We start from the raw sequence: 57,067 nt of genomic DNA on the forward strand, positions 1-57,067 counted from the left end.
CACGCCGACACGTACGTCGATCACCACAACGAGAGCCGAGCGCCCCTGCTGTTCGTCGCGGGTGAGCACGACCACCTCAGGCCGCCGAGGATCCAGCGCTCCAACGCCAAGCACCACACGTCGAACACAGTCACCGAGCTCGTCGAGATTCCGGGCCGGTCCCACCTGATGCCCCCCAACACGGCTGGGAGGAGATCGCCGACCACGCACTGAACTGGGCGCTGGGCCACTCCTGACCGACGCGCCAGGTCCGGTCGGACCCGCATCTTCCCTCGGGTGCAGGTCCGGTCCGGTGTCGGTAGCCCTGACCGAAACTGCCCGGATCACGGACCGTCTGTTCGAGGCCCCGTACGGCGGCCATCCGCCCCTGCGGCAGTCTCACCGGGCCGATCACGCTCACCGTGTCCGGAGCCGGACGGACACGCAGAACGGTCACCGGAGCCTGCGGCTCGCCGACTCACTAGGGTCGGCCCCATGACGAATGACGGCGTAGTCGTGGACGAGGCGATCCGTGCAGCATGGGACTCGTATCGGGTCCTGGAGAAGCGCACCTCCGCCAAGGAGCGCCAACAGGCAGGACAGCGGGCCCAGGCCGCTATGGACACCTACGGGCGTGAGGAGGTGTCCCGGGGCACGGTCTTCCTCGTGGGAGTGCTGACCGGATTCCTGATGACCGAGCAGAACAGCGGGAAGAAACGTCTGGACCCGCTCAGTGACCTGATCCCCGCTGTGATCCGCAAGCTCCCCACCTTCGAGCTGGCCGACCCGGCCCAGGTACCCATGGTCACCGGTGTCCTCATGGCCGCGGCGATGGGCATGGACACCGTGGCGTGGCGGGACCGGTTCGGGCAGATCCCACCGGAGGAAGCCCTGGTGCACACCTTCGTGCTGTGGCTGCTCGCCGACCTCTTCGACTCCATGACCGAGCAGCCCGGCGCCATCGACCGGCTCATGCGCGAGACCTTCGAGACCATGCCCACCGAACACAGCTGACGTGCGGGCGGTGCACGGTCCAGCACCGTCCACCGCCCGGGCCCTGCACCTGCGGCACTGCGGTCAGCATGCCGCCTCCCCAGCTTGTCCCTGTCTACTGGAGCATCAGCGACGCACCGACGACCAGGAGAACGGCACCGGCACCGCCGGCGACGGGAGACCCCGTGAGGAGACCCACTCCAACCAGGCCGGCGCCCACCAGCGCGATCCCCGCGCCCCGCTGGAAGGCCGTCCCCGTGATGGTCTCGCCCTCCCCCGGGTTGCCCTGGTCCACCGCGCTGTTACGGGTCAGCAGCTCACCCAGGCCGTAGTTCTGGTCCTGGGCGAACCCCTTGAGCGTGGACAGGTTGTGGGGCGCCACCCCTGCTGTGAGCATGAGGTTCTCCAGCATCGAGTCCTCGATCTGCCCGACGGATCAGCTCCCGGAACCGATCCTCGGTCGGACCGGTGTCGTCCAGGTCGGGTCGGGTCGAGCCGCAGTTCTCGAAGATCGCAGCCGGGCCGGAGGCCGGTGTCAGAGCCTCCCGATAGCGTGCCGGCAACCAGATCTGACGACTCTCCGGGAGACCACCGTGGACATCCTGCTCATCGCCGGCTTGTGGCTCGACGGATCCGCATGGGACGACGTCGTGCCTGAACTCACCAAGCTCGGCCACCGTCCCGTGCCGCTCACCCTCCCGGGCCAGGGTGACGGCGCAGCCTCCGCGACGCTTGACGACCAGCTGGCAGCAGTGCTTGCCGCCGTTGACGCGGCGCCCGGAAAGCCTCTGGTGGTAGGGCACTCCGTAGCGTCGACCCTGGCCTGGCTGGCCGGCGACGCACGACCGGAGAAGGTGGCCAAAGTCGCCTTGATCGGCGGCTTCCCCGCCGCCGACGGGCGTGCCTACGCGGATCACTTCGCGATCGAGGGCGGCGCCATGCCCTTCCCGGGGTGGGACCTTTTCGAGGGCCCTGACGCCGCTGACCTCGACCAGCAGGCCCGGGACCGCTTCGCGTCCGCCGCTGTTCCTGTCCCCGAGGCGGTCGCAAGGGGAGTCGTGCGCCTGACCGACGAGCGCCGCTTCGACGTTCCCGTCGTGGTGGTCTGTCCCGAGTTCACCCCCACCCAGGCCGAGGAGTGGATCGCCGCCGGTGAGAGTCCTGAGCTCGCCCGCGCTACTCACCTCGATTACGTGGACCTCGACTCGGGCCACTGGCCGATGACCACCCGCCCCCGCGAACTCGCCCGCGTTCTGAGCGAGGCTGCCGACTCCTGGGGTGTGTCTGACAAATGATCACCTGGCTGGTTCGCGGAGCCAGGTGCTCATTTGTCAGACACGCCCTGGCGAACCGAACCGCTCGGCCACCGCGCACCCAGCCGTCACGACCGCCAACCTGGCGAACCCCCGGAGACGCGGGCAGCTCGCCTTCCCAGGTCCGGCCTCCTGCCGGCGACGGGTGTCAGCGGTGACGGTCCCGTCGGGCCGGCATCGATGAACGTCCCGCCCGCCCTGCCCGGCTCCGAGACGGACAGGGCGGGCGCGAGCAGCTCGAAGAGGCCGCCTGCAGTGCGCCCTCAGGAGTTCATCGCCTGCACCGACGGATACGTGGATGCCCTCGGCGCCTAGGAGCTGTCCGGCCGATCATGTGACCGTCAGCTGATCTGCTCGTTGTTCCAGGTATGGGGCGGGGAGAACGTGGTGATCTGTCGGACGCGGAGTGGGAGCGGTTGCGGCCGTTCCTGCCGGTGAGCAATGGGCGGTGCGGGCGGTGGCGTGATCACCGGCAGGTGATCGACGGGATCCTGCACCGGGTGCGGACTGGGGTGCAGTGGCGAGATCTGCCGGAGCGGTTCGGTCCTTGGAAGACGGTCTATGAGCGCCATCGACTGTGGTCGGCGAACGGCACCTGGGAGCGCCTCCTGCAGCAGGCCCAGGCCGCAGCCGACGCGGCGGGCCAGATTGACTGGGGCATCTCGGTGGATTCCACCGTCGTGCGCGCCCACCAACACGCGGCAGGCGCCCGCACTGCCCCACCGCCTGCGCGAAAAGGGGGCCAGGTGGCAGAACACCAGGACGAGTCTCCGTGGCAGAGCCTGGTCGGCCAGCTGGTGGAGGTGGTGAGCGAGGTGAGGGCCTGGGCCGCTCGCGCGGTGGCTTCACCAGCAAAATTCACCTGAGTGCCGATGGCCGCTGCCGCCCGCTGTCCCTGATCGTCACCGCAGGCGAGCGGGCAGACTGCACTCAGTTTGTGCCGGTACTGGAGAGGATTCGGGTCCCCCGCCTCGGGCTGGGCAGGCCCCGCAAGAAGCCCGACAGCGTCACGGCGGACAAGGCATACAGCAATGGCCCCTGTCGTGAGTACCTGCGGCGACGGGGAATCCGGCACATCATCCCGGAGAAGACCGACAGCTGGGCCGCCCGCCTGCGCAAAGGATCGCGAGGCGGACGTCCACCAGGCTTCGACGAGGAGCGGTACAAGAAGCGCAACACTGTTGAGCGGGCCATCAACAGACTCAAGAACTCCCGGGCCGTCGCGACGCGATACGACAAGCGCTGCTACGTCTTCCTCGGCACCGTCACCGTCGCCGTGCTCGTCATCTGGCTACGTTCATGATCGGTTGGCCGACAGGCTCAATCCCCTCGGACTCGCGCGTGCAGATGCATGTCGTGCCGGCCGTCGTCATGCATGGCCGCACTGCGCTGGGTTCCTTCGAGCAGGTAGCCGGACTTGGTGGCAACCCCGCAGGAGGCGTGGTTGCGCGTCGAATGCTCCAAGTACAGGCGGTGGAAGCCGATCTCATCCAGCGCCCAGGTTGAGAGTGCTGCCATCGCCGAGGTCGCAACACCGCGGCCGCGTGCAGTCGGAAGAACCCAGTAACTGACCTCGGCGACACCGTCGTTGAAGTCGAAGCCACGCAGCGCAATCCGGCCGAGGGCCTCACCGTTCTTGCGGGCGACAGCCCAGTGACCGCCCTACTCGCTTCCCCAGTCCTGGTGGTAGGCATCGAACCACTCCAGGACGCGCGTCTCCGTCTGAGGGCGGCGCGTGTGCCAGCGGCAGATCTCATCGTCCTGGTAGGCGGAGAGGAACACCGGAGCGTCAGCCGGTCCCCAAGGTCGCAGCAGCAGGCCTTGAGCGGCGGGCAGAACGGGCTGATGTGAGCCCGAGAGTAGACCGAAGGGAACTGAGGGCGGCGTCGACAATTCGCGAGTCACGAGCCATGATCGCCCGACAGCGACGATCCAAGTCAAGGCCAGCCGCATCCCCACCAGACGAACCGTAGACCGTGATCGCCAGGACAGCTCCTAGGGCTGACTCGCAGGCTTCGCCGAACTCGCACCGGCCCCACGCGACCTCGGCCGCACCAGCAGCAACATGCGCCAACCACAGCCCCCATCTGTCGGCGCCGGAATAGTCGCCCGGCCATCCTTCCAACACCCCTGCTCCTGGGCCCCGTTCGCGAAGGAATCGCCGTGGTCCAGACCAGAACGTTGACGCGTCCCTGACCGGTCGATACGCTCCAGGCAGCCGCCTGAGAGCGCTCTCAGAAATGCTTCGAGAGTACTCGCGCGGGGTACCCCCACCGCACAGCCTTCCCGATGAGGAGAAGAGCTTGTCTGCCAACCTCCCTGCCGCTCCAGCCATGCACCGCTCCCGCCGCAGACCTGCCGCTCTGGTCGCTGCGCTCGCGCTGGCCGGCGCGTGTCTCGTCGCCACCCAGGTCACTACCGCCACCGAGGCGGCTGCCGTCCCCGCCACCATCCCGCTCACGCTGACCAACAACTCCGGGCGCGGCGAGCAGGTGCACGTCTACGTAATCGGTACCGAGCTCTCGTCCGGGCGCCAGGGCTGGGCCGACGCGAACGGCACCTTCCATCAGTGGCCCGTCGGCGGCAACCCGCCGACGCCCGCCCCCGACGCGTCCATCGCGGGCCCTGCCAACGGACAGTCGAAGACGATCCGGATGCCGAAGTTCTCCGGCCGGGTCTACTTCTCCTACGGGCAGAAGCTCGTCTTCAAGCTCACCACCGGCGGCCTGGTTCAGCCCGCAGTGCAGAACCCGAGTGACCCGAACGCGAATATCCTCTTCAACTGGACCGAGTACACGCTCAACGACGCAGGGCTGTGGATCAACAGCACGCAGGTCGACATGTTCTCCGCGCCGTACGCGGTCGGAGTGAAGCGCTCGAACGGCTCCACCCTGACCACCGGCCACCTCAAGTCCGGTGGCTACAAGGCGTTCTTCGACTCCCTGCGCAGCCAGTCCGGCGGCTGGGGCGGGCTCATCAGGACCCGCGCCGACGGCACGATCCTGCGGGCGCTCGCCCCCGGGCACGGAATCGAGGCCGGGGCACTGCCGGCCTCCGTCATGAACGACTACGTCAACCGGGTGTGGAGCAAGTACTCCTCGCAGACGCTGACCGTCCAGCCGTTCAAGGACCAGCCGAACACGAAGTACTTCGGCCGGGTCCAGGGCAACACCATGAACTTCATGAACAGTTCGGGGGCAGTCGTCACCAGCTTCCAGAAGCCTGACTCCGACAGCATCTTCGGCTGCTACAAACTCCTCGACGCACCCAACGACCTGGTCCGCGGGCCCATCTCCCGCACGCTGTGCGCCGGCTACAACCGGTCGACGCTGCTGAGCAACCCCAACCAGCCCGACGCGAACAACGCGAACTTCTACAAGGACGCGGTCACCAACCACTACTCCGCCAAGATCCACGCCCAGATGGCCGACGGCAAGGCCTACGGCTTCGCCTTCGACGACGTCGGCGCGCACGAGTCGCTGGTGCACGACGGCGACCCGCAGCAGGCGTACATCACGTTGGACCCGTTCAACTAGGGCGTGGTCACGACCGTGCTGGTCACAGCTGCCCGTTGGGACCTGTGACCAGCACGGTCGCTTCTCGGGCCACAAGTGGCCGGTCAGTGCACCAGCAGGTCGATCATGCCCGTCAGGTCCTCCTCGCCGCTGCCCACAGCCAGGCGTCGGCGCATCAGCTCGAAGTAAGGGCTGAGCAGTTCCGGGCTGACCCCCTGCTGCTCGGCGGTGCTCAGGAAGGTCGGCGTGCCGGCCACCTGCATAGCGAGGTTGGAGACGACACCCTTGGTGTAGTCACCGCTCCGCAGCTGGCCGGCCGTCCGGTGAACTGCCGGGGCCATCGCGACGAGCCAGTCGGCGAGCAACGGGGCGAGCGCCTCGGGATCGATGTCCTCGTTGCGGATCAGAGCGAAGGCGTGCGCGGCCCCGGCGAACATCCCGTACATGGCGCTGAGCAGGGCCACGTCGTGCAGGGCCGCGAAGCCCGCGTTCTCGCCGACGTAGGCAGTGCCAGCCGGGACGCCCAGGGTCTGCTGATGCCGCTCGAAGAGCTCTGGCGAGCCGCTGTAGAAGACGTAGCCGCCGGCTTCCGGGACGCCGATCATCGGAGGGACGGCCATGATCCCGCCATCCAGGTAGCGAGCGCCGCGCTCGCGGGCCCAGTCGGCGCGGGCACGGGCCTGGGCAGGGGTGCTGGTGGTCAGGTTGACCAGGTCCCTGTCGGCCAGGTCGGTGCCGGCCAGCACCTCGTCGACCGAGGTGTCGTCCAAGAGGCAAACGACGACCAGGGTGTTCGCTGCGACCGCCTCAGCGGCGGTGTCCGCGACCCTTGCCCCCTCAGCGGCGAGCCCCGTGGCGTGGGCCGGGGTGCGGTTCCAGACGGTCAGCGGATGGCCGGCGGCAAGCCAGGTGCGGGCCAGCGCGGTTCCCATCGCCCCGAGGCCCAGCAGCGTGACGGGAGTCTTCTCAACAGTGTTGTCTGCCATGCCGACCAGGCTGGCCACAAGTCCGGGGGTGAGCAAGTACGCACTTTGCAGTGGGTGGTTACCTCGCGGTGAGCGAGCAGGTCGGAGGGGTTGGGCATGAGATCACTGAACCGGCCGGGCACACCGGACGGACACGTCTGCGGGATCGACACCGCGATGGAGGTGATCGGCGGCAAGTGGAAGGTGCTGATCCGCTGGGCGCTCCACGAACACCCCTGCCGTCGCTTCGGCGAGCTGCGTCGTCTCCTTCCGGGTATCACCGAGAAGGTGCCGGCCTCTCACCTGCGTGAGCTGGAAGCGGACGGTGTCGTGCACCGTCTCTCCTACGACGAGGTGCCGCCCCGTGTCGAGTACTCACTGACCGAGGACGGCAGGCGCCTCAACGACGCACTCCAGCCGCTGGCCGCCTGGATTCGCGAACGGCCGGCCAGTCGAGCGCTGGAGGAGAAGGCACATGCAAGTTGTCACTGCGCCATCCAGGTTCACTACGACTTGCCCGACGATCCTGGGCGGTGGAGCTGAGCGAGGCCGTGCCTGAGCCCGCCGCGTGGGCTGAAACGCCCACTACGGCAACCCGTACGGCTGACCCAGAACGTGTCCCGCCCGAATTCCCTGCGGCCAACCTCGCCTAAGAGCGGACAACCTCGCCTAACGAGCTCGTGCACGGTTAGCGGTGAGACGTCGAGCTCGCATCGGCGATCATGGCTGTGTGGTGGGGAACCTGACGCGCACAGTGATCATCAGCGACCGGAAGATCACGGACCTGTCAGCCGCTGTGATCGCCGAACTCGTGCCCAGGCTGGGACCGTTGTGGCATGAACGGCACCAGGCCAGGCTTGCATCCCGGCCGCGGAACGGTGGTGCGGAGGACGTCCGCGACGGCTCACTGGAGCAGTTCGAAGTGGGGGTGGTAGGGGGAGGACGGGCAAACGTGGAGCTGCAGGTTGTTGCCGCCGGTGATGTCGATCAAAGTGAAGTTGCCGTCCCGGTCACCCAGGGGCGGCGGGCCCGGGGTCGGCCGGTCCTCCTTGGCGGTCCAGGTCGCGCTGCCACCGTCCCATTCCCATGAGGCGATGGTGAGGAGCGGGACCGCCTCGGTGCCACATTCCAGGCAGGCTCGGTCGACGGGGTCGGTGGGGCTCCAGCGGGTCCAGCCGCCGGTTTTCCAGCCGGGGGCGGTGCAGAGGTTGCTCAGGTAGAGCTCGCCCGGATCGTAGGCGTATGCGTTGTACTGGGCGGGGTCGATCGTCTCCCAGCGGCTCATGTCGTCCAGCTGGTCCCGCATCTCCTCGTCCAGCTCCATGGGGTTGGGAAACTCGGTGACCTGCTCCGGTGAGAATGAGCAAGGCTCCGGGAGGTACCAGCTGTCCTGGACGATCGGCGGCTCGGGCGGTGCGTCGAGGACGTCGGTGACGGTGGCGCAGGACCGCCAGAAGAGGGCGGTCTTCGGGTGCGCCATCTCGTGATCGAAGGGGCACCACAGGACTTGGAGCAGGTCCGCGTCCGGCGGGCAGGGGAAGGGGATGTCGCGGGCATACAACTGGGCGACGGGCACGAGAGGGATCGGGCCGTCGAACCACGGGCGGCCCGCCCTGATCAGATCCAAGGTCTCCTGTTCCTCGGGGGTCCACTCGGGTGCCTCGGGGTCGAGGTAAAGGCGCTCGGCTGCTGCGGTGAGAACGCGGCGCTGGAGCCGGATGTCGTCCGGGGAGTTGATCCTGAGCGCCGCATGCTTGTCGTGCGGTTCTTCGCAGTACGGCCACGGCTCGTCGGCGGGCCACAGGAGCGGTCCGCCGACGGAGCTGTCGTGCACGGTCGGCGATCCGGGCCGCGGGTGCAGCCGGGTCGCCGTGCGCGCCAGCGGGGCCAGTTGCGGGAAGAGCGCGGTGATGTCGAACGGCCTCGGCGGGGTGGTGAATGTGGCATTCATACGGGCATGCTGCCAGCAGCGTCTGACAATGGGTTGAGCGAGCGGTCCCCTTCGGCTGACACCACACATCTCCTCCGAGTCAGCCGGCAGCCCAGAGGAAGATCTCAGCGATATGGAGTCTGGGCCAGGTAGCTGGTCGCGGTCTTCTCGTGGCAAGTGGCGATGCCGTGGCCGCTGCTTCAGGCGGTTGATGCACCGGTCGACGGTGATGCGCTGCTTGCAGGTCTCGAGATCGAACGCCGACCGTCGTGGAGATCTCCGCCGCAGCGGCTACTGCATCAGCTCGGTGTGGGGATGCTCCGGCGATGTCGGGCAGACGTAGATCTGCTGCTTGTGGCCGCTGGCGATCTGGATGGCGGTCGGTTGCCTTGGGACAGGGTCGGTGCCGTGCGGTGCGACGCGGACGTCGCGGGGGACGCGACCACGGTCGTGCACTTCAAAGCCTCGGGCGCGCAAGATGTCGATCACGGCCTGACCCTCCGGGCTTGTGTGGTCGGAGGATGGGCTGATGGGTTCTTGTTCTTCGTGATCCTTCTCCGGGATCCAGCTGCGGCTGCTGGCATCCCATTCGAAGGTCGGGATGGTCAGCAGGGGGACCATCGCGGTGTCGCAGGCGGGGCAGGACTGGGGCCTGGGGTCGGTGTAGCCCCAGGCGGCCCAGCCGCCGACTTTCCACCCGGGCGCGACCGACAGATTGCCCGTGTAGAACTCCTCCGGGTACGACGCGTACCGGCTGTCCACCGCGTCGCCGGCGGCCTGCCACTTGCTCCAGTCCCCAATCTGGGCCCGCACTTCCTTCCTCAGCTCCAAGGGGTTGGGGTATTCGGTGATCTGCTCCGGAGCGAGCAGGCACGGCTCGGGCAAGTAGCCGTCGAACTGCACCACGGGCGGTTCCGGGAGTGCGGCGAGGATGTTGCTGACCGTGGCTGCGGACCGCCAGAACAGCAGGGTCCTGGGCATGAACTGCATCGGAGGGTGATCGAAGGGGCACCACAGCACCTGAAGCAGATCCGCCCCGGCGGGCGCGCGCAGATCTGGCACGTCACGCACGTACAGCTGCGCCAGCGGCAACATTGCCATCGACCCGTCGTACGGCTGGCGGCTCGGCCTCGGTCTCGGGTAGGTCCGCGGGGGCTCGATGCGTCTGAGGATCTTCCGTTCCTGCGGGGTCAGTTCCCGGCCCTGTGCGGCGGCACGGATCCGGCGTCGCAGCCTCAAGTCCGGCGGCGACAGGGCCGGGTTCACCCCGTCCAGCTCGTGCGGACCTTCGCAGTGCGGCCACGGCTCGTCGGCCGGCCACAACAGCGGACCACCGACCGAGCTGTCACGCGCTGACGGAGCCCCAGGCTGAGGGTGCAGCCGGGTCGCCGTGCGCGCCAGCGGTGCCAGTTGAGGGAAGAGCGCGGTGACGTCGAGCGGCCGCGGCGGGGTGGTGAATGTGGCCTTCATAGCGGGCATGATGCCAGCAGCCTCTGACACCATGCAGATCAGTTCTCCACCACTGACACCACATTCTTCACCAGGCGGACGACCTCAACTGGGCCCTCTCAGTGGACTCCACCACCGTGCGCGCACACCAGCATGCGGCGGGGGCCCGCAGAAGGGGGCTCCAGTAGGCGAACCGGCAGACCACGCCATCGGCCGGTCCCGGGGCTGATCGACCACAAAGATCCACCTCGCCTCCAACGCCCATTGCCGGCCGCGCCGGCCTTCGTGCTCACCGCCGGACAGGCTGGTGCCGCACCAGCCTTCGCTCACGTCTTGGCTCGTCTTCGCGTTCCACGACGGAGAGGACGGCCCCGCACCAGGCCGGATGTGGTCCTGGCCGATAAGGCGTACTCCTCCCGCGCGATCCGCGAGCACCTTCGCAAGCGCGTATCCGGGCGGTCATCCCCGTTCCGGCCGATCAACGGGGCCACCGTCTGCGCCGCGGCAGCCGGGGCGGCAGACCTCCTGCATTCGACCGCGAGGTGTACAAGCGGCGCAACACCGTCGAATGCTGCATCAACCGCTTGAAACGGTGGCGGGTATCGCCACCCACTACGAGAAGACCGCGACCATCTGCCTGGCCGGACTCCACGTCGCGGGCATCTTCCTCTGGTCCGCTCGGTGATCCAGACGAAACGCCCTACGTCCCTGTCGTTCGCTGACCGGAACAGCGACATGTTCAGGACCGGCGTGAATTCCGGTACCGCGCCTACCGGGCTCCGTCCGGCCTTCTGCATGATGATTGACGGGAGAGTCATCGCCGCAGCAGATATGAGCCGATGCCGCAGAGCGGCCCGAAAGGCGGCAGCCATGCCCACCTCCAGAACGAAGAGATCGACCGCCGCCGCAGTCGCTGTGCTCACGCTCGTCATTACCTCGGCCTGCAGCAGCTCGGGCGGAGGAGAGACACCTCCCAGGACAACATCCGCACCACGCGCCGGTGTTCTCGCCGTGAAGATCGACAACGTAGCGGCAGCCCGGCCTCCCACCGGACTGGAGAAGGCCGACATCGTCTACGTGGAGCAGGTGGAGGCAGGGCTCAGCCGCATCCTCGCCGTCTACTCCTCCGACCTGCCTCCCGTCATCGGCCCCGTACGCAGCGCCCGCGAGACGGATCTGGAGCTGCTCCGGCAGTTCGACGACCCCACGCTGGTGTACTCGGGCGCCCAGTCCGCCCTGCGGCCGTCGATCGAAGCTGCCCCTCTCGAGGCGCTGCCCCCGTCGAAGGCACCGGATGCCTATTTCCGCAGCGGGGACCGCGCCGCACCGCACAATCTGTATGTGCGCCCGGAGAAGATCCCGCGCGCCTCCACCGAGGTGAACGCGGCCGAGGACATCGGGCTCCGCTTCGACGCGCCGCCCCCGGGCGGCACCCCGGTCGACGGGCGCACCGTGTCGTACCCGTCGGCACGGTTCACCTTCACGTGGGCCGCGGACCGGGACCAGTGGCTGGTGAGCATGGACAGAACCCCGGCCCGTACGGCCTCCGGGGACCTGCTCGGAGCTGCCACAGTGGTCCTGCAAGACGTGGACGTGCAGGATTCGAGCCTCCGTGACCGGGGCGGAAACACCTCACCCTTCAGCGCGACCGTGGGAACCGGCTCGGCAGCCGTCCTGCGTGACGGCATGTCGTACGACGTGGCATGGGAGCGGAACACCGCCATGTCGGCGACCCGCTTCACCACCGAGGACGGCGATCCGATGACGTTCGCGAACGGCCAGGTCTGGATCGTGCTCGTGCCGAAATGACATACGGCCGTCAAGCCCGCACACGCCAGCGCGACGGTCCCTGCGACGGCGAACCTCTTCGGAGGTCCAGATCCGCGAGGGTGCTGGGCGAACGGGTGCGTCGCCGTGATCGCCTCGCCGAGGGGTGACGGGGTCCATCCGGCGCGCTTCACCGCCCACTGTCGTGGTCACCCCGCGCGGGGCCGGCAGGAGGGCGTTCAGGCGCATGAGGTTCGACGGCCAGGCCGAGCAGGCGCAGTTCCCGAACGGATTTTCCGGCGATCTTACGGCCGAGGAGGGGCCGGCCGTCGTCGTGGCGGTAGACACCGGCCGGTTCGGCGGCCAGGGGCTCCTCCCAGCCCCGGTACAGAGCGGCCAGGCGGACGGTGAAGCCGACCAGGAACGCGAGCGGCGCGCTCGCGGCGCGTGGGAGCCCCGCCTGGTCCAGGACGATCCACACGGCGCCGGTCAGTGCGGCGACGGCGACGAACCACTCACCGCGGACGAACTGCTTGGGCGGGACGCCGCAGGAGACGTCGATGAGGAAGCGCCCCGCCGTGGGGCCCACGACGGCGAGGACGAGGGAGCCCAGGACGGGCAGACCCACGTCAACGCCGGTCTGCGCCCCGACGATGGCGTACCAGGGCAGGGCGAAGGACGTGACGAACTGGAAGAGCCCTTCGCGGAACAGCTGTCCTTCGGAGTAGGCCAGGCGGTGGCCGATGTACCCGGCGATCAGGCACAGCACGACGTACGAGGAGTTGGTCAGCGCCGCCGGGACGCGGCCGACCATGACGTCGCGGCTGACTCCGCCACCGATGCCGCCGAGAAGGGCCATCAGCAGGATGCCGACCACGGTGAAGTCCTTGTAGTGGTCAGGTCTGCGGGCCAGCAGAGCGCCGTTCAGTGCGTTGGTGGTCGCCGCGACCAGGTTGATGAAGGTGCCGCCACCGGTGAGGTCGAACGACCCGAAACCGACGGTCCCGATCGCCAGATGCGCCGCGCTCACCGCCCTGATTCCCCGGGCGTGCGGAGTGAGGGCTCCGTGCTCCGGCCGCGGGCGGCGGCCGTAGCGTGTGTGGCGTGGAGGGTCACGGGGTGACGATGGCGAAGTCGGGATCGACGGTGTCCAGCAGACCCGTGAGGGTCGCGAAGACCTGCGGGTCTCCCTCGACGCCTACCCCGTCGAGTCCCCTTCCCGCGAGGACGCCGAGCAACTGCGGCTTGGTCAGGATCAAGGTCAGGTCGGCCGCCGGGCCCGGCACGTCGGCCCCGGGGGCGGTGCTGCGGTACGTGAGGGCTCCGTTGGACAGCAGCAGGTGCCAGATGCGGCCCTCGTCGGTGACGTTCCAGGTCATGGTGAGCTTCGCGTCCCAGGCACGCGGGCCGTCGACGCGGATGGCGAGGGAGTCGATGAGCATGTCGACGGTCAGAGCCATCGCCATCTCCGGGTTGGTCGTCTCAAGGGAGGTGTGCGCGATGGTGCCGCGCAGCTCCTGGGCGCCCATCAGGTAGAAGTTGCGCCAGGTGGCGTTCTCCGCGCCGAAGCCGAGCTTTTCGTACACCGAGGCCAGCGCCTGCTTGGCGAGCGGATCCTGCGGAGCGGCGAAGACCGCGTGTCCCAGCAGCGTCGCGGCGAACCGCAGATCTCCTGAGGCCGCGTACTCCTCACCCTTGGCGATCAGCGCCGGTACGCCGCCGTAGTCAGCGGCGAACCGCTCGGCCTGTTCGACGGGCGGGTGCTCCCAGAGGTGGGCGGGGTTGCCGTCGAACCAGCCCATATAGCGCTGGTAGATGGCCTTGGCGTTGTGGCTGACCGAGCCGTAGTAGCCGCGGTTGCCCCACCGGTTCGCGATCGCCGGCGGCAGTGCCATCTGCTCGGCGATCTCCGTGCCGGTCAGCCCCCGGTTGGTCAGGCGCAGAGTCTGGTCATGGAGGTACGCCCACATGTCCCGCTGGCCCGCCAAGTGCTCGACGATGCGCTCCCGGCCCCAGGTGGGCCAGTGGTGCGAGGCGAACGCGACCTCGACACTCTCGCCGAACAGCGTGATCGCCTCACCCAGGTAGTGTGCCCAGACACGGGTGTCGCGGACCAGCGCTCCGCGCAGGGTCAGGATGTTGTGCATGTTGTGCGTCGCGTTCTCCGCCATGCACAGGGCACGCCGGTCGGGGAAGTAGAAGTTCATCTCCGAGGGCGCCTCGGTGTCCGGCGTCATCTGGAACACGATCCGCACCCCGTCGACGGTCTCCTCCTGACCGGTGCGGGTGATGTCCAGCGTCGGCGGTACGAGGGTGATGGTGCCCGTGGACGTCGTCATGCCCAGCCCGGCACTGATCTGCCCGGCGGGCCCCTTCTCCAGTTCCGCGCCGTACATGTAGACCGCCCGGCGGGTCATCGCGCCGCCCGCGTACACATTCTCCGCCACCGCGTGCTCCAGGAAACCGGCCGGGGCGATCACCGGCACGGGGGCGTGCCCGTGCGGAAGAACCCCGCGGGAGCCGCCGAAGTGGTCGCCGTGCGAGTGGGTGTAGATCAGACCGGTGACCAGGCGGTCGCCGCGGTGCTCGCGGTAGAGCGCGAGGGCGGCGGCCGCCGTCTCCGCCGAGATCAGCGGGTCGATGACGATGACACCGGTGTCACCCTCGACCAGCGTCATGTTCGACAGGTCGAGGTTTCTGACCTGGTAGATCCCCTCGGTCACCTCGAACAGGCCCTGCTTGTTGCAGAGCCGGCTCTGTCGCCACAAACTCGGGTGCGCACTGCCCGGGCAGTCCTCGTCCAGGAACGCATACGCGTCCCCGTCCCAGATCACCCGGCCGTCCTCCGTCCGGACCACCGCCGGCGAGAGTGCGGCGACGAAGCCCCGCTCCGCGTCCTCGAAGTCCGACATGTCTGCGTAATCGAGATCAGCCATGGAGAACATGTAGCCCGCCGGCTTCGAGGTCTTCCTGAGCCACGCGGACGCTGCGCAACAGCTCTGGGCCATCTGGTCCTGGTGCCACCACAAGGGCATCTGATCAACGTTCACGCCGTCGTGACAGGCATGTCCGTTTCACTTCGCCAGTCTGGTGCCGATTCTCCCATCTCGCGCGACGATGTCAGGTGGTGCTCGACACCACGCGCACGCTGTCGTGGTGCAGTCGCAGGGCCCCGTCAACCGGACACCGCAGGCCGACCGACAGACGGCGGACCTGACCGTTCGCGGCAGGGGCATGAGCGACCAGCACCTGGAACACGTCATGTCCGGCCGGGCAGACAGGGTCGGCCGATCTACGGAAGACCCTGGTCAGCCAGGGAAGTGGACGAGCGGACGGCGCGAACTCCCAGGTGGCACCGCCTGCGTGAACATGCCCGCCCGCAAGGCCGATCGGCAGGCAGCAGCCCTCGCAGAAGCACTCGTCCGCGACCACTTCGAACTGGTCCCAGTCACACCACCGGCAGACGATGGGTGTGATCACAGTCCGCCCGGGCGACTCCCGATGGACAGTCCGGCCCAGCAGCGACACCAGGCCACCGTCCTGCGTCACGGCATCGCCCGCCGGTCCGGCGCTCCACGCACCCCTGTCTGCCATGGCAGGGATCCTCGCACAGCGTCATGGTCGCGGTGGCCTCCATGAGGGGACGGCCTTTGGCTGCACCGTGCGTGCCGGTGCCCCGGCAGTCCGCACTGCACCAGCACCCCCTGCGTCGCGAGCCGGAGCGAGTGCGTAGTCGCCGCACGCGCGGCTCGCATGCTGCGGCTCCTCAGCGGGGCGTGGGCCGGGCAGCGCCGAAGGGCTGGTCGCCCTGCTCCTCCCCCACTCGTATCCGAGATCAGGAGAGCTCCAGCGTGCAGCCTCCCCTTTTCGCCGTCCTGCCCGGACCGGGCCGGGCCGCCGGGACGGCTGCGGCTGCGGCTACGGCTACGGCTCCGGCTCCGGCTCCGGCTCCGGCTCCGGCTACGGCTACGGCCATCGACTCAATTCGTGGTCAGCTTGCGGTTTCCGGCTCGGTCCTTCGCGATGTTCCGTATCTTCTTGCTGCTGCCGGACTCGGTAAACAGGGCGAGTACCGCGGGCGACACCGACTCCACAGCGAGAAGGCGCTGCATCCAGGACGTGACCTCGGCCAACTCGGCCGATGTCGGTACGTGACCTCCCGTGACGGACAGGTAGAACAGCCAGTCACCGATACGCCGGTGGATGAACTCTCGGTGCCCCTCCGTCGTGAGCCGGTCGATCTCCGGCAGCAGCCCGGCCGACCACCGCCGGAACTCGGCAGGCCCCGTCACCTTCATCGCGATCCTGTCCAAGAGGGCGACCACCGCCGCCTTGGACCCCATCTCGTGGGGGTCCCGCAGGAGCGTTGCCACCAGTGCTCGGTCTCCGCCGCGGCTCCGCAAGGAAGCGGCCACTTCGACGACGCGCTGGTACGCGGACGATCGGACATGCTCGTCCGCGACGGCATCGTCGACGTCCACATCGAGGATGCCGGCCCCCGCCAGCAACTCGGCCACATCGGAGCGCAGAGTCATCGCTTCATCTCTTGTCACAGGGCTGCTTCCTGACGGCCTCACACCGCACCCGCCCAGCCTGCTCCCCCGCATGCCGAGAAGCCACCCAATACCGCACGACCGGAACGTCGCCGAACGGCTCGGGATCACCGGGGCGCGACCGGTGGCGCCCCGGTGCCGGCGACAAGGGCGGCAGCCTGATGGCCCCAGCTGCGGAACGGCGGCCATCGACAGCCCTGCCCGCGGCCGCACCTGCCAAGTCCTCATGCCCACGGTCGCCACACACCTGTAGGCACAGGGGTGCCCAACGGATGGCTCTCGACCGGCGCCTACGTCCATGAGGCAGCCAGGGACGGCCGTGCGCCACATAACCCGTGCCTGCGGGCATGAGCTCCGAACGTGACCTCCTATTCGGTGCGCAGGGCTGTGGCGGTCCGGGCCCTGGCCGCCCAGCCGGCAGGCAGGAGTGCACCCAGAATGGCGATGAGCAGGCCGCCGAGGGCGAGCGGGACCAGTTCCGCCGCGTGGTAGACGGCGAGGACGGAAGCGGGGAGGCGGAGTCCCACGCTGTCGCCCATCGCGGGGAAGACCCAGCCGTGCAGCGCTACGCCGAGGGGCACGCCCAGAGCTCCCGCGACCAGACCGGTCACGACGACCGAGGTGAGGACCATGGTGATGGTCTGACGGGGAGTCATGCCGAGCGCCTTGTGGACACCGATCTCCCGGACACGCTCTCGGGTGTCGAGCAGCACGCCGTTCAGCACGCCGAGGGCGGCGACGGCGACGAGCATCAGCGTAAGCGTCCCGGACAGCGCGTTGAGCGTGACGACCATGTCGCCGCCGGTATCGAGCCCGCCGGCCTGAGCGGCGGCGCCCAGCGGTGCCAGGCCCTTGTTCAGCGCGATGACGTAGCCGCTCACGTCGGTGCCCGACGTGACGGCGATGTGATGGCTGCTCTCCGTGAGGTCGGGATGTGCGGCCGTGAGGGTGGAGGCGTCGGTGAAGACCTGCATGCCGTCGCGGCGGGGGTCGAGGACCTCGCCGACGATCCGGACCGTGACCGGCTCGGTCAGGCCGCTGACGGTGATGGAGTCGCCGATGCGGGTGCCGGTGGCGGACAGGAAGGGGGTCGGGACCACGGCCTCACCGGGCTTGTCGATCCAGCGGCCGGAGACCATCGTGTAACCGCCCCAGGAAGCGTCACCGGTGAAGGCGATCACGTCGACGATGCCGGTCAGGCCGGATACGGTAGCCCGCACCGTCGCAGCGCTGTAGTGCTTCCCGGTTCCGGCGCCGGCCTCGATCGCCGCGGCGACCGCGGCGGGACCGGCCGTCGGATGCTTCTCGGGGTCCAGGCCTCGGGGTCCGAAGGCCGGCAAGGGTGCGGGCACGACGACATCGGCGGCGTCATGGGCCCTGGCCTTCATCACCTGGCCGAGCGAGGCGCCCATACCCACGGTGAACGTGACGGCGATCGCGCCGAACAGGATCGCCGTGCCCATGGCAAGCGCGCGGGCGGGCCGGGCGAAGGGCCGGACCAGCCCCAGGGCGACCGGCTGAGGGAACGGCAGGCGCGCGGCCGGACGGGCCGCCCACCGGCCGCGCCCCGCCGAAGCGGTACGCCCGACGGCAAGCGCATCGACCGTGCGCATCCGGCCCGCCCGCCAGGCACTCGCCCACGCGGTCACCGCCACGAGGCCGAGCACGCCGGCGAGCACCGCCAGGTCGACCTCCGGGGCGACGGCCAGGGACGAGGTGCCGTAGACGTCCCCGGTCTCGGCCAGTACGGGGACGGCGAGCAGGTGGCCGGCAAGGACACCGAGGGCCGTGCCGGCGGCGGCCGGGATCAGCGCCTGGCCCACGTAGGCCCGCACGACCTGGGCCGGGGTGAAGCCGACAGCCTTGAGGATGCCGATGCGGCGTGTTCCTGTGCCGACCGCCGACGCGACGACGTTGCCGACGATGAGCACCGACATGACCAACCCCATGACGCCGAACGCGATGAGGAAGGGAACGTAGAGGGCGGTGTCGCGTTCGGCGGTCTTCTTGACGGTGAGCCAGGACTGTTCGCCGACGGATGCTCCCGGCGGCAGGGACTCCCTCACGGCCTTGCCGCCCGCGGTGATCTGCGCGGCTGTCTCCGAGTCGGTGAAGCGGTAGAGCATCTGGTAGCCGCCGCTGCCGGATGTGGTGAGCGCCGGCATCTGGGACGGAACCACCCAGGCGTCAGCGGTCTGTGTGACTGAGCGGGCGACACCGACCACCGTCAGCCTCGGAGAGCCGGGCAGATGGGAGAAGGCCAGCTTTCTGCCCAGGGTCGGGATGAGCGGGGAGTCGGCGGACAGCACGGTCTCGCCGGAACGTGTGGGCCACCGCCCGTCGAGCAGCGTCACCTCGTCCACGCCCCGGCCGGGATCGGAACGGCCGGCCACGGTCATCGGCCACCCGGGGCCCGCCTCGTCCGCTCGCGGGGTGACGGTCGCCGTGCGAAACGGTCCGGCCGCATTGCTCAGCCCTGCGGCGTCCTTGGACTTCGACAGGTGCTCGGCACTCACCTTGCCGGCGTCGAACTGGACGGACAGGTGAGCGCCGTGCTGCTTGGCGAAGGCGTCGTCGAAAGGCTCGCCGGAAAGCACGAGCAGAGATCCGCCGAGGACGGAGGCGGCCACCGCCATCATCGTGGCGAGCCCGATGACCAGCGTCTGCACCCGGCGTCGGCCCACCCCCGAGCGCACCACCTTTCCGAGCGCGCTCATCGGACGGACTCCGAGGCGGCGGACTGCGAGACGGCGGGCTGCGAGACGGCGGGCTGCGAGACGGCGGGCTGCGACCGGACGTCCTCGGTGATGCGGCCGTCGGCGATCCGGACCGTACGGTTCGTGCAGGAGCGGGCCAGCGCCAGGTCGTGGGTCACCACGACGATGGTCTGGCCCTCGGCGTTGAGGTCGCTGAGCAGCCTGCTGACGTCCTGCCCGGCAGCCGTGTCCAGGGCCCCGGTCGGCTCGTCGGCCAGGAGCAGCGGTGGCCGGTTCATCAGCGCCCGGGCCACCGCGACCCGCTGCCGCTCGCCGCCGGACAGCCGCCCCGGGTAGGCACGGGTGTGCCGGCCGATACCGAGGTTCTCCAGCAGTTCCGCCGCCCGGTGGTCAGCCTCGGAACGCGCCGTACCCGCGAGCCGCGCCGGCAGGGCGACGTTGTCGGCGACGGTCAGATCGTCGAGCAGGTTGAAGAACTGGAAGATCATGCCGATCTTCGACCGTCGGTAGAGCGCCGATCCGGCCTCACCCAGCTGATCGACCCTCACCCCGTCCACGGTGACGCTCCCCGTATCCGGCCGGTCCAGGCCCGCGATCAGATTGAGCAGCGTGGACTTGCCGCTGCCGGAAGGGCCGAGGACAGCGACGGCCTCGCCCGGCTGCACGGTCAGGGACGCCTGGTGCAGAGCAGGCGGGCCGTCCTCGTAGCGGCGGCTCACCTCGCGCAGTTCGATCACGGGCAAGATCATCAAGGCTCCTTGGATACGGGTGGTTGGCTGCTCGAACGCTAGGAGCCGGCCCGGTCCGCACGCGTCGCCCTCCCGGACCCATTGCGCTACCGCCCTGGGACCAGCCGCGGAAACGTCATCCCTGCGATGTAGGCGGGTGATGTATCCACTCCGCCGGGAACGACCGTCAGGACGGACTCCCCAGGTCGGCGCGGCGGCGACAATGAACCGGTGATGCATATACGTACGACGTCGGAGCGGCTGCGGGAAGGCGTCCGCCGGACGGTCCGCGATGCCAGGGTTCCGAGCGGTCCACCGCTGCGGCCCACCCGTCGCGCCTGGCAGTTCGACACGCTGGTGGCACTGACCGTGGGCATCGCCACCGTCTACTACGGCATCGACAACGCCGACAACGTCGTGGTGCGTGAGATCGCACCCGGCGTCGAGCACGTCATGCCGCGCCCGTCCGGTCCCGGCGGCATGGCCTTCATGGTGACCTTGGCGTTCATCGCCTCAGGTGCCCTTGCGCTGCGCCGCCGCTACCCGCTCGCCGTGCTGTGCCTCGTGACGACCGCGGCTCTGCTCACCCCGTACGACGTATCGCGGCTGACCTTCTACGCGTTCGTCATCGCCGTCTACAGCGCCGCCGTGTACAGCCCGTACCGGGTGGCGACCCTGGCGGCGCTTCCGGTTGCGGTCGCTCTGGTCAGCACCTCCGGGAACTCGGTGACACCGATCGTCCCCAATGAATACGTCGCCCTGCTGATCCTGGCCCCGATGGCCATGGCCGCCGTCGGTCTGCGCAACTGGAAACTGCGGACCGCCGAGGGCCGCACCCGGCTCTCCGCCCTGGAACGCGAACAGGACGCGGCGCTGCGCCGGGCCGTCGAGCACGAGCGTGCGAGGATCGCCCGTGAGCTGCATGACGTCGTCACGCACAACGTCAGCATGATGATCATCCAGGCCGGCGCGGCCCGCAAGATCATGCAGATCTCCCCCGAGCAGGCCGCCGAGGCGCTGCTCGCCGTCGAGGCGGGCGGCCGGGCGGCCATGACCGAGCTGCGTCACGTCATGGGGCTGCTCACCATGGCCGACGAGGGCGAGGGGACGGACCGAGATGCAGACCTGGCCGATACGCCGGAGCTGGCCCCGCAACCCGGCCTGGACCAGCTGGAAACATTGGTAGGACGGGTCCGGGACACCGGGCTGGCCGTCGACCTGACCGTGACCGGCCCGCCCCGCCCTCTCCCGCCCGGGCTCGAACTCGCCGCCTACCGCGTGGTCCAGGAAGCCCTGACCAACACCGTGAAGCACGCGTCCGGCGCCACCGCCTCCGTGACCGTCGAATACGGCTCCGAACGGCTTCGGGTGGAAGTCACCGACACCGGTGGGCACCCGGGCGCGAACGCACCCGTCGGCAACGGCCGGGGCCTGATCGGGCTGCGCGAGCGCCTCGCCGTCTGCGACGGAATCCTGAACACCGGCCGGCGCCTGACCGGCGGCTACCGTGTGGAGGCCCTGATCCCCGTGGAGACACTGTGACCGAGCCGCTGCGCGTGCTCCTCGCCGACGACCAGACCCTGGTCCGCACCGGATTCCGGTTGATCCTCGGAGTCGACGGCATTGACGTCGTCGCCGAGGCGGCCAACGGAGCCGAAGCGGTCGAGGCGGTCCGCCGCACACGTCCCGACGTGGTCCTCATGGACGTCCGGATGCCCGAGATGGACGGACTGGAGGCGACCCGCCGCATCCTCACCGGCGCCCCCCACACACCCCGCGTCATCATCCTGACCACCTTCGACCTGGACCGATACGTCTACGCGGCCTTGTCCGCCGGGGCCATCGGCTTTCTCCTCAAGGACGTCACCCCCGAGCATCTGACCGCAGCCGTACGCACGGTCCGTACCGGCGACGCCCTCCTCGCCCCGGCCATCACCCGACGCCTCGTGCAGCGCTTCGCCCAGCGCGGCAGCGACACCGCCGCCCTCCACCGCGACCTCGCCTCGCTCACCCCGCGCGAACTGGAGGTCCTCGTCCTGCTGGCCCGAGGGCTGAGCAACGCCGAACTCGCCACCCGCCTCCACCTGGCCGAAGCGACCGTCAAGACACACGTCGCCCGCATCCTCGCCAAGCTCGGACTCCGTGACCGTGTACAGGCCGTCATCGTCGCCTACGAGACAGGGCTGGTCGGCACCGGCCGACGCGGGGCCGCCGAGCAGTCCCCGGAGCATCCGTAGACCGCAGCGGCGACTTGGCCGGCGCCGCACCGTCGCGGCGATCCCGTCTTCCACGTGCTGGTGGACCCGTCCCGACTCGGCGGCCTTCTCGGAGATGCCGCCCGTGGCGTCAGCGATCAACTGACTGCCGTGCCCCCATTTGTCCTGGAAGTCATCAGATCCCTGGCCGCGCGGTCGTCAGCGGCATGGCTCTCGGGGGGATGGCGGTCTTCGGCGGGTTCGCCGTCCGCCTCGCAAGCCGTGGTGGCCCCCGCCGGCTGTGCACTGGTCCGTGATGCCCTGGTCGCCGCCGTCGCCCTCGCCGTGCCACCTGTCCCGCACCACCTACCGGAGACCGCCACCCCGGCACCGCGCGCGTCCGCTCGGGGCCGTCCCACTTTGCAAGACCGGTCCACCGGGAGGGCACAGCGCGATGGGACAATCTCACCGGCTCCTCCTCTTCCTTTCCCTCCTTCTCCTCCTCCGAAAGGTCCCTCTCCATCATGCCGCTGGCTCTGCTGGCCCTGGCTGTCGTTGCGTTCGGCATCGGCACGACCGAGTTCACCACCATGGGGCTGTTGCCCCAGATCGCTGACGGGGTCGGCGTGTCCGTGCCTCACGCAGGCAACCTCGTCTCCGCGTACGCACTCGGCGTCGTCGTCGGCGCCCCCGTGCTCACCGGCATCGGTGCGCGGATACCGCACAAACGGCTCCTGCTGCTTCTGTCCGGACTGTTCATCGTGGGCAACACCGCGTCGGCGCTCGCCCCCGACTTCGGGACGCTCTTCGCCGCCCGCTTCGTGGCGGGTCTGCCGCACGGGGCGCTGTTCGGCGTGGGCGCCGTCGTCGCCTCCCGGCTGGTGGCTCCCGGACGGGAGGCCCGCGCCGTGTCGAAGATGTTCCTCGGACTCACCGTCGCGAACATCGTGGGCGTGCCCGCCGGCACAGCCCTGGGCCAGCACCTGGGCTGGCGGTCCGCCTACTACGCCGTCGCTGTCATCGGGCTCATAGCCCTCGCGGCACTCGCGGTCACCGTTCCCCATCAGCCGCGCGGTGAGCAGTCCGGAGTCCGACACGAACTGCGGGCGATGGGCAACAAGCAGGTCGTCCTCGGGCTGGCCACAGCCGTGGTGGGATTCGGCGGGTTCTTCGCCGTCTACAGCTACTTGGTTCCCATGCTGACGCACCTGACGGGCCTCTCGGACTCCTCCACCACCCTGGTCCTCGCGCTGTACGGCGTAGGGATGACGGTCGGCACACTGATCGCGGGACCGCTCACCGACCGCGCTCTGCGGCCGACCCTGCACGCCGGCCTCGCTCTTCTTGCCGCAGCACTGGTGGTGTTCTACTTCGCCGTGCACAGCACAGTGCCCGCGCTCATCACCGTCGTCTTCATCGGGGCGATGGGAGCGCTCATCACCACGCCCGTGCAGATGCTGCTGATGGCCAAGGCGAAGAACGCGCCGACCATGGCTGCGGCCTCGAATCATTCGGCCTTCAACCTCGCAAACGCGGGCGGTGCCTGGCTGGGTGGCCTGGTCATCTCGGCGGGCTGGGGGTGGGCCTCACCCACCCTGGCCGGAGCGGCCCTGGCCCTGGCCGGCGTAGGCCTCGCCGTGGTCGGCGGCCGCCTGGACCGGCACGGCCACCACTCCGAACCGACCGCCTCTTCAGGCACACCACTCTCGGCGGGAACAGCGCAGCCCACAGCGGACCGGTGAGAGCACCCCCGCGCGGTTCGCTGCAGCTGGTGCGGGTGAGCAGAAGGCCGAGGACAGCAGGGACGGCTGGTTACGGGGGAGCCAGGACCACCACGGCTGGGGGCGAGGCGCGCGTCAGATCGACCCGACGACCTTGCGCGGGGTGAGGCGGACGACGACACGGTCGGCGTCGTCCTTCGACGCCGGATTGAAGTCCGCGTACTCCTTACCCGTGTACTTGCGTGACAGCGCGTCGATCAGCTCCTGTCCGCCCTCGGTGGTCAGCGTGGCCGAGCCACGGACCTCGGCGTAGGTGTACGGCGCGTTCGGAGGATTGATCATGACGGTGATCCGCGGGTCGATGCGCAGGTTCCTCTCCTTGCGGCGCCCGACGGTCGTGGAGAACAGCAGGTCGTCCCCGTCCCGGGCGAGCCAGGTGATCGACAGCTGCGGGCTGCCGTCCGGCTGGATCGTGGCCACGGTCGCGAAGACCGGGCTGTCGTCGATGAGCTTCTTCAGGTCGTCGGAGAGTTCGGCGGACATGGAGTGGGTTCCTTCCCTCGCGTGCCTACGATCCCCGGGCCGACTGCCCGTCAGCTGAGATCGGAAACGGACAGCTTTCAAAATAGTGCGTCTTCCGGTCAGATCCGGGGAGGCCCAGCCTCGCGTGGGGCCACAGGTCGGACACCACTGATTCGGGACGGTCCACGGCTCGCGCACCCGGCACTGACGGAAAGCGGCTGCTCATGCCCGTGCGAGTCGTGTCGCGGAAAGATAGATCCGCCGCGTGCTGATTTCGTCGGCGTACGCCTCCCGGACCGTGACGTCATCGACCTGGAACGCGGCGGCCTCGGCTGCACGGCAGAGTTCCTGCGCGGTGAACTCAGCCCAGTAGACCCGGTGATCGGTGCCCAGTGGATCGCCCACGACTCCGTCGCTGGTCCCTTCCTTCGCCACGATCAGGAGCTGGCCGCCCAGGCGGATGGCCTCACCCCACGCGGCCAGCGTGCTGGGCAACTCCCTCTTGGGCCGGTCATGGAGCGAGTAGTACGAGACCAAACCGTCCAGCAGACCGCCTTGCACGGCTCGCCCGACGTCCTGCTGATCCCTCACCTCGAACTGGCACTCGGGCTCCTCGCGGCGGGCCAACTCGATGCAGCGCGGTGACAGATCGATACCCAGCACATCGAGCCCGCGCTCGACAAGCATGGCCGTCACCTTGCCGCAAGGGCCACAACCGACGTCGCAGACCCTGCCCCCACCGCCGACCCGCCCGGCGAACTCGGCCAGGACCGCCCGGTCGAAGGGCTTGCTGTCCCACTCGTGCCGGAAGAGCTGAAGGTAGAGGTCGGCACGCGCGTCCCAGCTCCGCGCGACATCGAAAACGCTGCCGGGCTCCGACGCAGAATCGTTCACCGGAAGCCACCAAGACGTTCGGCCACCGGCAGGGCCTCGATATCGATCTTCCCTGTCCTCCACCGATGTCCGCGACCACCTCGGGCCGCCGGGCCATGGGGTGCGGTGCGGGTGCCACTGCCCCATGTTGTGCGGTGCGGCGCGGGTGCCACCGCCCAGTGCTGTGCAGGGCCGATGATAGAGGCACGTCAGCCTCGACGAGCGACCTGCCACTGGCCTGGCTCCGACACGTCTTTGCCGCGGGCACGCTCCAGCTCGGCGCCGTCGCGTGATGTCTCGCAGCCGTCAGAAGCACACCTCGCAGGCTCCCGCCGCCGAGCCCCGCGGCGAGGTCGGCGAACTGGCGGACCGGTCGTCACACTCATGGCCCCTGAGCTTCCATCGCTGAATCCAGAGCCGTTTCTTGGAACCGATTCGCTGAGACAGAACCCGGACAGTCACGCAATGATTTCAAGATCGCCTCGGCCCTAGTGTCGTAGGTGTCAGCAGGAAGTGCCGCAATCCACCACAGCAGCTGGAGATCATGATGCGCTCGCGTCTCGTCGCCCGTTCCACCCGTCTCGTACTGGCCGCCGCAACGGTGACAGCCCTCGCCGCCACCGCGACCGCGTGCGGACCCGAAGACACCGCGGACACGGGCAGCTCCGCGGCTCCTTCCACCACCGCCCCTTCGGCCGGCAGCAGCAGCGACACCCCCTCCGCCAGCGGCACCAAGTCCAGTGGATCGGATGCCAGCAGCACCAGCGCCAAGAGCGACTCCGGCGACAGCGGCAGCGGCAGCAAGAGCGGCTACGGACAGTCCTGCGGCACCAACGACCTGGACTTCACGGTCACCGCGGAGTCCCAGGCCGGCGGATACTACCTGGTCACCGCCAAGGCCAAGTCCGGCATCACCTGCTACCTGGACGTCAACACCCCGAGCGTCTCCTTCGGCTCCGGCGCCGACGGCGTCGCCTCACCCGTCGGACAGGGCGGCGAAGATCCCATCAAGCTGACCGGTTCCGCCGTCGCGTACACCGGCATCAACCCCAAGACCACGGAGAGCGACGGCGGCAAGGAGTTCGAGAACGTCATCATCGCCACCACGGAGGACGACCCCGACCCCGCCGAGCTCGCACTCCCCGACACGGCCACCGTCGACAAGCCCATCGTCACCAACTGGTCCACCAACCGCAACGAGACCGTCCCCCGCATCATCTGACGAACCGCCCCCCCCCATGCCCGGAAGACGCAATATCCGCGGTGTCTCCCCGCCCCGCGTGCGTCTACCGCACCGGACGGCGCACGTCCTGGACGGGGACGTCGCCCGCGTCTCCCTCCTGAAGCACACCTACCTCGTCTGCCTGGGCCGGTTCAGTTCGCCGCCCGCACCGCCGCGCGAGGGCACACGACCCCAGCGTGACCCGCCGACCTGTCCGCCCCGACGAGGACGAGAACACAGAACATGAGCAGCCGCGAGGCTACGCGCGGCTCGGCGGGCGATCTTGTCGCCGACGGGGTTTTCATGAACCCGCCAGCCTCAAGCCGGGTTGCACTTCCAGGTTCGGGGGCGTCGGTCTCGACAGACCCGAGAGGAACGGCCATGAGGACGCTGACACTGGCAAGGACACCCCCCAGGTACCGGACGTGCCGGCCCAGCGACCGCCCGCACGATGTCCGTCTCCGGCTTCTCCGGCGCGGTGAGCTCGGCCGGGGGCCCCGGAGCGGTCAACGGTGCGGGCGGCGTCTCTCATGACTTGCGTTCGAGGACGCTCGTGAACGTCGGTGCGGGGGTGATTCCGCAGAGATCCCGTCCGATGTTCTCCATCCAGGTGTCGATGGTGTGGGCGGCGTGCAAGCTGCCGGCGCGGAGGTTCCGGGCAATCAGTTGGAGAGGACTCCGCTTGGTGATCCCGGATGCCCCGGAGGCGTGGAAGAGCGTTTCGACTGCGGAGGCGCAGGCGTCCCAGACGTAGGCGGCGTCGGTGTGGAACTGGAGAACCTGACTGTCCGTGGGGTTCACGGCCAGGCGCTCGCATTCGTCCAACGCGCTGACCGCGGCGTCGGCCACCAGGCCCGCGGCACGGATCTGGCTGTGTGCCCGCCCGACGGTGAGGTGGGTGATGGGAGCGATGGCCTGGCTCGCGTACGGCGAGTAGGGGATGGTCCGTTTCCCCAGCGCGCCGAGGAAGATCTCCATCGCGTTTTCGGCCATGCCCAGGGCGGTGCCCGTGCCCGTCACCAGTGAACGGGCGAGCCCTCCGCGCCGCGGCCCGAGGCCCTCGCTGGTGAGCTCCTCGATCCGCGACGCGAGCAGGGCGGGAGTGCTGAACCGCGTGTCGGGTACGAAGAGCTCGCCGTCGGTCGCCACGGTCTGGCTGCCGGTGGCGGCGAGTCCCATGGAATCCCAGTCGTCGAGCGCAACGAGCGAATCCTTCGGAACGAGGACCATGCCGACCTTCGTGTCGTCGTCCGGGTCGTAGAAGACGGCGAGATAGCCGTGGGAGGCGTGGACGCTGCCGGTGGCGAAGGGCCACTTCCCTTCGACCATCCAGCCGCCGTCGACCCGCCGTGCGGTGCCCGACATCCGTCGGCTCGTGCCTCCCAGCGCGAAGGTGCGGTTCCCCACCCAGGGAGAGACGTACACCGGGGCCATCACTTCGTCGGGGAAGGAGAAGCTCCACAGATTCCCCCCTGCCGCCGCCCAGACCACCCACGAGGTCGCCCCGCATCCCGACCCGAGAGCGCGATAGATGTCGTGCAGCTCCCGCGTCGTGAAATCCGCGCCGCCGTAACGCTTCGGCGTGGTCAGGTCGAAGACACCGGCCGCGTCGAGGGCTTCGATGCTCTCCTGGGGGATGCGGCGCTGCCGCTCCGCCTCCGGCTGCTGCCCGCGAAGCCAGGGCCGGAGCTTCTCGATCCGTTCGACCATCTCCTGAGCTTGCGGCTGACGCCCGTTCGCACTGCTGTCCATAGCCATGGCCCTCGCGACTTTCTCGTGATTCGTGTCCGTAGCCGCCGGATGTGCCCGGCGTCGAGTTGCCGCTCGTGACGCGGCGGTCTGCTCCTGCGGCGGTGGCCGGGAGCAGGTCAGGAGGGCCAGTTGTCGTCCGGGACCGGCACTGCGTCGAATCCGGCGACCGGACGGAGGGAGGGGTCCGAGCCATCGCGGCGGCCAACCGACGCGTCGGGGTGGTCGTCGAACCAGCCGTCTGCGGGATACTTGTGCATCCAGTCGACGAGCAGCTGGCGGCGTGCGATCAGCCACGTCCCGTCGCGGCGCTCGAAGCGGTCGAGATAGCGGGCCCAGAGCTTGACCGTCTCACCCTTCCACTGGTGGACCTCGGAGCCTTGGTGGTCGGCCTGGAGATAGGTCTCGACGTGGGCGATGTCGGGGCCGTTGAACTCGATGAGGCTGTTCCCCAGGGAGTGCATGGTCCGTACGAAGCGCGGCATCTCCCCCGTCAGGAAGTCGATGAATCCGGACACGGGGCCGATGTGGAGGCTTGCCGGGAACTGGACCCAGGCGTCCTCGTGGAAGACGCTGCGCACCAGGTCCATGTCCACCCTGTCCAGGCCGCGGCAGTAGCGCAGCAGGGCGTCGTGGATGTGAGCTCGGGAGCTCAGTTCGTCGATGTTCATGGTCGTCCCCTCGCTGAGGATGAATGCCTGGCAATGGAAGAGGGCAGAACTGGGCTGCCCGGAGCGGCGGCAGTGGCAAGGCGGCTGGTCGTACGCCGGATCGCCGCGGTGTACGCGGCCGTTCTCAGGACTCGCGGGCGGGAAGAACGGGAAGCTGTACGTAGCTCGGGTGGTTCGGGCCCGTGTGGATCGTGTTCAGGGCGCCGTCGTGATAGCTCGGGTCGTAGGCGTGGCGCATTCCGTGTCCGACGCCCGTGTAGGGCTGGATGTCCACGCGGATGCGATGCCCCTTCCGCACCAGCCCGGTGTTGGGGATGATCTCGATCTCCACCGGCACGATCTCGCCGTCCCGGAGCGGGGCGTGGTCGTCGCGCAGGTGAGTGTGCTTGGGCCGGTAGTCGGTGGACCGCCCGGTGTCCAGGACGCGGTGCGACGCCTTGAGCCATCCCTTGGCCAGTGGGTAGAACCGGGTGGAGATGCCGGGGATCAGAGCCGGCCCGCAGTAGTCGACCTCGCGGTTCTGCGCATCCAGCACCCGCACGGCCACGTAGATGTCCATGTCCTCGCTCGTGCTGGCGATCCACAGCACCGCCTTGCTGTATCCGGCGAGCACGGTGTCCTCCTCCAGCGGCTCGCTGACGAAGGTGGCGCCGGGAGCGCACGGCGCACTGGCCTCGGAGCCCTCACCCCTCGGCGGCGGGATGTGGGGCAGGGTCGGATCCACCTCGGCGGAGTAGACGACGGAGCGGTCCTCCATGGGCAGCGTGCGCGCCAGGCGAAGGGCGCTGTCGCAGGGCAGGCCGGCGGCGCGATCGCCGGGCACGGCATCGAGGTACCAGCGCACGTACCGGGTGCGCGCGACCGGCCACTCGTGCTCCTCCAGAAGGTACGAGCCGCCGCGTCCGGTCCGGATCTCCAGGCGGACCGGCGGTCTGTCCATGATTCCGTTGTCGACGCCCTTGAGCCAGTGGTCGAAGAACGCCATGTGGTCCTCGACGGAGGCGGTCGAGTAGGACTTCAGGAACCAGTCCTCCCAGAAGTCGATCTTCTTGTTCGGTGTGGGGGTGTTCAGGTAGGTCTCGCTGCTGCCGAGCTGATGGAAGTTGCCGGGATGGGTGGTCGCGGCGACCGTCCACAGCGGCACGGTCACTTCGCTGAGGTCGGGGCTCATCAGGACCTCGGAGCGGGGTCCGAATATCGCTGAGACGTCGGAGTCCCTGAAGGGGTTGGCCCTCGCGATCTCAAGGAAGTCCTTCGCGTCGACGTCCCCACAGATCGCGGGGACGACGCCGAACCTGAACCACCCCGGGAAGAACTCCTCGTTGAGGATGCCTCCGGTGTACATGACCTCCTCGTAGAGGTCGGTGTCCGTGCCGATGGCGATCATGGCTTTGAGATGCGGTGGCTCGAGGCTGGCCACCGCGTGCTGGCTCACCGCGTAGTACGACATGCCCCACAGGCCGACATTGCCGTTCGACCAGGTCTGCGCCGCCGCCCATTCGATGGCGTCGTAGTACGCCTCCGCCTCGTCGATGCCCCAGATTCCCAGGGTCCCCGGGCTCTTGCCTGCGCCGGGACTGTCGACGCGCACAAGGGCGTAGCCGCGCGGGATCCAGGCTTCCGTGTTGATGCTTTCGTGGTTCTCGTACTCGTAACCGTCCGGGTTGCCGCGGAAGTACCGCTCCTCCATCTGGTCGTGGTGCTCGGCGTCCTGCTCACTCGCGACGGAGTGGTGGACGAACGCCCGCCCGTAGACACCGCAGTTCATGACGACGGGAACCGGTTCCGCGCTGTCCGGGCGGAAGACGTCCGCGTACACGAAGGAGCCGTTGCGCAACGGGATTCTCACGTCGCGAAAGCGCCGGATGCCAAGAACGTTGCGGCGTACCTCGTTGCGTGCGGCTGCAGGCGAGACGAGCTTTCGGGGCTCCGCGCCGGCGAAGACCTTCGCCCCGTTGAGGTCGTCGAGAAGTTCCGCGACCACCGCATCGTCGGTGAACGCCTGTACGGGGTCCGTGGGGCCTCCGGGCAGCGAGGCGAGACCGTAGCGGAAGTCGACGGGGCGGTCGCCCACCAGGGCGTGGACTTCCGGAGTGAGATGGATGCCGCAGTCCGCGTCGAGGTCCCGGTTCAGCGTCAGGAGGAAGCGCGCGATGTTCGTCAGTCCGGGGTCCGAGAGTTTGTCCGGGTTGCCGTCGACTCGCGCGACGATGTGGGCGAGGGTGAGCCGCTTCGTCCCGCGTGCCGCGCCGATCAGCACCGCGCCGACCGAGAAGACGACGACCTCACCGTCCCGGTATTCGAACGTGCCGTCGTCGTCCGTAGAGCCCGAACAGGTGGGGGTTTCGAAGCGCAGGCCCACGATGGGTCCTGCGAATGTTCCGCTGCGCAGCATGGTCTCCGCTTTCGGGATCGGGACGCTGAGAGGTCGTACGGCGCATCGGCCGCACCACGGGGGCATACCTGCCGGAGGCCGTGGTGGTGCCGGTGCCGCGGGACAGCTGAGGCAAGGGCCCGGCCTGTCCCGTGGTTCTACGGGATGCGGCGGGAGACGACAGCCTGACAGGCCGCTCGGGCCACCCGGGCTGCTCGGGCCACTCGGGCCGTCAGGCGCCGGGGCCTACTGCCGTAAAGCAGCGACGTGGTCGAATCGGGACAGCGCGGAGAGGGAAGCGCCCGGGGAGACACCGAGGCTTCAGAGCTGCGGTCATCGACTCGCTCCTTCTCACGTCACCCTCCCCGTCCTGTCGCTGTAACCGTCTCGCCGATGCGGGCGTGTTCCTCGAATGCCATCCGCCACCAGAGGTGACGGCCGACCGAGGTCCCGCAGGCCACCCCGCCCGCAGCGAGCAGCGGCGAGGGTGCGCACGTCGGCCGCTTCGGCCTCCGGCGCGGTGCCCCTGCCGAAGACACCGTGACGATGTCCGTGAGCTCGGCATTACTGCTTGGCACATCCAGAACACTAACTCAGGCCCTCAAAATGTCAACACTTCCTTCAGTGTCTTCCAGAAGGTCACTGCTCGCCACTGCCGCTGGCAGCCGCCGGGATCGCACCGATGAGCAAGGCTGTCGCCGCAAGCCCTTGAGCGGGCCATAAAATGTGCACAGTCTTCATGCCTGCACGACGGGTCCAAAAGGCAGGGCAGGCCGGGGCAGTTGGTAGCGAAGGCCGTCCCGGACCACAAGCGGGTCATGCCGGATCGCCGCCTGGGGCTCGCTCCGGGAGGCGCCGTCCGCAATGACCGTTGTCCCGGCCGCCATGGCGGGCGGGTCCGATTCTCGCCAGGCGTGGGCGTCCGCTTTGTTCCCGAGGTCGGTGCAGACCGAGGTGATCACAAGGCCGCTGTCCGCATTGATGATGACCTCCACGTGCACCGGGAGCCGATGGTTCCGGGAGGACGTGGCAACAGCCCGGTCGTGGACCGGGATCGGGCGGGCCACGATCCACAACCGTTCGATATCCCCGACGCGCCGCAGGCCGGCTCCATCGCGAGCAACGGCCGCAGGCCCCGGATGCCCCGACAGACGGCGGCCGGGAAGATCCCGAAGAGCGGGGCGAACCTCCGCCTCGTGAGGTTGACGAGATGGCAGGCCACCAGGAGGACCCGGCCCGCCGACGAGGCGAGTGTGCACCGACGAACTGCGGTCAGCGACGGCCTGCGGAAAGGACGATGAGGAACTGGCCGCCGCCCGCCTCGATGCCGGCGGTCACCGGCAGCCCAGGGGCCAGGCGGGAGAACCGGTCGACCAGCCAATCCGCCGCCTCTTGGGCGTCCCCCCTGTCCGGACAACGGCCCACCATCTCCCGGCCCCCCTTGCGCTCCAGCCTCTCGGCGACGGCGATCAGCGGTGCGGGGTCGGCCACGTACAGGTGGTCCGGCCAGGCGATGACCACCTTGACCGCACCCTTGCGGGTGTTGCACCCGCGGTGCGCGAGCCGCTCGACGAGCTTCGCCTTCCGGTCGGCGGTCCGGCTGTCAACACTGGGACCCCGCGGGTCGTTCACCGACATGTCGGGGTCGACCGGTTCGTCGCACACCCAGCACCGCCAGTTGTCCCGCTCTGCCACATCATCAAGAAGACTCACGTGAGCAAACTAGCCTGCCCAGCCACCACCGCGCGCACCAGGTCCTCGGCAACCAGACGAGCCGTGCCCCACTCCGTTCTCCGGCAACATGAAAATGATCAGGAAACAACGGCGACCCACCCGCTCCTCGGCTTCCGGGCGAAAACCACCACGGTCACCGCTCCCGGAATGAGCCGGACTCCCGGCATGCTCGGCAATCGGGCCGTGCTACCCGCCCCGGCGGCATCGCTGACAAGACCTCAGGCCCGCAGCGGTCCAGTTCGATGAAGGCATGGCCCGACGCTCCACGGAGCGCCGGGTCGACAGACGGGGTTCTCGCGCAGGCCTACGCCTCAGCAAACCTGGGAGGCCACTGATCTGCCCGCGCGCCGACTCGCCGGGGTGGCTCTCAATCCGTCCTCTTCGGAGGATGTCCTGCTGCGGCTGCTCGCCGACGGTCCGCCGGCCGTACAGATGGTGCTGTGCCGGGACCGGATCCTGCCCCCTCTGCCCGTTCACCTGGCTTCCCCCCTGAGCGGCACCGGCCATCGGCCCTGGGGCCGGGCGGCGAAGTCGCCCGAAGGCCGTGGCGGGCACGTGCCGTGCTCGTGCTCGTGCTCGTGCTCGTGCTCGTGCTCGTGCTCGTGCTCGTGCTCGTGCTCGTGCTCGTGCTCGTGCTCGTGCTCAGAAGGCGTACCGGACGCGCAGCCACGGTGTGTGCTTCGCCAGCAGTTGTTGGATCTGCGTCAATGACCGCCGTTTGATGTCCAGCGAGTAGCGGACGTTGAGGGCTCCGTTCTGCGAGCGCTTGGTCTCCTGGGCGGCGGGCTGCCACAGCACTTCCTCGGCGCGGGGATGCCAGCCCAGGTTGACCTCGTGGAGCGACTGGTTGTGGGTCAGCATGATGACCTCGGCCGCTGCCTGCTGCTTCACGCGTGCGGGAAGGACGTCGTCGAGGTGGGAAAGCAGGTCGGCCCAGTCCCGCTGCCATCCCGGGCGCAGGATGACGGGCGAGAGATTGAGGTGGACCTCGTAGCCGGCATCGAGGAAATCGGCCGCTGCGGCGATCCGCTGGGCGATCGGACTGGTCCGGATGTCCAGCAGCCGGGCGTCGTCCGGCGGCATGAGGGAGAACCGCACGCGGGTGCGCCCCTGGGGGTCGAGCCCGAGCAGGTCGGGGTTGACGAACTTCGTCGCGAAGGAAGCCTTCGCCGTCGGCAGGCCGCGGAAGGCGGCGATGAGATCCGCCGTGTTGTCGCAGACCAGGGCGTCGACCGAGCAGTCACCGTTCTCGCCGATGTCGTAGACCCATGCCTGGGGGTCGCATTGGTTGGGCTCCATCTTGGGGCCCTGGGCCATTGCGTGACGGCGGACGTGGGCCACGATCGCCTCGATGTTGGTGAACAGCGTGATGGGGTTGGCGAAGCCCTTGCGACGGGGAACATAGCAGTAGGCGCAGGCCATCGCGCACCCGTTGGAGGGGCCAGGAGCGATCCAGTCGGCCGACCTTCCGTTGGGACGCGTCTGAAGTGTGTGCTTCACCCCGAGGACGAGCGTCTCGGTCTTGATTCGGACCCAGCGGGCGATGTTGCCGTCGTTGCCGTGGAGGGAGGGGATACGCCAGTGACTCGCGACCTCGGTCACGCGCACTCCCGGCAGCCGGGCCATGATCTGTCGGCCGCGTGGGGAGTCGAGGGCAGCGGGCTCCGCGTAGACCTCCCGTACGTCGAGCATTCGGCGGGCCTCCGGGCTGTCCCGGAAGGCCGAGTGCCCGTCAGGCTCCGCCGCGATCTCCGACCACCCGAAGAGCGCTTGCTGCTCGGGCTCTTCCGACGCGGCTCCTATCGGCGGCTGGTTCACGTCCCTCTCCTCTCCACTGGTGTGTCAGGCCGTGGATCTCAGTCACGGCGGTCGCACTCCTGGTCCGGAAGGGCGTCGAGATCGCCGAGCCGGTCCGGCCCTGCACGCTGTCCGGTTCATCCACGCGTTTGCGTTCGCACCGGTCCCGAAGGCGGTGCAGGTGACAGTACCCGGCCGCAAAGGGGGCAGACGTCCGCACCGACTCGTGCGGACGGCGTGTACCGGACGATGGGCCGTTCTGCCTGCCGGACGCCACGACGAGAGAGTGTGCCGAGGGCGGCGCGTCCGCAACGGGAAGGATCTTGCCCAGGCACCGGCCCCCCACGGCCGCGGGAGCACCTCATCGACTCGGCCATATCCTGACCTGCGACAACACGATGGAGCACCTGGCCCGCCGAGGTCGGGGCGGGGCCGTGGACATGATGTCCCCACTCTTCGCGCAGGCAGGCCGTACGCGCGGACCTGTCCATTCACCGGCAAGCCAGGGCATCGCAGCACGCTCGGCCGGTGCATGGCGACGTCACCCAGGTTCACTCCGTCGGGGCCCGGTCCCGGAGCAGCCCGTAACAGCCGGGTTCCACACCTGGGGCAACGGGCAGGGCCGGACTTCTACCGGCTCCTCCGCGGCTGGCCACCCCAGGAGCGCCGAGGAGGGCTCCAGTCAGTAGGGAAGCCCCTCTGAGGCGGCGCGCAGGGCGACGAGGAGACACGTGGCGATCTCACTGCCCGCGGCTTCTGGATCCTCCGCGAACTGGCGGGCGAAGTCCTCCGCGGCCGCTCGTAGTGCACCGTTGAGAGTTGCGGCGTGCACTTTGATTCGCAGGTCGTCGGGGCTGCTGCCCGACCGTTCGGCGAGGAGTTGCGCCAGGACGGGAAGTGCGTCGTCATGGGCCTGGAGCCAGACGGTTCGCAGGGCCGGGTCGGTGGTGGTCATGCGGATCAGGTCGAGGATGGCCGGGGCCACGTCGGGCAGTTCGCCGGTCCGTAGGGATCTGGTGGTGAAGTCCAACAGGCTCGTGTCCGCCGGCCAGTGGCGCAGTTGGTCCACGGCCACATCGAGCCCTGCGGAGAGCAAGGGCAGGACGCAGCTCTCCTTGGTGGGGAAGTGACGCCACAGCGTGCGGGAAGAGATGCCGACGGCGCGGGCGATCTGCTCGCCCGTCGTGCCGGTGACGCCGTGCGCGGCGAACAGCCGGACAGCCTCGCCGGCGATCTCGAAGCGGAGTGCCGCCTTGCGCCGTTCGGCGAGCGACGGCTTGGCGTCGTCCCGGACTCCTCGTCCGCGTACCGCGGTTGCCGCCTGGTGCACCCTCGCCCCCTGGATCTCGTCCTTGCCGTCGCAGCATAGCGAGGCATTCGAAAATGGCTCATGCTGACGTCTTGTCTCTCAGTGACATGCAGACCTACTCTGCCGTAAGTGACCGGCGAGTAACAGCACTGCTGTGCACGGCAATTGGAGCACCCAGTCGCAAATCACGAGCTCAGGCACCACATCCGAGCACGATCGGGCACGCCTGGGCAGCTCGGACGGCTACACCGATCAAGACGGCGCCCCATCCCACTCAAGGAGCCGCTCATGCCCACTTCCAGCGACTGTGCGCCCGGCGTCGACAACGGCGGCAAGCACTCCGTCGACGTGACCTACCCCCGGCAGGCCGAGGCGACCGGGAGGGTGACCGTCGAAACCCACCACAACGTCACCTCCGAGGCGCGGACGGCGGACGGGCGCTGGGAGGTGGCCGTCGACCGGACCGACGACACCGGCCGGGTCGTGGAGCAGAAGTCCACCCGCGCACCGGCGGCGCGTCACCCGCGTGTCCAAGGGGCTCGGCGTCCTCACTGACACGAACACCCTGGTGAACAGCACCCGGCATCCCCTGAGCGGTGCTCCGATGGGCACCGTGTGCGACCTGTAGGGGCGCGTGCGGGGCCCGCGCGGCCCCTACGTCCTCGACGGTGCGCTGATCCCCGGCACGACCGGGGCGTGCCACCCCTCGACGACCATCGCCGTTGTGGCCGAACGGGCGATGGACGCCATCACCGCCCACGGCATCGACACCATCATCTGAACGACGGACGAGGAGCACACCATGAGCCGCAAGAGAATCCGTTCCCGTTCCACCCTCACTGTCGCGGCGACCGGCCGGGGCACCAGAGCGGGACTGCGCCTGCTGGCCGGCATCGTCGCCGCGGGCACGGCCGGCGCCTGCATGTCGGCGGTCCCGGCCACCGCCGCCGCGCCGGAACCCGTGGTCTCCCGCGGGGTGACCATCCCCGCGTTCTACACCCCGCCGTCCGAACTTCCGTCCACGAACGGAGCGTTGATACGTACCGAAGCGCTGCCGCTCGGCCTCGGCATCCCCGGACTCGACGGCCGTCCGATGCCCGGCACCGCGACCCGTCTGATGTACAAGTCGACCGACTCGGCCGGACAGCGCGTCGCCGTCACCGGCGCCTACATCGAGCCCTCGACCGCCTGGAAGGGCACCGGACCGCGTCCCCTGGTCGCGGTGGCCTCCGGCACCATGGGCCAGGGCGACCAGTGCGCGCCGTCGTTCGCCCTGCAGAACCCGCTCACCCTCAGCGGTGACACAGTGTCCGTGGGGTACGAGGCCCTGGCGATCTACCGGCTCCTCTCGACCGGGGCCGCGGTCGTCGTCACCGACTACGTCGGCCTCGGCGCCACCGACCGCCTGCACACCTACGTCAATCGCGTCGACCAGGCACATGCTCTGCTCGACGCCGCCCGGGCAGCCCGGGCCGTACCCGGAGCCTCGGTCACGGCGGCGTCCCGCACCGGCCTGTACGGCTACAGCCAGGGCGGCGGGGCCAGCGCCGCCGCCGCGGAACTGCAGTCCTCGTACGCCCCGGACGTCCTTCTGGCCGGAACCTACGCCGGCGCACCTCCGGCGGATCTGACCTCGGTCATGAAGGGGATAGACGGCAGTGCGCTCGCCGGTGCGCTGGCATGGTCCATCAGCGGCTTCGCCCAGGCGGACCCCGACCTGCGCGCGGTCGTCGACGCGAACATCAGCCCGACCGGCAAGGCGGCCCTGGCCGACGCGTCGACGATGTGTGTCGGCGACGCGCTCTTCGGCTACGGCTTCACCAAGAGCACCAAGTGGACCACCAGCGGCAAGTCCATCGGGGACATCATCGCCGCCGACCCCCTCGCGAAGGCCGCACTGGACAAGCAGCGCATCGGCCGGCTCAAGCCGACCGGGCCGGTACGTCTGGCGACGGGCGTCCAGGACGACATCGTGCCCCACACCCAAGCCCGGCAGCTGGCCGTTGACTGGTGCAAGAAGGGCGCCGACGTCACCTACGACGCCATCGTGCTCCCGAACCTGGGCGACAAGATCCTCACCAACCACCTCGTGCCGCTCATCACCGACCAGGGCGACGCCATCTCCTGGTTGACCGATCGCCTCTCCGGAAAGACGGCCACCTCCAACTGCTGGTCCATGCCCGTCCAGCTCTGAGTCCGTCCGTCCCGGGCAGCGGCGGTCCTCGGAGCACCACTCCGGGGACCGCCGCACGCTGCACGTCGCACACCGGGGACCGTCCGTCTGCACATCCCTGCCGCCAGGTCGACGGGCGCAGTCGCTCGGCCATGTCGCCGGCCTGTCAGTACCGAACCTCGTTGGCCTCGTACCCTTCGAGCCCCACCGCGACGAGGGCGGGCACAAGGCTGTGCAGGTACCAGGCCAGATCGGTGAACTCCGGTGCCGCCTGGATGCGCCGGCGGTTGATGGAGGGCACGAAGGAGACGTCCGTGCGGCCGGCCAGGAACATGAGCATGCCGCCCGTGTCCGCCGCCGGGTGGTGGACGTTGACCGCCACCGAGTGCGCGAGGTTCTCAAGGGCATCCAGCAGCTTCACCACTTCGCCGATGTCATCGGGAATGCCGTAGCGCCACTCGTACGTGTCATCGGCGTCGTTGATCATGTATTCGACGCGCCCGCAGGACACCTCTACGGACCACCCCGCACCGGCAAGGGCGTCCAGAATGACGCGCACGGAGGTCGGGCTTGTGAAGGTGAAGTCGATGTCGGCGTCTCGCGATCCCACGGAACCTCCGGGCGGCCTGAGTAGTGGCCCCGCATCCTCGCTCGGGGAGCGGAGGGTTGTCGATGCGGTTCCCGGGCCACCTCCCCCGGACGACCACGACAAGGGCACCCCTCGCCTCCTGCGACCCGCGGCCAGAGCAAGTCCTGGCTCTGCCCGGGCCGGACCGACGCCTCGCGAAGACACCGAAATCCGCCTCGTCCTGATCGACTTGCAGGCATGAGCACGCCCAGGCCCGCAGGGGCCGACACACGGCTCGCCTGCCCCCGGGGAAGTTCCCGGTCACCGGGCCGCCATCTCCGTGGCGGCACGGCTGCACCAACGTCCGAGGTGCACCTCAGACGCGCTCCAGCACGCGGTGCGGCAGGGCTGGGAGGTCCACCTCTACGGGGTCGTCGGCGCGGATGATCCCTGTCCGGCGGACAACGGCCATGACGCCGCACTTGAAGGTGAACTCGCCGGAGAGCGGGTCCAGGGCGAACATCTCGCCCAGGAGACCAGTCCGGAAGTCGTTGATCTTCGAGCACGGATTGCGCAGTCCGGTCACCTCGACCACAGCATCGGCTCCAAGCCGCAACAGCGACCCCGTGGGCAGGCCCAGAAGGTCCACACCGTGGGTGGTGATGTTCTCACCCAGCCCACCCGCGGGCACCTCGAACCCCTTCAGCGCGAGTTCCTGGAGGAGCTCCTCGTGCATCAGGTGGACCTGGCGAAGGTTGGGCAGGTCCGGCTCGTAGGTCATGCGGAACTGGTGACGGATCGTCTCACCGGCGTGGACATCCCCCTCCACACCGAGACCGGCGAGCAGGGTGATGGACGGGTGGTTGGGCTTGCTGAACGAGTACACGGCGTTGCGGCTCACAGCGGTGATCCGGCCCGCCTTCACGGCCCTTCCTGAGCAGCCTGGGCGAGGACGGCCTCGCGTAGGCCCGTGGGGTCGGCCTGGAGGGCGGCCAGGACCTGGAGGACGTGACCTTCAGGCACGGTCAGCAGACCGAGAAGGATGTGTTCGGTGCCGAACCTGTCGCGACCCAGCGCCTGTGCCTCGCCCAGGGTGTTCTCCAACGCCTTCCGGGCCTCGGGGGTGTAAGCGGGCCGGGGGAACTGGAAGGCACCGGGCCCGAAGGAGGTGTCGGCCTGGCGTTGGATCTCCGCGACGTCGATGCCGATCGACGACAACGCGTCCCTTGCGGGCTGCCCGCCCGCGGCGACCACCCCGGACGCCTCCAGAACACGTACGGTCTCCTGCCGCGCCCGCTCCAGGCCGACGTCGTGCTCGCGCAGCACACGTGCAGCCGTGCCGTCCTCCGCAGCGAGCAGACCGAGCAGAAGGTGCTCCGTGCCGATGAAGTCGTGCCCGAGGGTGATCGCCTCGTCCTGGGACGCCACGACGGCCCGCTTCCCTTGATCGGTGAAGAACTCGAACACTGCTACTCCTCCATACCCATGGCTTTGCGCCTGCCCGCGTGCTTCTCATGCACCGACTGCCTGCTGACGTTCAAGGACGTGGCGATGTTCTGCCACGACCATCCCTGCCGGCGTGCGTTGTCGACATGCAGCCGCTCCAGCTCTTCGAGGAGACGGCGCAGCGCGACAACGGCCTGCAGGCCGACAGCGGGGTCCTTGTCGGTGACCAGTCCGGCCAACGAGGCCGGGGTGTCATCAGCTCCCATGACTGTCAGGTTGCCCTGACAGGGCGGCAAGTGTCAAGGAACCCTGACACGAAGAGCGGTGGACAGCCCGGACCACGCCGGCTCGGCACTCCGCCGCACCCGCCCGGCCGGAGGCACTCGGCCGCCCGTCGAGTAGGCAATCGGAGACGGCGAGGGGCGGAGAAGATGCAGCGGGCCGCCCCAGCCTCTTGCCGGGAGGCCGGACGGACTGCTCTTGTGTACCCGCAGGTAACCGACGTGCGGGTACAGGCTCGGGAATCCGCCCGGCCGGACAGGCGCGGCTTGCGAGACATGGAAGGGGTTACCCGTGGAGTCAGCGGCGGGGCAGGACGTACGGGGCACGCTGCCCGAAGGGCTGGCCGATGCGATACGTACGACGGCCGAGGACATAGCAGAGCTGCTACGCGGTGCCCCGGGCACCGGAGGCCCTGTCCCACGGTCGACGTGGACGGTGGGAGAGGCCGCGGCGCACCTTGCACAGGCCAACGAGCTGATGGCCGACATCGCGGCCGGGCACCCGCGCAGCCACGGCGACGGCACCCCGCAGAGCCTGGCCGAGGCCAACACGCAGGCCCTCGCCGCGTTCGGGGAGCGCGAGGCGGAGCCCTTGGCGGCGATGATCGTGGAACAGGCGGTCGCCTACCTCGACGCGGCGGCGGAGCGTCCCGCCGATGAGACGCTCATGACGCCGCTGGGCCCGATGACCCGCGCGGTACTCGGCTCGTACCTCCTGACGCACATGCTGGGGCACGGCTACGACCTGGCCCGCGCCCTGAGGCGCCCGCACATGGTCGAGCCGGCACGGGCGGGACTGGCCCTGCCGTTCATCATCGAGGCCATGCCCCGGGTGACCGACGCGAAGTCCACGGCAGGTCTGACCGCCCGCTACGCGGTCCGACTCCGGGGCGGCGGCTGCTTCGGGGTGACGTTCGACGACGGCGCGGTGACGGCGGGCGGCAGGCTGCCGGACCGGCCGGACTGCACCATCTCCATCGAGCCGACGACCTTTCTTCTGATGGCCCTCGGCCGCTGCGCGCCGGCGGGCGCGATGGCCAGGGGCCGGGTCTTCGCCTGGGGCCGCAAGCCCTGGATCGGGCCGCGCTTCCCCGGGTACTTCAGAGCTCCGTGAGGCGGAACCCGGCCCCCGTGGAGCCCGGCACTCCCTTCGGGCTCCACGGGGCCCGACGCCAATTCGGTGAGGAAGGCCATCACCGCCACCACCACGCAGCCCGTAGCCGGCTGATCTGGCACCGCAGTACGGAGCCGGCCCAGCACAGCAGTTCCTCTTCGAATCCGGGCTCAGGTCCACTCCGCCGACCGGCACCGCCGCCGGCACCGCGGCACCGACAAGACCACGCCTGCAGGTATCAACTGCCGTCTGCGGCCGGTCCGACCGCCCGGCCTCACATCAGATGCCGGGTGAAGAACCGGGCTGCGGCGTCCCCCGCGAACTGCGGGACGCCGGTGTGACCGCCGAGATGGGCGTGCAGCGACTTCTCCTCGGAGCCGAAGGCGTCGAACAGGTCCAGGGCCGCCTGCCGGTCGTTCCCCTCGTCGTCCCACTGCAGCAGGACGTGCAGCGGAATGGTGACCTGCCGCGCCTGCTCGAACATGGCGCGAGGCACGAAACTCCCGGCGAACAGAACGGCGGCGCAGATTCGCGGCTCGACCACCGCCAGTCGGATGCCGATGGAGATCACCCCTCCCGAGTACCCGACCGGGCCACCGATCTCGGGCAGCAGAAGGAGCGCGTCCAGGGCGGCCTGCCATTCCGGGACGGCCAACGGGAGGATGAGGGCGTCGACGATCTCGTCGTTGACCGGATCGCCGGCCTCCATCGCCCGGCGCAGGTCGGAGCGGGCCTGCTCGACGACGGGCCAACGGGGCCGGTCTCCGCTTCCGGGGAGTTCGATGGTGGCCGTGGCGAAGCCGTCCGCCGCGGAGTCCAGGGCCCGGGCGACCAGCCGGGGGTACATCCTGCGCAGCCCGAGGGGAGGGTGGCCGAGCAGGATCAGGGGCACCGGCGCCGATGCGGGTGCGGATACGGGAGTCCACAGAATGCCGGGGATCTCACCGAGGGTGAATTCGCGTTCGAGGACGCCGTCGTCGAGGCGCTGCTCGGAGATGAAATGCATGATCGTGCCTTTCGGGAGTGCACTGGAACGGCGCTCCCGGACGACCTGCCTATCGTCCGACCGTGACCCCGGAGGGGAGCACCCATGTCGATACTGCGTTCACGGGTACCACCTCCTCGATCTCTCGCACGGCCTCCGGCACGGTAGCAGTGGTCTCCGTATTCCGCCCAGCGGTTTTTGCGGAGTCCTCGCGGCCGGCCGTCATCAGCTACGCCGGAACACACGCCGCCTGTGCCAGAGGCCTCAGCGACCTCATCGCAACGCGGAGGTCGTCAGCGAGCCCATCACGCCGAACCATTGCTCGGCACCGAACTCCTCGAACCGCTCCACTTCCGAGAACCCCAGCTTCATGGCGAGGCGCATGGAGCTCTTGTTCGCAGTCCGGGTGCAGAGCACCAGCGGCTCGCCGGGAAAGGTGCCGGCGAACCAGGTGAGTGCTGCCGCGCACGCCTCGGCAGCGTAACCATGGCCCCACGCCGTCGGCAGGAACATGTAACCGAGCTCAGCTTCCCCGGCATCCGGACGGACATGCCCTGGACGCTCCGCGTCGCGCCGATCGAAGTGGATCGTGCCGATCATCATTCCGTCGAGGTCCACCACGAAGACGCCCGGGCGCCGCCCAGGTATCTCAGGAACCGTGCGCTCGAGCTCATCGCGTGGTTGCGGCCCACCGAGGTAGGTGCGCACCTCCGCCGAAGCGAACAGCTCGACAAAGGCCCTGCGGTCCCGATTCTCGGACTGGCGGAGCGTAAGCCGTGCGGTCCTTACCGGGGTGGGCGGCCAGGCGGTGACCACGAGTTCAGTCATGACGGGCAACCTATCGTCGGCCCCTCGCAGAGTGCAGGGCCTACTTCGTGTGCGGCGATGGTGCGGTGGACGAGGCGCGACTGCCGAGGACGCGCATCGCGACGGCTCCGGCGAGAGGGCCGGGCGCAAGCAGGAGGAAGGCGTACTGCCAGTCGATGGCTTCGGCCAGGACGGGAGTGAGCTGGATGGTGATGACGGTGAGGGCGAAGCCGATCGCGGTCTGGGCGGTGAGGGCGGTTCCGACGTAGCGCTGGTCGGCGACTTCGCTGAGAGTGGTCGAGAAGACCCCGGAGTCCGCGATCACGGCGGCGCCCCACACCGCGCAGAAGGCCAGCAGCAGTGCGGGCGCGGAGTGGAAGAGGAGGGGGGAGAGCAGGCAGCACGCGCCGCTGACCAGGAGGGCTGCCAAGGCGGCGGGCGGGCGGCCGTAGCGGTCGGCACCCCAGCCACCGACCAGGCAGCCGATCGCGCCGCCGATTCCCATGGCGAGGAACACCGCGATCCCGACCGGGACGGGCAGCTCTTCGGCGGCTCCGGTGGCCTGGAGGAAGGTCGGAATCCAGGTCCACAGGGCGTAGAGCTCCCACATGTGGCCGAAGTAGCCGAGGTTGACCAGCCGCGGCTCGCGCTCGGTGAACATCGTGAGTGCGTACCGCGGGTTGCGGGCGGGAGCGGTCGGCCCCGCGTGGGGCCCGAGCCGGACGAGGAGCAAGGAGATGGCGGAACCCGACACGCCGGCAGCAGCCGCGACGAGCAGGACACCGCGCCAGGGCAGGGAACCGACCCCGGCGATGAGATGGGGCAGGGTGGAGCCGAGGGTCAGTGCGGCGATGAGAATGCCCATGGTGAGGCCTCGTCCGGAACGTTGTGCCCAGGAAGCCATGAGTTTCATGCCCACGGGGTAGACCCCGGCCAGAAAGACCCCGGTCAGGAAGCGCAGGGGGATGGCAAGGGCGAGCCCTTCGACGGATACGGCCAGCACGACGGTGCAAGCGGCTGCCGCAGCGGCGCTGACGGAGAGCAGACGTGGGGCTGGGACCTGGTCCGCCAGGTTCAGCGCGGTCGAGGTGAGCGCCCCTGCGACGAAACCGAACTGCACGGAGGCTGTCAGCCATACGGCTCCGCCGGCGGTCAGCCCCCACTCGCTCCGTAGACTCGGCACCACGGCCGACATGGAGAACCACACGGCGAGGCCGAGCACCTGCACGGTTGCGATCGCGCCGCGCTGCACACCGACGTTCACATTGGTTCCCTGCGTTGGTCGTCATTGCCCTGGCCCCCCGCGTGGTGGCCGCGACTCACCGCATCATCTCTGGGACCGGGTGCTGCATCTTGCCACGCGTCCCCGTCCTGCGGGGCGCAGCCCGTTTCCGAGGCGCGCGCGGCTCTGTGGCACTCTGCCGGCGTCCAACTCCCGGGAAACCTCGGCTTTGCCAGGTGAGCGTTGTGGCGATGCGGGCGCGGATGCCGGTGTAGCGTCAGCACCAGCAGTCATGGTTCCGAGGTACCGGTCGCCCGTGAGCGTTTTCATGGGCGATCTTACTGTTCACGTCCTGAGGGGCCAGGCGATCACCTCCGGCTTCCGCATGGTGCGGTAGCCGACTTCGAGTCCCCTTGGAGGACAAAATGGCCAGTGGAACCGTCAAGTGGTTCAACTCGGAAAAGGGCTTCGGCTTCATCGAGCAGGACGGCGGCGGCCCCGACGTCTTCGCCCACTACTCCAACATCGCCAGCTCCGGCTTCCGTGAGCTCCAGGAGGGCCAGAAGGTGAACTTCGACGTCACCCAGGGCCAGAAGGGCCCCCAGGCGGAGAACATCACCCCCGCCTGAGCCACCCGCCCCACAGCACCCGCCCCTCGATGCCTGCGGGGCGGGTGCCGCGCGTTCCGCCCCTCAACGGGTGGTGGCCGACCGGCGGACGCCCTCGTTCGCCAGGACTCCCCCGGACCTGCCTCAGCCGGTGGGCGACTCGCGGGCACAGGCACTCGCCGCGGCACCCGGACCGCCGGCGCCGCGGCGAGTGCCATGGGACATACGGAATCGCCTGCTCCAATGGAGCGGGGGTAAGCGGGCATCATGACACTGGCCCGCGCGCTGCCCGACAGTCCGACCGAATGGTGGCTCTACCTCGGTGTCCTTGCCCTCTACCTGCTCACCCGCTGGTGCTTGGCCTGGGGGCAGGCAAGGAAGGAACACCGCGAGCACCCTGTGCGCGCGGCATTCGACGACGAGGAGCCCGGTGAGTCCCATGCCGGGGCCGCCGCGACGGGGGCCTTCCGCTCCTACCGGCAGCTCCTGGGGTTCATCGGTGGCACGATCGTGATCGTCGCGGTCGCATCCCTGACCGAGGGCGGGCTGCAACTGACCTTGCTGTGCACCCTCGTTCCCGTGGTCGTCGTAGTGCTGGCCTACCTCGACTTCCGTCGAGCGCGGACGTACAGGCTCGAGCACGCGAGCACATGAGCTGTGCCGCTCTGCGGCCGATGCACACGTATCAGCACAAACTGAGGCCTTGACAGTAACTGACGTCCCGTCACTCTCGGTATTTCCCAGGGGATTCGAAGCCGATTCGCTTCCGGCCTCAGGGGTGTCCGAAGCAGGCGAGGCTCTCGATTCGGCAACGATCAGTGTCGCGCGGCTGTCAGCTCGCCCACGTCGTCCTCCGGTGGTGGGCCACTCAGCGCAGCGCCTGTACCCCTATGGCGGAGAGCAACTGCAACTTTTCGTAGCTTTCACTGCCGGGAACGGCAGTGTGGACGAGCAAGAGGTGCGACTGCTCCGGATCGAGCAGCGTCTGGCAGGTCAGCTCCCGTGCGCCCAGCTCGGGGTGGACGAAAGGCTTCACGTCGTCGGGCCGGATGCCGATCTCGTGGTCGGCCCACACCTGCCGAAACTCCTCGCTCCGAGCGAGTAGCAGGTCGGCGTATCCGGCCGCGCGGGAAGAAGGGCCCCGCAGCGTGGCCACCCCGCGCAGGCCCGAGACGAACATGCGGTTGAGGAAGGGACGGTCCTCAGGCGCGTAGAGCTGCCGCGTGGCGGGGTCGGTGAACCACCGGTAGCCGAGGCTGCGGGACGGGCCCCTGTAGCGGGCCAGGTCGCCGGTGAGCGCAACGCTGAGCGGGGTCTGTCGCAGCGTCTCTCCGAACTCGGTGACGATCTCCGCGGGAGTGTCGTGCAGGCGGTCGAGGATGCGCAGCAGCCCAGGGCCGACGTGCTCGCTGTCCGCGCCTCGTGGGGGCGGGGCCTGTCCGGCCAGCCAGTCCGCACCGCACAGCTTCCCGCCCTCTTCGCCGCTACCTCTCCCCACGGCGGCCGTGGCAGGTTCTATGGACCACGCGGTCTCGGGCGCCTGGGCGGCCCTCCCGGAGAGCAGAGGCTCTGTTCGCGTCTGCGCAGCGCCGAGGAGGCCCAGCGCATCTGGCGGGTCTCCGGAGAACTCACGAGGATTTCCTTCCCCGACAGCTGACAAGCTCGAGCGCTCCTCCGTCCGTGCCCGCCGCCTTCCCGACGGCGGCGTCCGGATGCCCCGCGGCCGCAACGGGCGGCCTCTGCGACGGGTCCCGCACGATGCGCCTCACGGTTCGACGCGGTCGCGACCCGCTCTCGCTTCGGCCCGCGTGTGACTGGGCACACCACAACAGGCCGCGTGGAGCCGGCCTGCAGGTAGCGTGATCGACATGATGGCTGACGACGAGCCGGTCCACGCAGAACCTCTGATCGGTGGCATGGTGAACGCGGGCGCAGTCTTCCGCTTGGGCTCTGTGGTGGAACGCCCCGCGCCGTGCACTGCGCGCTCCCTGCACGTCCACCTTCTCGCGCTGAAGGAGCGTGGCTTCGACGCTGCTCCCACGCCGGTCCGTCTCACCGAGGACGGCCGCGAGCAGCTGACTTTCATCCCCGGCGATGTCGCCCTGCCACCATTTCCGCGCTGGGTGATGACGAAGAGCGCGCTGAGAACGGTGGGAAGCCTGCTGCGACGCCTGCACGAGGCCAGTGCTGCCATCCCGATCGACACTCATGCCGCGTGGCCCCGGGACCTGGCCGACCCGGCCGGAGGAACGATGCTGTGCCACAACGACATCTGTCCGGACAACGTCGTCTTCCGCGACGGCCGAGCATTCGCCCTGATCGATTTCGACCTGGCAGCCCCGGGGCGCCCCCTCTGGGACCTCGCCATGACCGCCCGCTACTGGGCCCCCATGCTCGATCCTGCATCGGCCGACGCCAACTACCCGGCAGGCCTGGACGCACCCACACGACTGCGGGTCCTCGTCGACAGCTACGGCCTCTCACCGCAGGATCGGGCCGAACTGCCGGGCGTCATCGAGCAGGCCACCCAGGTGTGCCGGGACTTCGTCGCCCGGCGCGTGGCCGACAATGACCCGACCTACGTCCAGGCGCTGGCCGAGCGCGGTGGCTGGGAACGCTGGGACCGTGTGCAGGCCTGGCTGGTCACCCACCGTGAGACGTTCACGAACGCCCTGCTGCACTGACCCACTCAGCCCTTGGGAGCAGGCTCGGCGCCCACCGCTCCACGATTTCACCCTGCTCTGCACCGGAGTCGGAGCGGGGTCTGCGTCGTCGCTGGCAGATGACGGGGCCACCGTGTGAGAAGGCCTGGTGGATGTGCGGATCTTCCAGTGGATCGCGGCGGAAGCCCTGATCAGCTGAGCCGGAACACACCTCGGCGACGGCTGTGACCGCAAATCACCGGGACAGGCCTTCCCGGACATGAGACGCGCTGCGGTGGAAACCCGCTGGATATGGCAGACACACCGAAGCCGGGACGCGCCGGCAGCGAGTACGAGAACGGGACCCTGGACCGGGAAAGCGGAGTGGGCCCCGACGAACAGGTCGACGACCGGGCACCGGACCAGCCGACCGAGCTGCCGCACCGGTCCTGGAAGGCGGTGCTGCGCGGCACTCTGAAGGAGTTCCAGGACGATGAGCTCCCGGACCGGGCCGCCGCACTGACCTACTACGGGGTGCTGGCGCTGTTCCCCGCTCTGGTGGTCCTGGTGTCCCTGCTGGGTATCGCCGGCGAGTCGGCCACCGAACAGGTCCTGGAGAATATGCAGAAGCTGACGCCGTCCTCCGCCCGCGACGTGATCAGCGACGCGGTGGAGCAGCTCCAGGGCAACTCGGGCGTCGGGTCGTTCATGGCGGTCGCGGGTCTGGCCGTCGCGGTGTGGTCGGCCTCGGGTTACGTGGCCGCTTTCATCCGCGTCTCGAACGTGGTCTACGAGATGCCCGAGGGCCGACCGGTGTGGAAAGTCCTGCCGCTGCGCCTGGCGCTGACCGTGACGCTGATGATCCTGGCGTGTGCCAGCGCGCTCATCGTGGTCTTCTCCGGCGGCCTGGCACAGCAGGCGGGCGCCGCCCTGGGCATCGGGAACACCGCCCTGGCCCTGTGGTCGATCGCGAAGTGGCCGGTCCTCGTCCTCCTGGTCACCATCATGATCGCGGTCCTCTACTGGGCCGCCCCGAACGCCAAGGGGCGCGGGTTCAGGTGGGTGACCCCGGGCAGCTTCCTGGCCCTGGTGATCTGGATGCTCGCATCGGCGGGCTTCGCTCTCTACGTCGCCAACTTCGCCTCCTACAACAAGACCTACGGCGCCCTCGCCGGCGTGATCGTCTTCCTGGTGTGGCTCTGGATCACCAATCTGGCGATCCTCCTGGGCCTGGAGTTCGACGCGGAGATGCTGCGACAGCGTGCGATCGCGGGCGGCCTGCCCGCGGACGAGGAGCCTTACGCGGAGCCCCGTGACACCCGCACCTGGAGCGTCGGGGACCACCGGCGTATGAAGCGGTGAGCGGCTCCTCGCCCGGCTCCTCCCCCGGCTCCTCGCCGCGGGACGGATGCGGACGCGGTTGCTGGGTAGCTGGGCGACAACGACGTACGCATCCGGTGAGGAGGCTTTTCCCCAAGGCCGACTTCCCCACGGGGAAGTCGATCCCTTGACGATTCCGACCGACCGAGGAAGGCACGGTGACCTCAACATGAGCACAGCAGAGCGGCAGCCACGCGCGGACGGCGACCAGGTGGGCGTGCTGGTTTCGCGCGCTTCGCAGCAGATCTCGGAGCTGGTCCGCGAGGAAATGCAGCTGGCACGTTCGGAGATGACGCAGAAGGGCAAGCGCTTCGGGAAGGGCGGCGGCCTTTTCGGCGCCGCGGGTCTCGTCGGCATCCTGGCGGCCCAGAGCCTGGTGGCGACCTGCATCGTCCTACTCTCGCTGGCCCTGCCCCTGTGGGCAGCGGCGCTCATCGTGACGGCGGTGCTGGCAGCGGTGGCCGCCGCGGCCGCGCTGGCCGGGAAGAAGCAGATCGACCGGGCCGGCGGCCCCGCCCCCGAACAGACCATCGACAGCGTCAAGGCCGATCTGGCCGAGGTCAAGGAGAAGGCACACCGATGAACGACGAATCGCAGAACAAGATGGGCACACCCACCCCCGAGGAGCTTCGCGAGCAGGTCGAGCGGACGCGCGACGAGCTGGGACAGACCGTCGAGGCGCTGGCCGCCAAGGCCGACATCAAGGCGCAGGCGAAGCAGAAGACCGCCGAGGTGAAGGAACAGGCCGCGGAGAAGACCGCCGCCGTGAAGGAGCAGGCCGCCCTCAAGGCCGCGTCGGCCTCCGACCAGATCCGCGAGAAGACGGGGCAGGCCGCACAACTGGTGAAGGACAGCACTCCCGACGCCGTGCTGGAGAAGACGGCGCAGGCGGCCGCGCAGGTGCGTGAGCGCGCGGCCCAGGCGGGGCAGTACGCGACGGACAGGACTCCCGATCCGTTGCTGGAGAAGGTGGGCCGGGCGGCGACGGCCGCACGCGCCAACCGCGCCCCTCTAGTTGCGGGCAGCGCACTGTTGATCGCCTTCCTGTTGATACGCCACCGACGCAACCGATGAAGGCATCCGGATCGCCTGCAAGCCGGTCGGGCTGGGCTTACGGTGGCGACGGGTGCGGTGACGAGCCGCACTGAACGCCGTCCCGCCAGTCCGGCCCCCCCTTCGCACTGGCCCGGCCAGGGTGGGGTCAGGGTGGCAGTCGACCGGAGAGGACCGCTCGGTGGCCACGCATGAGCAGCCGGCCGAGGGGGCTGGTCCCGGCCGGCTGCTCATGCGTGCCGGACGGGACGTGGTGGACGGCCGGCGCATCCCGGACTTCATGAAGGTGCAGCTCGTCGAGGTGGGGTCCCGGTGACTCCGCGTCTCATCGAGCGAGTCGTGATGAAGAGCGAGGCGGGCCCGGTTCTGCTCACATCCCTCGGCCCGCTCAACCGTCCCACAGAGCAGGCGGACCTCCATGACCCGGCCGAGCGGTCAACGTTCGGAGTCGAGCCGGCGACCGGGGCGGTCCACTTCGTCAGGCCGGGGGGCGTTGTTCGCCAACTCGAGTGTCGGCACCTGGCTCGACGTCCTTCACCGTTACGGCAGATGCGTCACCGCCTCCGAGCTTCTCGGTGAACCGGACAGCCCCTGAGGAGTACCTCTCCGAACAGGAGGAAGAGCAGGCTTCCGCCGAGCTGAGCCGGTTGGTCGAGGAGCTGAGGACGGCCGACCCTGCGGCCTTCGCACGCTACGACGTGTCTCTCCGGCCGGAGCTCCCGGATCGACGGCTCTACTGACCGGGTTCCGCCGACCGCCGCCGACCGGCAGACGAACCCGACCGTGCGGAAGTCGGCTCCCCCGCTCGGGACCCGAAGTCGGCCGTCGGCCGTGCCGGCCGCTCACTCGCCTGCGTCTCCGCTGTGGACACCGGCACCGGCATGAGGCCCGGCCGGTCGGTCTCTCGTTCTCCCTGGAACGGTTCGTACGGGCGATCCTGGTGACGCACGGGACGTGCGTGCCACGCGTACTGCGGACCGTTCCCAGCCGTCGGCGGTGCCCGGCCGGAACGGCCGAGCGCACAGGCCCCGGACTCATTGTCACTGGGTACGCCTAGAGTCTCTCCCACTCGTCACGGTGCGTTGCCGTCGGCGGGTCTCATCAGCCTGCCGCCAGACCGGCGGCGTCCGGAACGACGGGGAGAACAGCGCATGGGGTGGGTACCGGCAGGCGACTACGAAGTCGCTCTGGAAGCTGGCGAGGTGGTGTGCCGCAACGGGAAGGGCCGACGGCTGAAGTCCGTCCCGGCCAAACTGAAGGATGATCCGGCGGTCGTCGGGCTCCGGCAGTTGACCGAGTGGCTGGAGCGGCACGAGCACCGGTGCCTGGCCGACGTCGAGCAGTGGATGGTGCGTTCGCTGCCCGTTCCCACGGCTGTTCTCGCCCAGGTCTGGCCCGACCCGGCGTGGCAGGCGGCTCTGCGGGACGTGGTCGTGACCGGCACGGACGGCGGGGTCGCCGGGTTCCTGCGCGATGTCGACCCCGTGCGCGGTCTCGGCCTCGTCGACCTGGACGGCGACACGATCCGCATCACCCCGGACGTCGTCAGAGTGCCTCACCCCGTCCTCCTCGACGACCTCGACGACCTGCGGGAGTTCGCGGTCGAGCTGGGGGTGCGCCAGAACGTGGGGCAGCTGTTCCGCGAGGTGTGGCAGCGACCGCAGGGCCTCGCCCCGGACACCACCTCTGTCGACACCTACGCCGGCGGAGTGTTCAAGGAACTGCGGTTCCTGCACGGCCGGGTCACCCAGCTCGGATACCGCTCGCGCGGCGGGTACGCGGTCTGCCCGGTGGTCGAGGACGGCGCCACCGCCGAGGCTCGCATCTGGATCGGCGAGCACGACGGATACGGCGAGTACGGCACGGAGACCGGTCCCCTGGGGTGGACCGAGCCCGCGGGGCGCGCGTTGACGGCCGCCGAGGTCGGACCTGTCACCTGGTCCGAGGGCATGCGCATGGCAGCGGCGCTCTACGCCGGCCGCGACGTCGAGGACGAGGCGCAGGCCGCATGAACACCACGACGAAGACGACGAGGACGAACACCAAGGTGAACACGACTGCAGCGGGCACGGCGGCATCGGGCACGGTGCCCCTCCCCGCCCAGGCTCGGGGCGAAGGCACCTCCGCCCCCACCGACGACACCCGCGTGGCGGTCCTGCTGGACGCCGGCGCGGTCCTTCCCGTCGGGACCACCGACCGGGACGACGCCGACGCGCTGACCGCCCGCACCTACACGCACACCGCCCTCGGCGACCGCCCCGTGGTCCGGCTCGTACCCGGCACTCTCGGCGAAGCCGAAGACCTGGCCCTGGAGTTCCTCGGGCTGGCCCGGTCCGCCGAGACCCCCGTCGTGGGCCAGGTTCGCCGCGAAACGCTGGGCTTTCCGGCCTGGGCACTGGTCAACGACCCGGCCAACGGGCACCACGCCCTGGCCCTGGTCAAGGACATCGAGCGGCTGGGCCGGCAGGCCAGGACCCGTGCCGGAGCGGCCAAGGAGGGCTTCGACGCACTCGGCACCCGGCTCGGCCGGGCCGTGCCCCACTTCCTCCCCACCTACTACGAGCAGGTGGCGCGCCTCTTCCTCCAGGCGGAGAACACCAGCTACGCCGCCTCCTTCTTCGGCAAGGCCCGCGAGGCCGAACGGGTGCACGGGCTGGTCGTGGACGAGGACCGCCAGAGGGCCGTCTTCCTGGAGTTCGCCTTCTCCGGCGCGCTGACCGTCAAGGCGCTGCGGCAGTACGTGCGCGACCTGGTGGCCCGGCTCGCACCGGCGGACGCCTGGACACAGTTCCGCCGGCTGCTGATCGAGCGCTGCGCCGCCGGCATGCCGCCGTACGCGGCGCTGCCGCAGGACGTGCGCGCGCTGGTCAAGGCCGCCGGACTGGACCGCGATGCCGCCGAACGCGAGCTGATGGCCGATCTGATCAGCTCTCCGGGAATCGTCCGCGCCCCCGCCTCGTTCTGGACGGCCTACCGCTCCGCGCTGGTCGCTCTCGCCCTACGGGACGCGGCCGTGCGCGCCAGGCTCCTCGACTTCTTCCCGGAGACTTTCAGCGAGAGCGGCGAGGACAAGGAAGGGGAACAGGGCTGGCTCGTACTGCTGGCCGAATCCGGCGCCGAGGATCTGCTGACCGCCCTCCCGGACGATCCCGATTCCGCCGCCACCCGTGACCCGTCCGTCTCCCCGGCGGACTGGATCGCCCGCTGGGAAGCGCACCGCCGACGCAACCGGGTCACCTCCGGCCGCAGCCCGCAGACTCTTGACCTGGCCATCCGGATGGCAGACCGGCTGTGCGCCGACGGACGCCCCGTCGAGCTGTTCCAGGGCCGCTACCAGCGCACCGCCGACCTGGACCTCCTGGACCTCTGCCTGGCCTCCGGCATACCCGTCGCCGAGCCTGACGACCAGGCCGGGGGGACCGCACAGGGTTCCGCTGTCCCCCTCGGCGCCTGGCTCACCGACACCGCGCCCGGAGCGCGAGATCTCACCGCCGTCGCCGAACGGCCGGTCTTCCGCGCCCTGCTGAGCCGGACTGTCGGCAACCTCGGCGGCGGACGCGGTCAGCGGCTGGACGACACCGGCATGGCGAGACTGGCGGCGCATCCGGTGCTGTCCGGGATCCTGCGGGAGTGGCTGACCGTCTGCGCCGAGGAGTACACGGCCGCGCGAGGGCTTCCCGGGCTGCGCGTCGCCCTCAACAAGCTCTCGGCGTACCGCTCCGTGGTCGCGGAGGTGGCCCCGGAAGCGGTGCGCCTCCTCACGGACCACGATGTCGTCCCGCTGCTCGCCTCGACCCTGCGCACCGGCGTCCTCGACGAACTGGGCTGGTCAGCGCTGGACGAGACCTACGCGGAGCTGGCCGCGGAGGCGTCGTCCGCCACGCGTCAGCGGCGTGACCGGTCGGAGGGCGTCGGCGTCACCGGCGCCTGGCCCGCACTGATCCTCAACACCTACGAACGTGCCGTCGTCGTCGGGCCGGAAGGCGTTCTGCTGCGGCACCCCCTGCGGCTGCCCGCCACTGTGGACCACTGGCGGCAGCTCGCCTTCCGCTACACCGACGGCGAGTTGCTCGTCATCTGGTGGGAGGACGGCAAGCAGCGCGGCTACTGGTCGCACCGCCCCGCGGAGGTGTTCACCGTCGGCGGCGAGCAGACCCCCCGCTGGGGTGCTTCCGGCGCCTCCGACAACGTCTGCCTGCCACTGCCCGGCGGCGGCCGCGCCACCGGCGGCAAGGCTCTGCACGCGGGGGACACCTCCCTCCCGCCGCAGCGCGCCGTTCTCTCCGACGGCACCGGTCACTGGCGGGACGGCCACGAGGGAACTCGGCGGGTCTGGCTGGAGTACGACCCGGTCAGCGGCACGCACGGTCGCGCCTCCCTGCCCGCCTTCCTTCGCTCCGGGGTGCAGGACGGCACCCGGCTGCTCACCGAACACTGCCAGGTGCTGCCCCTCCAGCCCGGTCTGGAAGGCACCCCGTTCGGCACGGACGGTACGGTCCTCGGCCGCTGGGTCCGCCGTACGGTCACCGAAGCGGGCCTGCCTGCCCCGGCGGACGGGCACCGGACGGTCGCGGGCACTCCCGACGGCCGCACGGTGGCCCTGCCGCACCCGCTGCCCGGAAGCTCCCAGGCCCTGGTGCCTCTCGGCGCCCTCACTCTCCCCGGCGGTTCACACCCCGTCATGGCCGTGGCCGGGCGATCCGTCGAGGCACACCACGCGGACACGGAGGGCACCGGCGGAAAGCTGTGGGCCGTCACCACCGATTCCTCGGGCGGAAACGACGCCGCGGGCACCCCTTACGTCCCTCCCGTCGCCTACTGGCACGCCATGCGCCCCAGGGACGAGCGGGGCTCTGCCGCCCTGCGGGGCCTGGCCGACTCCCGGGTGGCAGAGCTGTTCGAGGGGGTCGCCACCGCGGTCACCCGGCACCTGGAAGCGTTCCACGCCGTGAAGGACTACACCGGGCCCTCGTCGCGTGAGCTGAGCCGGGAAGCCGTCGCCCGGGTGCTGCCCGAGGTGTCGGACGCGCGGCTGCTCGCGGGCGTCACCGCGCTCGTCCGCGACGCGGTGGACAGGGCCGTCGCGGCCGCCCGATACCTGGAGCCGCCTCAGCCGGCCGTCCCCCGGTCCACCGCGCACACCCAGGGCATGTTCTTCGACCACTCCCCCGAGCACGGCGACGACACGACCCTGCTGCACGCCACCGGCTGGGGGTCCGAGCGGATGTCGGGCAGTTGGTGGGGAGCGGCTGGCCGGTGGACCACGATCCGGCAGATCCTCGCCGTCGAACACGTCCTCGGCGGTAAGCCGGCCTTCGGCCCGCCCGTGCCGTCAAAGGTCCCGTTCACCCCTGTGGACGGCTGGCAACGGGACGAGTACACCGTCCCCGGTCAGTCCCTGGACTGGACCTCCCTGCTGGACAAGCTGCCCGAACTGGCCTATCGGGCCGCCTCGGCGACCACCGCGCCCGAACACCGCGCAGGTCTCATGATCCTGCTCGACGCGCTCGCCCAGGGTCCGCTGGCGGACCCGGCGGGCACGGTCCGGCAGGTGGAGCTCGTCGAGCCGTACGGCGGAACGCCCGGGCAGGGACGACCCGAGGCCGTGCACCGCCTCGGCCAGGTGCTGCGCAAGGGCGCCCGCACCGTCGTGGTCCTCGCCGAGCGGGGCAGGAACCCCCGGAACGACGCGGCACGCTGGCTGGCCCTGGATCATGACCCCACCGGCGCTTTCGGTCCCGTTGCCGGCTTCACCCTGGACCGTGAGCACGTCCACCGGCAGGGCATCACCCGCACCCGGCTCACCCGTCTGACCACCCTGGTACGGGAGCAGGGCGCGGCACCCTGGCATCCCGAGGCCGCCGAGGCCTTCCACTCGGCCACCGGGATCGGTCCCCTCCAATCCGCGGCCCTGGTGTCGGCAGCCGTGGACGGGCCGGGCGCCGAGGTGCTCGGAATCCTCGGGGCGAGGACCCGTGCCTTCGAGGCGGCCCTGGCCAGGCTGGACGCCCTGCCCCGTGCCGACCGCCACGCGCTGGTCCGGGCACTGCTGCCCGCCGACCCTGCCGAGCTGTGGTCCACCGGCCCGGACGTCTCTGCCGCAGCCGAGGTCTGGCAGGCACGGCTCGCCGCCCTCGTCCGCGTCCCCGAGGAACTGGACCTCGACCTGTCGGGCACCGCCCCCGGCGCCGTCGATCTGGTCCTGAATTCGGGCTCCAGGACGTGGCTGGGCCGAGGCACCCCGGTCGAGGACGGCACCGGCCGGCCCGGCCTGCGCCGGGTGAGTGCGCACGGATCGCTCTCCTCCGCCGTGACCGCGCTGCGGACCCTCGCCTACGCGCTGCCGTACGGACACTCCCTGCGCGCGCACCTGCCCGTCGGGCTCGCGGCCCTGCGCCGCGCTCTCGCCGACCCGGACCTGGTGCTGGACCTCGGGCTGGACTGGACCGAGGCGGGTGGCTCGATCGGTCCCGTGGTGCGGGCCGCCCACCAGCTTCCCGAGTCCGGCGGCACGGGGCCCGACGGTCTGGTCCGGGCCGGTGCGGCGCTGCTCCTCGCAGCCGGCCACGGCACCAACGAGAAACTCCTGATCCGCCCGGCCCGTCTGGAAGGCCCCGAGGACCCGGCGTTCGGCCTTGTCGAGGGCACCGTCGCGCAGTACCGGGTGGGTGAACTCCGCGCCCTGCGGACCCTGCTGGGCAAGGAGATCGAC

At 69.6% G+C, this 57,067-nt stretch carries 49 protein-coding genes and 3 pseudogenes (2 of these 52 cut by a window edge); 25 read left to right on the top strand and 27 right to left on the bottom strand.

Translation table 11 applies throughout. The annotated features are described in order from the left end of the window. Both ACFUNE_RS11775 and ACFUNE_RS11780 read left to right on the top strand, forming a co-directional pair. Positions 1-213, top strand: partial view of an alpha/beta fold hydrolase gene (locus tag ACFUNE_RS11775; protein ID WP_383565307.1) — the 3' portion only. The gene continues 204 nt to the left of window position 1, outside the view; only the last 213 of its 417 coding nucleotides appear in the window; its start codon lies beyond the left edge, outside the window; the stop codon is at positions 211-213. Between the two features lie 261 nt (positions 214-474). Continuing rightward, positions 475-993, top strand: coding sequence for a hypothetical protein (locus ACFUNE_RS11780; RefSeq protein WP_383565309.1), 519 nt, complete (start codon positions 475-477; stop codon positions 991-993). Between the two features lie 94 nt (positions 994-1,087). Here ACFUNE_RS11780 and ACFUNE_RS11785 read toward each other — a convergent pair whose 3' ends face one another. Further along, on the bottom strand, positions 1,088-1,384 hold the full coding sequence (locus ACFUNE_RS11785) for a hypothetical protein (protein WP_383565311.1): 297 nt from the start codon (positions 1,382-1,384) through the stop codon (positions 1,088-1,090). A gap of 181 nt (positions 1,385-1,565) precedes the next feature. Here ACFUNE_RS11785 and ACFUNE_RS11790 point away from each other — a divergent pair, with 181 nt between their 5' ends. Together ACFUNE_RS11790 and ACFUNE_RS11795 are read left to right on the top strand one after the other, a co-directional pair. Then, the gene (locus tag ACFUNE_RS11790) at positions 1,566-2,267 is read left to right on the top strand and encodes an alpha/beta fold hydrolase (RefSeq protein ID WP_383565313.1); all 702 of its coding nucleotides are present in this window, start codon (positions 1,566-1,568) and stop codon (positions 2,265-2,267) included. 386 nt (positions 2,268-2,653) lie between these two features. Then, positions 2,654-3,588, top strand: a protein-coding gene (locus ACFUNE_RS11795; protein ID WP_383565315.1) for an IS5 family transposase whose coding sequence is annotated in 2 segments (ribosomal slippage) — positions 2,654-3,092 and positions 3,092-3,588 — 936 coding nt in all. Because the reading frame shifts where the segments join, the coding sequence is not laid out codon by codon here. Positions 3,589-3,605: 17 nt separating this feature from the next. Here ACFUNE_RS11795 and ACFUNE_RS11800 read toward each other — a convergent pair. Then, positions 3,606-4,190 (bottom strand): annotated as a pseudogene (locus ACFUNE_RS11800) (GNAT family N-acetyltransferase). A gap of 398 nt (positions 4,191-4,588) precedes the next feature. Between ACFUNE_RS11800 and ACFUNE_RS11805 the strand changes: the two are divergent. Continuing rightward, positions 4,589-5,821, top strand: a complete 1,233-nt coding sequence (locus tag ACFUNE_RS11805) for a glycoside hydrolase family 64 protein (protein WP_383565317.1) — start codon at positions 4,589-4,591, stop codon at positions 5,819-5,821. An 83-nt stretch (positions 5,822-5,904) separates the two neighbouring features. Here ACFUNE_RS11805 and ACFUNE_RS11810 read toward each other — a convergent pair whose 3' ends face one another. After that, entirely contained in the window at positions 5,905-6,786 is an 882-nt protein-coding gene (locus tag ACFUNE_RS11810; RefSeq protein WP_383565319.1) for an NAD(P)-dependent oxidoreductase, read from the bottom strand. Between the two features lie 96 nt (positions 6,787-6,882). Here ACFUNE_RS11810 and ACFUNE_RS11815 point away from each other — a divergent pair, with 96 nt between their 5' ends. After that, complete coding sequence (locus tag ACFUNE_RS11815; RefSeq protein WP_383565321.1) at positions 6,883-7,308, top strand: winged helix-turn-helix transcriptional regulator; 426 nt, start codon at positions 6,883-6,885, stop codon at positions 7,306-7,308. Positions 7,309-7,669: 361 nt separating this feature from the next. Here ACFUNE_RS11815 and ACFUNE_RS11820 read toward each other — a convergent pair whose 3' ends face one another. Next, positions 7,670-8,716: a hypothetical protein gene (locus tag ACFUNE_RS11820; RefSeq protein WP_383565323.1), complete on the bottom strand. Its 1,047-nt coding sequence runs from the start codon at positions 8,714-8,716 to the stop codon at positions 7,670-7,672. Positions 8,717-8,986: 270 nt separating this feature from the next. Further along, the gene (locus ACFUNE_RS11825; protein ID WP_383565325.1) at positions 8,987-10,165 is read right to left on the bottom strand and encodes a hypothetical protein; all 1,179 of its coding nucleotides are present in this window, start codon (positions 10,163-10,165) and stop codon (positions 8,987-8,989) included. Positions 10,166-10,248: 83 nt separating this feature from the next. Here ACFUNE_RS11825 and ACFUNE_RS11830 point away from each other — a divergent pair. Continuing rightward, positions 10,249-10,829: pseudogene (locus ACFUNE_RS11830) on the top strand (IS5 family transposase); the annotation flags it as partial. Positions 10,830-11,014: 185 nt separating this feature from the next. Continuing rightward, positions 11,015-11,953: a DUF3048 domain-containing protein gene (locus ACFUNE_RS11835; protein ID WP_383565327.1), complete on the top strand. Its 939-nt coding sequence runs from the start codon at positions 11,015-11,017 to the stop codon at positions 11,951-11,953. Positions 11,954-12,101: 148 nt separating this feature from the next. Here the strand turns inward: ACFUNE_RS11835 and ACFUNE_RS11840 are convergent, their stop codons facing one another. From ACFUNE_RS11840 to ACFUNE_RS11865, 6 genes are all read right to left on the bottom strand, one after another. Further along, positions 12,102-12,941, bottom strand: coding sequence for a trimeric intracellular cation channel family protein (locus tag ACFUNE_RS11840; RefSeq protein WP_383565329.1), 840 nt, complete (start codon positions 12,939-12,941; stop codon positions 12,102-12,104). Positions 12,942-13,023: 82 nt separating this feature from the next. Then, positions 13,024-14,847 carry an alkyl/aryl-sulfatase gene (locus tag ACFUNE_RS11845; RefSeq protein ID WP_383565331.1) on the bottom strand — a complete coding sequence of 608 codons (1,824 nt, stop codon included), beginning with the start codon at positions 14,845-14,847 and terminating at the stop codon, positions 13,024-13,026. A gap of 184 nt (positions 14,848-15,031) precedes the next feature. After that, positions 15,032-15,505, bottom strand: coding sequence for a hypothetical protein (locus ACFUNE_RS11850; RefSeq protein WP_383565333.1), 474 nt, complete (start codon positions 15,503-15,505; stop codon positions 15,032-15,034). A 386-nt stretch (positions 15,506-15,891) separates the two neighbouring features. Then, a complete protein-coding gene (locus ACFUNE_RS11855; protein ID WP_383565335.1) occupies positions 15,892-16,446 on the bottom strand; it encodes a hypothetical protein in 555 nt (184 codons plus the stop codon). 386 nt (positions 16,447-16,832) lie between these two features. Continuing rightward, positions 16,833-19,181, bottom strand: a complete 2,349-nt coding sequence (locus tag ACFUNE_RS11860; RefSeq protein ID WP_383565337.1) for an ABC transporter permease — start codon at positions 19,179-19,181, stop codon at positions 16,833-16,835. Then, positions 19,178-19,930, bottom strand: a complete 753-nt coding sequence (locus ACFUNE_RS11865; protein WP_383565339.1) for an ABC transporter ATP-binding protein — start codon at positions 19,928-19,930, stop codon at positions 19,178-19,180. Before ACFUNE_RS11865 ends, ACFUNE_RS11860 begins: the two co-directional genes overlap by 4 nt. A 213-nt stretch (positions 19,931-20,143) precedes the next feature. Here ACFUNE_RS11865 and ACFUNE_RS11870 point away from each other — a divergent pair, with 213 nt between their 5' ends. From ACFUNE_RS11870 to ACFUNE_RS11880, 3 genes are all read left to right on the top strand, one after another. Then, complete coding sequence (locus ACFUNE_RS11870) at positions 20,144-21,451, top strand: sensor histidine kinase (protein ID WP_383565341.1); 1,308 nt, start codon at positions 20,144-20,146, stop codon at positions 21,449-21,451. Further along, positions 21,448-22,146, top strand: a complete 699-nt coding sequence (locus tag ACFUNE_RS11875; protein ID WP_383565343.1) for a response regulator — start codon at positions 21,448-21,450, stop codon at positions 22,144-22,146. The genes ACFUNE_RS11870 and ACFUNE_RS11875 overlap by 4 nt, the downstream gene beginning before the upstream one ends. A gap of 482 nt (positions 22,147-22,628) precedes the next feature. Next, on the top strand, positions 22,629-23,846 hold the full coding sequence (locus ACFUNE_RS11880; protein WP_383565345.1) for an MFS transporter: 1,218 nt from the start codon (positions 22,629-22,631) through the stop codon (positions 23,844-23,846). A 114-nt stretch (positions 23,847-23,960) separates the two neighbouring features. Here the strand turns inward: ACFUNE_RS11880 and ACFUNE_RS11885 are convergent, their stop codons facing one another. Next, positions 23,961-24,368: a PPOX class F420-dependent oxidoreductase gene (locus ACFUNE_RS11885; protein WP_383565347.1), complete on the bottom strand. Its 408-nt coding sequence runs from the start codon at positions 24,366-24,368 to the stop codon at positions 23,961-23,963. A gap of 201 nt (positions 24,369-24,569) precedes the next feature. Continuing rightward, complete coding sequence (locus ACFUNE_RS11890; RefSeq protein WP_383565349.1) at positions 24,570-25,241, bottom strand: class I SAM-dependent methyltransferase; 672 nt, start codon at positions 25,239-25,241, stop codon at positions 24,570-24,572. A 526-nt stretch (positions 25,242-25,767) separates the two neighbouring features. Here ACFUNE_RS11890 and ACFUNE_RS11895 point away from each other — a divergent pair. Next, positions 25,768-26,442 carry a hypothetical protein gene (locus tag ACFUNE_RS11895; protein ID WP_383565722.1) on the top strand — a complete coding sequence of 225 codons (675 nt, stop codon included), beginning with the start codon at positions 25,768-25,770 and terminating at the stop codon, positions 26,440-26,442. Positions 26,443-26,970: 528 nt separating this feature from the next. Here ACFUNE_RS11895 and ACFUNE_RS11900 read toward each other — a convergent pair. From ACFUNE_RS11900 to ACFUNE_RS11925, 6 genes are all read right to left on the bottom strand, one after another. Continuing rightward, on the bottom strand, positions 26,971-28,194 hold the full coding sequence (locus tag ACFUNE_RS11900) for an acyl-CoA dehydrogenase family protein (protein WP_383565351.1): 1,224 nt from the start codon (positions 28,192-28,194) through the stop codon (positions 26,971-26,973). Between the two features lie 116 nt (positions 28,195-28,310). After that, complete coding sequence (locus ACFUNE_RS11905) at positions 28,311-28,862, bottom strand: nuclear transport factor 2 family protein (RefSeq protein ID WP_383565353.1); 552 nt, start codon at positions 28,860-28,862, stop codon at positions 28,311-28,313. A 124-nt stretch (positions 28,863-28,986) separates the two neighbouring features. Continuing rightward, the gene (locus tag ACFUNE_RS11910; protein ID WP_383565355.1) at positions 28,987-31,224 is read right to left on the bottom strand and encodes a CocE/NonD family hydrolase; all 2,238 of its coding nucleotides are present in this window, start codon (positions 31,222-31,224) and stop codon (positions 28,987-28,989) included. A 1,284-nt stretch (positions 31,225-32,508) separates the two neighbouring features. Continuing rightward, the gene (locus ACFUNE_RS11915) at positions 32,509-32,949 is read right to left on the bottom strand and encodes a hypothetical protein (protein ID WP_383565357.1); all 441 of its coding nucleotides are present in this window, start codon (positions 32,947-32,949) and stop codon (positions 32,509-32,511) included. 663 nt (positions 32,950-33,612) lie between these two features. Then, complete coding sequence (locus ACFUNE_RS11920) at positions 33,613-34,788, bottom strand: spore photoproduct lyase family protein (RefSeq protein ID WP_383565359.1); 1,176 nt, start codon at positions 34,786-34,788, stop codon at positions 33,613-33,615. A gap of 661 nt (positions 34,789-35,449) precedes the next feature. Continuing rightward, entirely contained in the window at positions 35,450-36,097 is a 648-nt protein-coding gene (locus ACFUNE_RS11925; RefSeq protein WP_383565361.1) for a TetR family transcriptional regulator, read from the bottom strand. 267 nt (positions 36,098-36,364) lie between these two features. On the opposite strand from ACFUNE_RS11925, the gene ACFUNE_RS11930 reads away from it, so the two are divergent. The 3 genes from ACFUNE_RS11930 (at position 36,365) to ACFUNE_RS11940 (ending at position 38,270) form a co-directional block, all read left to right on the top strand. Then, positions 36,365-36,631 carry a hypothetical protein gene (locus tag ACFUNE_RS11930; protein WP_383565363.1) on the top strand — a complete coding sequence of 89 codons (267 nt, stop codon included), beginning with the start codon at positions 36,365-36,367 and terminating at the stop codon, positions 36,629-36,631. A 79-nt stretch (positions 36,632-36,710) separates the two neighbouring features. Beyond that, entirely contained in the window at positions 36,711-36,857 is a 147-nt protein-coding gene (locus ACFUNE_RS11935; RefSeq protein WP_383565365.1) for a hypothetical protein, read from the top strand. Positions 36,858-36,878: 21 nt separating this feature from the next. Next, positions 36,879-38,270: a lipase family protein gene (locus ACFUNE_RS11940; RefSeq protein WP_383565367.1), complete on the top strand. Its 1,392-nt coding sequence runs from the start codon at positions 36,879-36,881 to the stop codon at positions 38,268-38,270. 145 nt (positions 38,271-38,415) lie between these two features. On the opposite strand, the gene ACFUNE_RS11945 is transcribed toward ACFUNE_RS11940, so the two are convergent. The 4 genes from ACFUNE_RS11945 to ACFUNE_RS11960 all read right to left on the bottom strand — a co-directional run bounded on the left by ACFUNE_RS11945 (position 38,416) and on the right by ACFUNE_RS11960 (position 40,529). Then, entirely contained in the window at positions 38,416-38,859 is a 444-nt protein-coding gene (locus ACFUNE_RS11945; RefSeq protein ID WP_383565369.1) for a hypothetical protein, read from the bottom strand. A gap of 334 nt (positions 38,860-39,193) precedes the next feature. Next, positions 39,194-39,718, bottom strand: a complete 525-nt coding sequence (locus tag ACFUNE_RS11950) for an MOSC domain-containing protein (protein WP_383565371.1) — start codon at positions 39,716-39,718, stop codon at positions 39,194-39,196. 20 nt (positions 39,719-39,738) lie between these two features. Next, complete coding sequence (locus tag ACFUNE_RS11955) at positions 39,739-40,284, bottom strand: Clp protease N-terminal domain-containing protein (RefSeq protein ID WP_383565373.1); 546 nt, start codon at positions 40,282-40,284, stop codon at positions 39,739-39,741. 2 nt (positions 40,285-40,286) lie between these two features. Then, the gene (locus ACFUNE_RS11960) at positions 40,287-40,529 is read right to left on the bottom strand and encodes a hypothetical protein (RefSeq protein WP_383565375.1); all 243 of its coding nucleotides are present in this window, start codon (positions 40,527-40,529) and stop codon (positions 40,287-40,289) included. A gap of 307 nt (positions 40,530-40,836) precedes the next feature. On the opposite strand from ACFUNE_RS11960, the gene ACFUNE_RS11965 reads away from it, so the two are divergent. Further along, positions 40,837-41,658, top strand: coding sequence for a maleylpyruvate isomerase family mycothiol-dependent enzyme (locus ACFUNE_RS11965; protein WP_383565377.1), 822 nt, complete (start codon positions 40,837-40,839; stop codon positions 41,656-41,658). Between the two features lie 274 nt (positions 41,659-41,932). Here ACFUNE_RS11965 and ACFUNE_RS11970 read toward each other — a convergent pair whose 3' ends face one another. From ACFUNE_RS11970 to ACFUNE_RS11980, 3 genes are all read right to left on the bottom strand, one after another. Further along, positions 41,933-42,664, bottom strand: a complete 732-nt coding sequence (locus ACFUNE_RS11970; protein WP_383565379.1) for an alpha/beta hydrolase — start codon at positions 42,662-42,664, stop codon at positions 41,933-41,935. A gap of 252 nt (positions 42,665-42,916) precedes the next feature. After that, the gene (locus tag ACFUNE_RS11975) at positions 42,917-43,471 is read right to left on the bottom strand and encodes a GNAT family N-acetyltransferase (RefSeq protein ID WP_383565381.1); all 555 of its coding nucleotides are present in this window, start codon (positions 43,469-43,471) and stop codon (positions 42,917-42,919) included. Positions 43,472-43,511: 40 nt separating this feature from the next. After that, positions 43,512-44,714 carry an MFS transporter gene (locus ACFUNE_RS11980; protein WP_383565383.1) on the bottom strand — a complete coding sequence of 401 codons (1,203 nt, stop codon included), beginning with the start codon at positions 44,712-44,714 and terminating at the stop codon, positions 43,512-43,514. 383 nt (positions 44,715-45,097) lie between these two features. Between ACFUNE_RS11980 and ACFUNE_RS11985 the strand changes: the two genes are divergently transcribed. Continuing rightward, complete coding sequence (locus tag ACFUNE_RS11985; protein ID WP_010982331.1) at positions 45,098-45,301, top strand: cold-shock protein; 204 nt, start codon at positions 45,098-45,100, stop codon at positions 45,299-45,301. A 246-nt stretch (positions 45,302-45,547) separates the two neighbouring features. Further along, complete coding sequence (locus tag ACFUNE_RS11990; protein WP_383565386.1) at positions 45,548-45,934, top strand: hypothetical protein; 387 nt, start codon at positions 45,548-45,550, stop codon at positions 45,932-45,934. 214 nt (positions 45,935-46,148) lie between these two features. Here ACFUNE_RS11990 and ACFUNE_RS11995 read toward each other — a convergent pair. Further along, a pseudogene (locus tag ACFUNE_RS11995) lies at positions 46,149-46,727 on the bottom strand (transcriptional regulator); the annotation flags it as partial. Between the two features lie 421 nt (positions 46,728-47,148). Between ACFUNE_RS11995 and ACFUNE_RS12000 the strand changes: the two are divergent. The 7 genes from ACFUNE_RS12000 to ACFUNE_RS12030 form a co-directional block, all read left to right on the top strand. After that, on the top strand, positions 47,149-47,964 hold the full coding sequence (locus tag ACFUNE_RS12000; RefSeq protein WP_383565388.1) for a phosphotransferase: 816 nt from the start codon (positions 47,149-47,151) through the stop codon (positions 47,962-47,964). Between the two features lie 270 nt (positions 47,965-48,234). Beyond that, on the top strand, positions 48,235-49,284 hold the full coding sequence (locus tag ACFUNE_RS12005) for a YihY/virulence factor BrkB family protein (protein WP_383565390.1): 1,050 nt from the start codon (positions 48,235-48,237) through the stop codon (positions 49,282-49,284). A 187-nt stretch (positions 49,285-49,471) separates the two neighbouring features. Next, positions 49,472-49,885, top strand: coding sequence for a phage holin family protein (locus tag ACFUNE_RS12010; protein ID WP_383565392.1), 414 nt, complete (start codon positions 49,472-49,474; stop codon positions 49,883-49,885). Further along, positions 49,882-50,376 (top strand): DUF3618 domain-containing protein, encoded by a 495-nt coding sequence (locus ACFUNE_RS12015; RefSeq protein WP_383565394.1) that lies wholly within the window; start codon positions 49,882-49,884, stop codon positions 50,374-50,376. The genes ACFUNE_RS12010 and ACFUNE_RS12015 overlap by 4 nt, the downstream gene beginning before the upstream one ends. Positions 50,377-50,536: 160 nt before the next feature. Further along, positions 50,537-50,671, top strand: a complete 135-nt coding sequence (locus ACFUNE_RS12020) for a hypothetical protein (protein ID WP_383565396.1) — start codon at positions 50,537-50,539, stop codon at positions 50,669-50,671. Positions 50,672-51,506: 835 nt separating this feature from the next. Then, complete coding sequence (locus ACFUNE_RS12025; RefSeq protein WP_383565398.1) at positions 51,507-52,367, top strand: DUF4132 domain-containing protein; 861 nt, start codon at positions 51,507-51,509, stop codon at positions 52,365-52,367. Then, positions 52,364-57,067, top strand: the 5' portion of a protein-coding gene (locus ACFUNE_RS12030) for a hypothetical protein (protein WP_383565400.1). The gene runs 495 nt beyond the window's last position; 4,704 of the gene's 5,199 nt are visible here — the first part of the coding sequence; its start codon is at positions 52,364-52,366; the stop codon falls past the right edge of the window. The genes ACFUNE_RS12025 and ACFUNE_RS12030 overlap by 4 nt, the downstream gene beginning before the upstream one ends.

This window comes from Streptomyces sp. NPDC057287 (genome assembly GCF_042667905.1).
Classification (GTDB): Bacteria; Actinomycetota; Actinomycetes; order Streptomycetales; family Streptomycetaceae; genus Streptomyces.

What these genes read in the sequence shown, in the direction of transcription:
- ACFUNE_RS11835 (WP_383565327.1), top strand. Translation starts at nt 11,015, where the DNA reads ATGCCCACCTCCAGAACGAAGAGATCGACCGCCGCCGCAGTCGCTGTG.
- ACFUNE_RS11885 (WP_383565347.1), bottom strand. Translation starts at nt 24,368, where the DNA reads ATGTCCGCCGAACTCTCCGACGACCTGAAGAAGCTCATCGACGACAGC.
- ACFUNE_RS11850 (WP_383565333.1), bottom strand. Translation starts at nt 15,505, where the DNA reads ATGGCAGACAGGGGTGCGTGGAGCGCCGGACCGGCGGGCGATGCCGTG.
- ACFUNE_RS11815 (WP_383565321.1), top strand. Translation starts at nt 6,883, where the DNA reads ATGAGATCACTGAACCGGCCGGGCACACCGGACGGACACGTCTGCGGG.
- ACFUNE_RS11970 (WP_383565379.1), bottom strand. Translation starts at nt 42,664, where the DNA reads ATGCATTTCATCTCCGAGCAGCGCCTCGACGACGGCGTCCTCGAACGC.
- ACFUNE_RS11865 (WP_383565339.1), bottom strand. Translation starts at nt 19,930, where the DNA reads ATGATCTTGCCCGTGATCGAACTGCGCGAGGTGAGCCGCCGCTACGAG.
- ACFUNE_RS11845 (WP_383565331.1), bottom strand. Translation starts at nt 14,847, where the DNA reads ATGGCTGATCTCGATTACGCAGACATGTCGGACTTCGAGGACGCGGAG.
- ACFUNE_RS12000 (WP_383565388.1), top strand. Translation starts at nt 47,149, where the DNA reads ATGATGGCTGACGACGAGCCGGTCCACGCAGAACCTCTGATCGGTGGC.
- ACFUNE_RS11900 (WP_383565351.1), bottom strand. Translation starts at nt 28,194, where the DNA reads ATGGACAGCAGTGCGAACGGGCGTCAGCCGCAAGCTCAGGAGATGGTC.
- ACFUNE_RS11975 (WP_383565381.1), bottom strand. Translation starts at nt 43,471, where the DNA reads ATGACTGAACTCGTGGTCACCGCCTGGCCGCCCACCCCGGTAAGGACC.
- ACFUNE_RS12005 (WP_383565390.1), top strand. Translation starts at nt 48,235, where the DNA reads ATGGCAGACACACCGAAGCCGGGACGCGCCGGCAGCGAGTACGAGAAC.
- ACFUNE_RS11990 (WP_383565386.1), top strand. Translation starts at nt 45,548, where the DNA reads ATGACACTGGCCCGCGCGCTGCCCGACAGTCCGACCGAATGGTGGCTC.
- ACFUNE_RS11905 (WP_383565353.1), bottom strand. Translation starts at nt 28,862, where the DNA reads ATGAACATCGACGAACTGAGCTCCCGAGCTCACATCCACGACGCCCTG.
- ACFUNE_RS11780 (WP_383565309.1), top strand. Translation starts at nt 475, where the DNA reads ATGACGAATGACGGCGTAGTCGTGGACGAGGCGATCCGTGCAGCATGG.
- ACFUNE_RS11855 (WP_383565335.1), bottom strand. Translation starts at nt 16,446, where the DNA reads ATGACTCTGCGCTCCGATGTGGCCGAGTTGCTGGCGGGGGCCGGCATC.
- ACFUNE_RS12025 (WP_383565398.1), top strand. Translation starts at nt 51,507, where the DNA reads ATGGGGTGGGTACCGGCAGGCGACTACGAAGTCGCTCTGGAAGCTGGC.
- ACFUNE_RS11985 (WP_010982331.1), top strand. Translation starts at nt 45,098, where the DNA reads ATGGCCAGTGGAACCGTCAAGTGGTTCAACTCGGAAAAGGGCTTCGGC.
- ACFUNE_RS11930 (WP_383565363.1), top strand. Translation starts at nt 36,365, where the DNA reads ATGCCCACTTCCAGCGACTGTGCGCCCGGCGTCGACAACGGCGGCAAG.
- ACFUNE_RS11870 (WP_383565341.1), top strand. Translation starts at nt 20,144, where the DNA reads ATGCATATACGTACGACGTCGGAGCGGCTGCGGGAAGGCGTCCGCCGG.
- ACFUNE_RS11820 (WP_383565323.1), bottom strand. Translation starts at nt 8,716, where the DNA reads ATGAATGCCACATTCACCACCCCGCCGAGGCCGTTCGACATCACCGCG.
- ACFUNE_RS11880 (WP_383565345.1), top strand. Translation starts at nt 22,629, where the DNA reads ATGCCGCTGGCTCTGCTGGCCCTGGCTGTCGTTGCGTTCGGCATCGGC.
- ACFUNE_RS11785 (WP_383565311.1), bottom strand. Translation starts at nt 1,384, where the DNA reads ATGCTGGAGAACCTCATGCTCACAGCAGGGGTGGCGCCCCACAACCTG.
- ACFUNE_RS11940 (WP_383565367.1), top strand. Translation starts at nt 36,879, where the DNA reads ATGAGCCGCAAGAGAATCCGTTCCCGTTCCACCCTCACTGTCGCGGCG.
- ACFUNE_RS11895 (WP_383565722.1), top strand. Translation starts at nt 25,768, where the DNA reads ATGCGCTCGCGTCTCGTCGCCCGTTCCACCCGTCTCGTACTGGCCGCC.
- ACFUNE_RS12015 (WP_383565394.1), top strand. Translation starts at nt 49,882, where the DNA reads ATGAACGACGAATCGCAGAACAAGATGGGCACACCCACCCCCGAGGAG.
- ACFUNE_RS11825 (WP_383565325.1), bottom strand. Translation starts at nt 10,165, where the DNA reads ATGAAGGCCACATTCACCACCCCGCCGCGGCCGCTCGACGTCACCGCG.
- ACFUNE_RS11810 (WP_383565319.1), bottom strand. Translation starts at nt 6,786, where the DNA reads ATGGCAGACAACACTGTTGAGAAGACTCCCGTCACGCTGCTGGGCCTC.
- ACFUNE_RS11960 (WP_383565375.1), bottom strand. Translation starts at nt 40,529, where the DNA reads ATGGGAGCTGATGACACCCCGGCCTCGTTGGCCGGACTGGTCACCGAC.
- ACFUNE_RS11860 (WP_383565337.1), bottom strand. Translation starts at nt 19,181, where the DNA reads ATGAGCGCGCTCGGAAAGGTGGTGCGCTCGGGGGTGGGCCGACGCCGG.
- ACFUNE_RS12010 (WP_383565392.1), top strand. Translation starts at nt 49,472, where the DNA reads ATGAGCACAGCAGAGCGGCAGCCACGCGCGGACGGCGACCAGGTGGGC.